This is a genomic window from Comamonas sp. 26 (assembly GCF_002754475.1).
GTDB lineage: Bacteria > Pseudomonadota > Gammaproteobacteria > Burkholderiales > Burkholderiaceae_C > Comamonas.
In genome coordinates, this window is record NZ_PEFL01000003.1 from 458,937 (window position 1) to 516,059 (window position 57,123).

General features: G+C 60.9%; 48 protein-coding genes and 1 pseudogene (2 of these 49 running past the window's edge). 26 read left to right on the forward strand and 23 right to left on the reverse strand.

What is annotated here, in order from left to right:
* Positions 1–153, forward strand: partial view of a multidrug efflux SMR transporter gene (locus tag CLU84_RS20240; protein WP_099739778.1) — the 3' portion only. It extends 237 nt beyond the left edge of the window; 153 of the gene's 390 nt are visible here — the last part of the coding sequence; its start codon lies beyond the left edge, outside the window; it ends in the stop codon at positions 151–153.
* A gap of 1 nt (position 154) precedes the next feature.
* Complete coding sequence (locus tag CLU84_RS20245) at positions 155–1,369, forward strand: DegT/DnrJ/EryC1/StrS family aminotransferase (RefSeq protein ID WP_099739780.1); 1,215 nt, start codon at positions 155–157, stop codon at positions 1,367–1,369.
* A gap of 77 nt (positions 1,370–1,446) precedes the next feature.
* Here CLU84_RS20245 and CLU84_RS20250 read toward each other — a convergent pair whose 3' ends face one another.
* The 6 genes and pseudogenes from CLU84_RS20250 to hutC all read right to left on the reverse strand — a co-directional run bounded on the left by CLU84_RS20250 (position 1,447) and on the right by hutC (position 9,241).
* Positions 1,447–2,760 carry a cyclopropane-fatty-acyl-phospholipid synthase family protein gene (locus CLU84_RS20250; protein ID WP_099739782.1) on the reverse strand — a complete coding sequence of 438 codons (1,314 nt, stop codon included), beginning with the start codon at positions 2,758–2,760 and terminating at the stop codon, positions 1,447–1,449.
* Between the two features lie 45 nt (positions 2,761–2,805).
* Positions 2,806–3,738: a hypothetical protein gene (locus tag CLU84_RS20255; RefSeq protein WP_233210320.1), complete on the reverse strand. Its 933-nt coding sequence runs from the start codon at positions 3,736–3,738 to the stop codon at positions 2,806–2,808.
* Positions 3,704–4,764 (reverse strand): annotated as a pseudogene (locus CLU84_RS20260) (peptidogalycan biosysnthesis protein). The gene CLU84_RS20255 and the pseudogene CLU84_RS20260 overlap by 35 nt, the downstream one beginning before the upstream one ends.
* 160 nt (positions 4,765–4,924) lie before the next feature.
* On the reverse strand, positions 4,925–6,298 hold the full coding sequence (locus CLU84_RS20265; protein ID WP_099739784.1) for an aspartate aminotransferase family protein: 1,374 nt from the start codon (positions 6,296–6,298) through the stop codon (positions 4,925–4,927).
* Between the two features lie 158 nt (positions 6,299–6,456).
* The gene (gene recQ / locus CLU84_RS20270; RefSeq protein WP_099739786.1) at positions 6,457–8,367 is read right to left on the reverse strand and encodes a DNA helicase RecQ; all 1,911 of its coding nucleotides are present in this window, start codon (positions 8,365–8,367) and stop codon (positions 6,457–6,459) included.
* A 139-nt stretch (positions 8,368–8,506) separates the two neighbouring features.
* Positions 8,507–9,241 carry a histidine utilization repressor gene (gene hutC, locus CLU84_RS20275; RefSeq protein ID WP_233210321.1) on the reverse strand — a complete coding sequence of 245 codons (735 nt, stop codon included), beginning with the start codon at positions 9,239–9,241 and terminating at the stop codon, positions 8,507–8,509.
* A gap of 204 nt (positions 9,242–9,445) precedes the next feature.
* Here hutC and CLU84_RS20280 point away from each other — a divergent pair, with 204 nt between their 5' ends.
* From CLU84_RS20280 to CLU84_RS20315, 8 genes are all read left to right on the forward strand, one after another.
* A complete protein-coding gene (locus CLU84_RS20280; protein ID WP_099739789.1) occupies positions 9,446–10,834 on the forward strand; it encodes an FAD-binding oxidoreductase in 1,389 nt (462 codons plus the stop codon).
* A gap of 11 nt (positions 10,835–10,845) precedes the next feature.
* Positions 10,846–11,655, forward strand: coding sequence for an N-formylglutamate deformylase (gene hutG / locus CLU84_RS20285; protein ID WP_233210322.1), 810 nt, complete (start codon positions 10,846–10,848; stop codon positions 11,653–11,655).
* A gap of 47 nt (positions 11,656–11,702) precedes the next feature.
* Positions 11,703–12,356 carry a DNA oxidative demethylase AlkB gene (gene alkB, locus CLU84_RS20290; RefSeq protein WP_099739793.1) on the forward strand — a complete coding sequence of 218 codons (654 nt, stop codon included), beginning with the start codon at positions 11,703–11,705 and terminating at the stop codon, positions 12,354–12,356.
* 100 nt (positions 12,357–12,456) lie between these two features.
* Positions 12,457–13,533, forward strand: coding sequence for a homocysteine S-methyltransferase family protein (locus CLU84_RS20295; RefSeq protein ID WP_099739795.1), 1,077 nt, complete (start codon positions 12,457–12,459; stop codon positions 13,531–13,533).
* Between the two features lie 130 nt (positions 13,534–13,663).
* Positions 13,664–14,845, forward strand: a complete 1,182-nt coding sequence (locus CLU84_RS20300; RefSeq protein WP_099739797.1) for a Fe-S oxidoreductase — start codon at positions 13,664–13,666, stop codon at positions 14,843–14,845.
* Between the two features lie 214 nt (positions 14,846–15,059).
* Complete coding sequence (locus CLU84_RS20305) at positions 15,060–16,052, forward strand: porin (protein WP_099740080.1); 993 nt, start codon at positions 15,060–15,062, stop codon at positions 16,050–16,052.
* Between the two features lie 458 nt (positions 16,053–16,510).
* Positions 16,511–17,578, forward strand: a complete 1,068-nt coding sequence (bioB, locus tag CLU84_RS20310; protein ID WP_099739798.1) for a biotin synthase BioB — start codon at positions 16,511–16,513, stop codon at positions 17,576–17,578.
* A 180-nt stretch (positions 17,579–17,758) separates the two neighbouring features.
* Positions 17,759–18,736: a porin gene (locus CLU84_RS20315; protein ID WP_099739800.1), complete on the forward strand. Its 978-nt coding sequence runs from the start codon at positions 17,759–17,761 to the stop codon at positions 18,734–18,736.
* 50 nt (positions 18,737–18,786) lie between these two features.
* Here the strand turns inward: CLU84_RS20315 and alr are convergent, their stop codons facing one another.
* Positions 18,787–19,893, reverse strand: a complete 1,107-nt coding sequence (gene alr, locus CLU84_RS20320) for an alanine racemase (protein WP_099739801.1) — start codon at positions 19,891–19,893, stop codon at positions 18,787–18,789.
* 133 nt (positions 19,894–20,026) lie between these two features.
* On the opposite strand from alr, the gene lplT reads away from it, so the two are divergent.
* Together lplT and CLU84_RS20330 are read left to right on the forward strand one after the other, a co-directional pair.
* Positions 20,027–21,328: a lysophospholipid transporter LplT gene (gene lplT, locus CLU84_RS20325; RefSeq protein ID WP_099739803.1), complete on the forward strand. Its 1,302-nt coding sequence runs from the start codon at positions 20,027–20,029 to the stop codon at positions 21,326–21,328.
* 79 nt (positions 21,329–21,407) lie between these two features.
* Positions 21,408–22,295, forward strand: a complete 888-nt coding sequence (locus tag CLU84_RS20330; RefSeq protein ID WP_099739805.1) for a DMT family transporter — start codon at positions 21,408–21,410, stop codon at positions 22,293–22,295.
* A gap of 50 nt (positions 22,296–22,345) precedes the next feature.
* On the opposite strand, the gene CLU84_RS20335 is transcribed toward CLU84_RS20330, so the two are convergent.
* The 8 genes from CLU84_RS20335 to CLU84_RS20370 form a co-directional block, all read right to left on the reverse strand.
* A complete protein-coding gene (locus CLU84_RS20335; RefSeq protein WP_099739806.1) occupies positions 22,346–22,861 on the reverse strand; it encodes an AmiS/UreI family transporter in 516 nt (171 codons plus the stop codon).
* A gap of 133 nt (positions 22,862–22,994) precedes the next feature.
* The gene (locus tag CLU84_RS20340; RefSeq protein WP_099739808.1) at positions 22,995–23,570 is read right to left on the reverse strand and encodes a hypothetical protein; all 576 of its coding nucleotides are present in this window, start codon (positions 23,568–23,570) and stop codon (positions 22,995–22,997) included.
* A gap of 132 nt (positions 23,571–23,702) precedes the next feature.
* Entirely contained in the window at positions 23,703–24,434 is a 732-nt protein-coding gene (locus CLU84_RS20345) for a ProQ/FinO family protein (protein WP_099739810.1), read from the reverse strand.
* Positions 24,435–24,521: 87 nt separating this feature from the next.
* Positions 24,522–25,775, reverse strand: a complete 1,254-nt coding sequence (glcF, locus tag CLU84_RS20350) for a glycolate oxidase subunit GlcF (protein WP_099739812.1) — start codon at positions 25,773–25,775, stop codon at positions 24,522–24,524.
* A gap of 18 nt (positions 25,776–25,793) precedes the next feature.
* The gene (gene glcE / locus CLU84_RS20355) at positions 25,794–26,954 is read right to left on the reverse strand and encodes a glycolate oxidase subunit GlcE (protein WP_099739813.1); all 1,161 of its coding nucleotides are present in this window, start codon (positions 26,952–26,954) and stop codon (positions 25,794–25,796) included.
* Between the two features lie 146 nt (positions 26,955–27,100).
* Positions 27,101–28,453 carry an ammonium transporter gene (amt, locus tag CLU84_RS20360; protein ID WP_099739815.1) on the reverse strand — a complete coding sequence of 451 codons (1,353 nt, stop codon included), beginning with the start codon at positions 28,451–28,453 and terminating at the stop codon, positions 27,101–27,103.
* Positions 28,454–28,493: 40 nt separating this feature from the next.
* Complete coding sequence (glnK, locus tag CLU84_RS20365) at positions 28,494–28,832, reverse strand: P-II family nitrogen regulator (protein WP_099739816.1); 339 nt, start codon at positions 28,830–28,832, stop codon at positions 28,494–28,496.
* Between the two features lie 18 nt (positions 28,833–28,850).
* Complete coding sequence (locus tag CLU84_RS20370) at positions 28,851–29,603, reverse strand: TorF family putative porin (RefSeq protein WP_099739817.1); 753 nt, start codon at positions 29,601–29,603, stop codon at positions 28,851–28,853.
* A 355-nt stretch (positions 29,604–29,958) separates the two neighbouring features.
* Between CLU84_RS20370 and CLU84_RS20375 the strand changes: the two genes are divergently transcribed.
* The 4 genes from CLU84_RS20375 to CLU84_RS20390 all read left to right on the forward strand — a co-directional run bounded on the left by CLU84_RS20375 (position 29,959) and on the right by CLU84_RS20390 (position 34,861).
* Positions 29,959–31,500: a YifB family Mg chelatase-like AAA ATPase gene (locus CLU84_RS20375; RefSeq protein WP_099739818.1), complete on the forward strand. Its 1,542-nt coding sequence runs from the start codon at positions 29,959–29,961 to the stop codon at positions 31,498–31,500.
* Positions 31,501–31,600: 100 nt separating this feature from the next.
* Positions 31,601–32,785: a YbfB/YjiJ family MFS transporter gene (locus CLU84_RS20380; protein WP_099740081.1), complete on the forward strand. Its 1,185-nt coding sequence runs from the start codon at positions 31,601–31,603 to the stop codon at positions 32,783–32,785.
* A gap of 18 nt (positions 32,786–32,803) precedes the next feature.
* Complete coding sequence (locus CLU84_RS20385; RefSeq protein WP_099739819.1) at positions 32,804–33,874, forward strand: nitronate monooxygenase family protein; 1,071 nt, start codon at positions 32,804–32,806, stop codon at positions 33,872–33,874.
* A 129-nt stretch (positions 33,875–34,003) separates the two neighbouring features.
* Entirely contained in the window at positions 34,004–34,861 is an 858-nt protein-coding gene (locus CLU84_RS20390) for an SDR family NAD(P)-dependent oxidoreductase (RefSeq protein WP_099739820.1), read from the forward strand.
* Between the two features lie 103 nt (positions 34,862–34,964).
* Here CLU84_RS20390 and CLU84_RS20395 read toward each other — a convergent pair whose 3' ends face one another.
* The 4 genes from CLU84_RS20395 to CLU84_RS20410 all read right to left on the reverse strand — a co-directional run bounded on the left by CLU84_RS20395 (position 34,965) and on the right by CLU84_RS20410 (position 39,701).
* Complete coding sequence (locus CLU84_RS20395; RefSeq protein ID WP_099739821.1) at positions 34,965–35,735, reverse strand: ABC transporter ATP-binding protein; 771 nt, start codon at positions 35,733–35,735, stop codon at positions 34,965–34,967.
* Positions 35,732–36,493 carry an ABC transporter ATP-binding protein gene (locus CLU84_RS20400; protein ID WP_099739822.1) on the reverse strand — a complete coding sequence of 254 codons (762 nt, stop codon included), beginning with the start codon at positions 36,491–36,493 and terminating at the stop codon, positions 35,732–35,734. Before CLU84_RS20400 ends, CLU84_RS20395 begins: the two co-directional genes overlap by 4 nt.
* On the reverse strand, positions 36,490–38,397 hold the full coding sequence (locus tag CLU84_RS20405; RefSeq protein WP_099739823.1) for an ABC transporter permease: 1,908 nt from the start codon (positions 38,395–38,397) through the stop codon (positions 36,490–36,492). Before CLU84_RS20405 ends, CLU84_RS20400 begins: the two co-directional genes overlap by 4 nt.
* Positions 38,398–38,492: 95 nt before the next feature.
* Positions 38,493–39,701, reverse strand: a complete 1,209-nt coding sequence (locus tag CLU84_RS20410) for an ABC transporter substrate-binding protein (RefSeq protein WP_099739824.1) — start codon at positions 39,699–39,701, stop codon at positions 38,493–38,495.
* Between the two features lie 247 nt (positions 39,702–39,948).
* Between CLU84_RS20410 and CLU84_RS20415 the strand changes: the two genes are divergently transcribed.
* Positions 39,949–40,722, forward strand: a complete 774-nt coding sequence (locus CLU84_RS20415) for a ferredoxin--NADP reductase (RefSeq protein ID WP_099739825.1) — start codon at positions 39,949–39,951, stop codon at positions 40,720–40,722.
* Between the two features lie 111 nt (positions 40,723–40,833).
* Here CLU84_RS20415 and CLU84_RS20420 read toward each other — a convergent pair whose 3' ends face one another.
* Positions 40,834–41,817 (reverse strand): YihY/virulence factor BrkB family protein, encoded by a 984-nt coding sequence (locus tag CLU84_RS20420; protein ID WP_099739826.1) that lies wholly within the window; start codon positions 41,815–41,817, stop codon positions 40,834–40,836.
* A gap of 355 nt (positions 41,818–42,172) precedes the next feature.
* Here CLU84_RS20420 and CLU84_RS20425 point away from each other — a divergent pair, with 355 nt between their 5' ends.
* Complete coding sequence (locus CLU84_RS20425) at positions 42,173–43,711, forward strand: acetyl-CoA hydrolase/transferase family protein (protein WP_099739827.1); 1,539 nt, start codon at positions 42,173–42,175, stop codon at positions 43,709–43,711.
* A 124-nt stretch (positions 43,712–43,835) separates the two neighbouring features.
* On the opposite strand, the gene garD is transcribed toward CLU84_RS20425, so the two are convergent.
* The 3 genes from garD to CLU84_RS20440 all read right to left on the reverse strand — a co-directional run bounded on the left by garD (position 43,836) and on the right by CLU84_RS20440 (position 47,914).
* Positions 43,836–45,401, reverse strand: a complete 1,566-nt coding sequence (gene garD / locus CLU84_RS20430) for a galactarate dehydratase (RefSeq protein WP_099739828.1) — start codon at positions 45,399–45,401, stop codon at positions 43,836–43,838.
* Positions 45,402–45,563: 162 nt separating this feature from the next.
* Complete coding sequence (locus CLU84_RS20435) at positions 45,564–46,565, reverse strand: tripartite tricarboxylate transporter substrate binding protein (RefSeq protein WP_099739829.1); 1,002 nt, start codon at positions 46,563–46,565, stop codon at positions 45,564–45,566.
* Positions 46,566–46,618: 53 nt separating this feature from the next.
* Positions 46,619–47,914: a glucarate dehydratase family protein gene (locus CLU84_RS20440; protein WP_099739830.1), complete on the reverse strand. Its 1,296-nt coding sequence runs from the start codon at positions 47,912–47,914 to the stop codon at positions 46,619–46,621.
* Positions 47,915–48,032: 118 nt separating this feature from the next.
* On the opposite strand from CLU84_RS20440, the gene CLU84_RS20445 reads away from it, so the two are divergent.
* The 8 genes from CLU84_RS20445 to CLU84_RS20480 form a co-directional block, all read left to right on the forward strand.
* The gene (locus tag CLU84_RS20445) at positions 48,033–48,827 is read left to right on the forward strand and encodes a FadR/GntR family transcriptional regulator (protein WP_369826891.1); all 795 of its coding nucleotides are present in this window, start codon (positions 48,033–48,035) and stop codon (positions 48,825–48,827) included.
* Between the two features lie 325 nt (positions 48,828–49,152).
* Entirely contained in the window at positions 49,153–50,130 is a 978-nt protein-coding gene (locus CLU84_RS20450) for a tripartite tricarboxylate transporter substrate binding protein (protein ID WP_099739831.1), read from the forward strand.
* Positions 50,131–50,171: 41 nt separating this feature from the next.
* A complete protein-coding gene (gene kdgD, locus CLU84_RS20455; protein WP_099740083.1) occupies positions 50,172–51,083 on the forward strand; it encodes a 5-dehydro-4-deoxyglucarate dehydratase in 912 nt (303 codons plus the stop codon).
* Positions 51,084–51,144: 61 nt separating this feature from the next.
* Positions 51,145–52,104 (forward strand): tripartite tricarboxylate transporter substrate binding protein, encoded by a 960-nt coding sequence (locus tag CLU84_RS20460; RefSeq protein WP_099739832.1) that lies wholly within the window; start codon positions 51,145–51,147, stop codon positions 52,102–52,104.
* Positions 52,105–52,195: 91 nt separating this feature from the next.
* The gene (locus tag CLU84_RS20465; protein WP_099739833.1) at positions 52,196–53,182 is read left to right on the forward strand and encodes a 2-hydroxyacid dehydrogenase; all 987 of its coding nucleotides are present in this window, start codon (positions 52,196–52,198) and stop codon (positions 53,180–53,182) included.
* Between the two features lie 32 nt (positions 53,183–53,214).
* Complete coding sequence (locus tag CLU84_RS20470) at positions 53,215–54,552, forward strand: enolase C-terminal domain-like protein (RefSeq protein ID WP_099739834.1); 1,338 nt, start codon at positions 53,215–53,217, stop codon at positions 54,550–54,552.
* Between the two features lie 38 nt (positions 54,553–54,590).
* Positions 54,591–55,691, forward strand: a complete 1,101-nt coding sequence (locus CLU84_RS20475; protein ID WP_199173812.1) for an SMP-30/gluconolactonase/LRE family protein — start codon at positions 54,591–54,593, stop codon at positions 55,689–55,691.
* A 32-nt stretch (positions 55,692–55,723) separates the two neighbouring features.
* Positions 55,724–57,123: the 5' portion of an aldehyde dehydrogenase family protein gene (locus CLU84_RS20480; protein ID WP_099739835.1), read on the forward strand. It continues 49 nt past the right edge of the window; 1,400 of the gene's 1,449 nt are visible here — the first part of the coding sequence; the start codon lies at positions 55,724–55,726; its stop codon lies off the right edge, out of view.

The window sequence follows — 57,123 nt, forward strand, 5'->3', positions numbered from 1 at the left end:
CATCTTGAGATTATTTCGGTGCTGGCACTCTCGTACTGGCTATTCAACGAGCCCATTGGCTGGCCGCAAATCATCGGCTGTCTGTTCATCGTGGCGGGCATCATGTGCCTTGCCGTGAGCGAGACCCCTGAGACGGCAGAACAGACGCGCTGAGATGCGTGAAATCACGATTCCCCCTACGGCAGGCTTGCCGTTGCAATGGGCAGATCTTCCGCCCTGGGGCGCAGATGATTTTGCCGTGCAAATGGCCGCCTGGCTGGGCGTGCAAAGCGTGCAGCTTGAGTGCTCTGGCACTTCGGCACTGATGGTGGCTTTGCGTAGCCTCAAGCGGCTCAGGCCCGAGCGCAGCGAAGTCATTGCCCCCGCCTATACCTGCCCGCTGGTGGCGCTGGCCATTGCGCAATGCGGGTTGCAACTGCGTCTGTGCGATCTGGGGGTGAATGCGCTGGATATGGATGCAGATTGCCTTCGCCTGCTGTGCAGCAACAAGACGCTGGCTGTGCTGCCCACTCATCTTTGTGGCCGTGTGGCCGATGTGGATGCCGCGTTGCAATGCGCGCGCGCTGTGGGTGCCTACGTGATTGAAGATGCTGCGCAAGCGCTGGGTGCACGCAGCAACGGGAAGTCTGTTGGACTCAAGGGCGATGTGGGATTTTTCAGTCTGGCCGTGGGCAAGGGATTGAGTACCTTTGAAGGCGGTGTACTCATCACGCGTGATGCAGTGTTGCGCGATGTGCTGAGTGCCGCGGGTGCAGAGACCCCATTCAATCTCTGGTGGGAGCTGCGCCGCAGCGTTGAGCTGCTGGGCTATGCCGCGCTCTATCGCCCGGCAGGTCTGCGCATGGCTTATGGCAAGCCACTGGAGCAAGCCTTGTCGCGCGGCAACTGGGTTGAGGCGGCGGGGGATGATTTTGATGACTTCATTCCGCAGCACCGCCTGGGGGCTTGGCGTCAGGCCGTCGGCTCAAAAGCTTTGCGGCGTCTGAGCGCTTTTCAGCAGCAGACCACTGCGCAGGCCAAAGCACGCGTGGCCCAGCTACGCGCTTGCGGGCTGGAGGTGCTGGACGATATCACTGTAGATTCGCAAGGCGTGTGGCCAGTGATCTTGCTGCGCCTGCCCAGTCAGAAAGCCAGAGATGCCGTGCTGCAAGCCCATTGGGGTGATGGCAGCGGGCTGTCTTTGCCCTTTGTCCACGTGCTGCCCGACTATGGGTGCTACGACCATGTACTGGGTGCAGCGCGCCATGATGATGTGAGCCGGGCGAGAGACTGGGCGCAACGCCTGCTGGCCATCAGCAATAGCCCGTGGCTGGATGATGCGCAGTTTGCGCGTGTACTGGTGAATATTCAGGCTGCCACGCAGGGCTGAGGTTCATCAAAAACAGTAGCTGCTTGCGCTTGATAGGCTTTAAATACAGCTAGAAAATGCATTGAAATCGATCTATTTCAAGCGGTATTAGCTTTGATTTTTGCAGCGCCTGCCATTTGTGGAACCACCATGTTCTGCGCTGCTTCCAGATTCCTGAGGGCGTCTTCACGCTTGTGCATGTAATCGCGCGTCAGTGGTACAGCATCTTGTCTGCGGCTCAGCTGGATCTGAAAAATGGCAATGTCCTGATAGCGGAATGCCGACTCTGACATGGACAGATAGAACTCCCACATGCGGCAAAAACGCTCGTCATAAAGCGCTGCAGCTTGTGCCCGGTGCGCCATGAAACGCTCGCGCCACAAGCGCAGCGTCTGGGCATAGTGCAGGCGCAGAACCTCTATGTCGCAGATCACCAGACCCGAGCGCTCAATGGCTGGCGTGAACTCCGACATGGACGGAATATGGCCGCCCGGAAAGATGTAGCGCTCAATCCACGGATTATTGAAATCCGGCACATCGCTATTGCCGATGAAATGCAGCAGCATGACGCCGTCGTCACGGAGAAGTTCGTGGCATTTGCGGAAAAAGGCATCGTGAAATCCGGTACCTACATGCTCGAACATGCCTACCGAAACAATGCGGTCGAACGCGCCATGCTCTTCGCGATTCATGTCGCGGTAATCCTCCAGCCGGTACTCCAAATTCTCGGCGTGAGTGGATTGAGATGCCTTGTGCTTGGCACCCGCAAGCTGCTCGGTGGACAGCGTGATGCCGGTGACATGCGCCGCCCCGGCGACCTCGGCCAGATAGCGAGAGAGGCCGCCCCAGCCGCAGCCTATGTCCAGCACGCGCTGGCCTGGTTCAATCAGCAGCTTGGCGGCGATATGCCGTTTTTTGGCGAGCTGGGCCGCTTCAAGATCCTCTGTACCCTGCTCAAAATAGGCACACGAATACTGACGCTCGCTGTCGAGAAACAGCTGGTACAGGCGGTCGTCCAGATCGTAGTGATGAGCCACATTGGTGCGAGACTTGCTGCGCAGATTGTTCTGCAGCAGGGGGCGCAGCTTCATGCGCCAGGCATCCAGCATGCGCACGGTGGCGCTGACCGGGACAGACCTTGCATGGCGCAGAACCAGCTCCAGCACGTCATATACGCTTCCCTTTTCGATCAGCAGGCGCTCCTGCATGAACATCTCGCCAAAGTTCAGATCGGGGTCGCGCAGCAGTGCAAAGATGGCGCGTTTGTCGGTAAAGCGTATGCCTGCCTGAGGCTGGCCATCGTCGCCAAAGAGCAGTGTCTTTCCGGATGGAAGGGTGACCTCAAGCCGTCCCGTTTTGACCAAGGGTTCAAATGCATGTCGCAGCAATTTTTCGGTCAACCGGTCCAGCATGTCAGCTCCCTGAAGCGAGGTGTTGAAAGGTATTAGTGAAGCGCTCTAACTCGTGCTGCTGGCCGCTATCCGCTGCACCAACCGTTGGTTCAAGCCATGCTGCCCAGCCTGCCAGGCAGCCAGCGTCTCGGCATCAATTTGCGTATCCTGACCGTCGCCTGCACTCATCAGGCGCTTCCACCACGTGGAATAGTGCCATGACGACACATCGCCGGTAATGTCACTTCCGATGATCTGCCCGCGCAGTGCATCGATCAGGCCCATGGCCTGTTTTTCAAGCATCTGGCCCTGATCCCAGTTGGTGCGTACGACCTCGGGTGCGAAGACGTCTTTGTCAATGCTCAGATAGGTGTCCTGCGGCCATTCGCTCATTTGAAGTGACAGCGCCTGCACCAGCTCGGCGATGCTTGAAAAACTGCGAAATGCCTTGCTGGCACCGATTTTTTTGGCCCAGCTGGTGTTAACGCCACAGCTCCAGTAAGTGAGCTTGCCAGCACGTAGTGGACGCAGATAGTTTTCCCAGGCGTGACCTGAACCAATGTCCTGCGAGGTGATGCCCGCCACATGCACTTGCGATACCGCTGGGTGCATGGCCACACGCCGCACCCATGAGCCGCAATGCACGCCCCAGGGGAAGCGCATATTGTCTGGATGGTTGTCCAGCACCAGCACGCGTAAAGGGTTCTTGGGCGTAAAGCCGTTCTGGGCAATGCAGCGCTCAATCAGCGGCCAGCTCAGGTGGTGAAAGTCACCGCTGCCCATGAGCACGGTGCCATGCAAGGGCGGGAGGTTGTCGTGCATGGCGGCGGTGAAGCGTTTGAAGCTGCGCAGGCTGCAGCCAAAGCGCACCTGCTCTTGCCAGTCGGACAGCGGCAGGCGCAGCTCATGGCTGAGTGGGCCGACCGATCCATCGACGTCCAGAACAACAGGGGGGGTAGTCGCATCATGCTTTTTGGCCCCACTGGCTATCGTTTTCAAACAGTCTGGAAAAACGTCTTCCCAAGGCTCGCAGCACAGGGTTGCGGATAAAGACCAGGTGCTGCGTCATGGTGAAACTGGCGCCCAGCTGTGCTTTGACTTCGGGGTCGGTCCAGCCCGCCACATAGTGGCTGAGGCCGCGTTCCAGAGCGTATTCGAGATTGACCATCCAGCTTACAAAATAGAGGTTGGCTGCGCGGGCTGCCGGGTAGGACAGGCCTATGTATTTGTCGATCAGTTTGCCGCCATGCTCAAAGCATAGGTTCCAGCCCAGCAAGGCACGGCTTTCCAGATCGCGGTATTCAAAAACGACGCCGCCGTTGCCCCCATCACGCAGCAGGTCGGCAAAGAAAGCACGCGTGAGCTTGTCGAAGTGAATTTCGCTTTGCGCATACACGGCATCAAACAGCGTGTAGTAGGCATCTACACGTGCTTCATCAGCAAATGCTGGGCCGGTGGGAATGCGCTCTATGCTCAGCTGATCGCGGCTTTTGAGTTTGCGTTTGAGGCTGCTTCTGCGGTTTTTTGAAAGGCCGGCCAGATACGTATCAAGGCTGGCAAAAGTGATGGGCACATAAGCCAGTGCCTGGCCTTCCAGTGCAATAAAACCTTGTTCTGAAAGCGCTAGAGCAACTTCTCTGGAGAAGCGGTTTTCATCTTCAGAAAGCAGCGGCGATGTCTGCGGCAAATCCTTGACGATGGTCAGCAAGGTGCGACCGGCCATGGCGCGCAATTGCTGCGCCAGAGTGCTTGCAGTAATGCCTTGAGGCAGCAGCGCATATTCGCTGACGGTGGTGCCGATAAAGTTGGTTTGCAGCGTGAGCTTTGAACGCAGCCATGGGCCGCCCGGTAACGACAAAAAACGCGCCTTGAGCGCGTCATCTGCAGTTGTCAGCAAGTCAAATGGCGCGGTGAATGCGAGTGCCGGACCGTGGCTCAGCAGCGTGAATCCTTCGGGGGGTGCTGGGTGAATTGCTGCAGCAGTCCGTCAGGCTCCAGCTGGTTGCGCAAACTTTGCGATGCCATCGCGCTCATTATTGTTTTGAAAATTCCATCATGCCAGCGCAGCCGGCGTGACCCGTGGCAGAGACGCCAGGCAAGAGCCACCTGGCAGCGAAAGCGTTGCCCCTCTCCCGCATGGCGAATGCAACACGAGAGGGAGGGAGCGGCAAAGCCGCTCAGGGGATTAGCCCTTTTTAGCTTTGGTCAGCAGCTGATCCAGCAGTGCCATGGCTTCATCGATTTCGGGGCGCGAAATCATCAGCGAAGGCGCGAAGGTGATCACGTTTTTGTAGTAGCCGCCCACGTCCAGCACCAGGCCGCGCTTCTGGCCCTGGTATTCCAGACCGCCTTCAAGGCCGATGTCCACCATCTTGTCCAGCAGTGCCTTGTTGGGTGTAAAGCCGTCTTCGGTGCAGATTTCGGCGCGCAGTGCCAGACCCATGCCATCCACATCGCCGATTTCCTTGTGGCGCTTTTGCAGCTCCTTCAGGCCTTCTAGGAAGTAGGCACCTGATTCGCACACCTGGCGACCGAAGTCCATTTCGTGCGTCATGCGCATCACTTCCAGACCCAGAGCCGTTCCCAGCGGGTTGGAGGCAAAAGTGGAGTGCGTGGATCCCGGTGGGAACACGGTGGGGTTGATCAACTCTTCACGGGCCCACAGGCCGGACAGTGCGTTCAGGCCGTTGGTCAGTGCCTTGGCGAACACCAGCACATCGGGCTTGATGCCGAAGTTTTCCACAGACCACAGCTTGCCCGTGCGCCAGAAGCCCATCTGGATTTCATCGACCACCAGCAACACGCCGTGGTCGTCCAGTACCTTCTTCAGACCGGTGAAGAAATTGGCAGGAGGAATGACGTAGCCACCGGTGCCCTGAATGGGCTCGATGTAGAAGGCTGCGTATTCGCACTGGTTGGTCTTGGGGTCCCAGACCGCGTGATATTCGTTCTCGAACTTACGGGCAAACTCGCGCACTATCGAATCTGCATACTCTTCAGCGGTCATGCCCTTGGGGCGACGGAAGGGGTATGGGAAGGGAATGAATTGAGCGCGGTCGCTGAAGTGACCGAAGCGGCGGCGATAGCGGTAGCTGGAGGTGATGGAAGAAGCACCCAGCGTACGGCCGTGGTAGCCACCTTCAAAGGCAAACATCAGGCTCTTGCCGCCGGTGGCATTGCGCACCACTTTCAACGAGTCTTCAATGGCTTGTGCGCCGCCCACGTTGAAGTGCACGCGGCCGTCATTGCCCCATTTGCTCTTGGCGTCTTCGGCGATGAACTTGGCCAGTTCAATCTTGGTCGGGTGCAGGTACTGACTTGCCACCTGGGGCAGCTCTTGCAGCTGCTCGATCATCTTTTGCTCAAGACGCTTGTTCTTGTAGCCGAAGTTGACGGCTGAATACCACATCTGCAGATCGAGGTAGGCGGTGCCTGAGTCGTCGTACATATAGCTGCCATCGCAGCCTGTGAAAATCTTCGGGGGATTGACGTAGTGGACGGTGTCGCCAAACGAGCAGTATTTGGCTTCGTCAGCCAGCAATTGGGCAGTATTGATCACAGCAGAAAATGCTCCGCAAAAAGGAATCCGGTAAACGGTATGCGGCTGCAGTGTGAGGCTGCAATATTTCCGGGCTGTCGAGCATTTGTGTGGGAATTGTGGAGATGTCCAAGTCGGCACAACTTGGATAGCGCTGGCGCTGATACCAGTGCCGTAGCTTAGCCCAGAGCCACCACGCGCAGCACCTCGGCTCCATACGCATCCAGCTTTTTGGCACCCATGCCGCTCACCCCTTGCAGCTCCTGCAGCGACTGGGGGTTGAGTTCGGCAATCGATGCCAGCGTGGCATCGTGGAAGATCACATAGGCCGGCAGATTGTGCGACTTGGCCACCTCGGCGCGCCAGGCCTTGAGGTTGATGAAGCGCACTTGCGCATCTGGCCCCAGGTTGATGGCGGCTGCATTGGCAGCAGACTTCTTGCTTGGTTTTTTGCTGCGTGATGCGGCAACGGCTTCGCGCAACTGCACCTGCACCTCGCCCTTGAGCACAGCGCGGGAGCCTGCGGCCAGGCACAGGGTGTCAAACACATGGCCGCTGTTTTCGCTCACCACCTTGTGCAGGCCCAGTGCGCCTGTCGCCAGCAACTGGCGCATCACGGCTCGCAGCTGTGGCTCCGAGTAATCCTTGCCAATACCGAAGGTGGAGACTTTCTCGTGGCTGAACTGGGCCACCTTGTCGGTTTCTTTACCGCGCAGCACATCCATGATGTGGCCAGCGCCATAAGTCAGGCCGCTGGCTTCATGCACGCGGAAAATGGTGGACAGCAGCTTGCGCGCAGCGTCCGTACCATCCCAGAGCGCAGGCGGCTCCAGACAGTTGTCGCAGTTGCCGCAATGGGTGCGGCCCACGGCCTGCAGCGGCTTGCCGTCCAGACTGGGTTCTTGCCCATATTGCTCGCCAAAATAGGCCAGAAGGCGTATGCGGCGGCAGTCTGTGGCCTCGGCCAAGCCCAGCAGCGCATCGAGCTTGCCGCGCATGACTTGCTTGAATTGCTCTTCTGCAGGGCTCTCGTCAATCATGCGGCGCTGGTTGACCACATCGGAGAGGCCATAGGCCATCCACGCATCGGCAGGCAGACCATCGCGGCCCGCGCGGCCAGTTTCCTGGTAGTAGCCTTCGATGTTCTTGGGCATGTCCACATGGGCGACAAAGCGCACATCGGGCTTGTTGATGCCCATGCCAAACGCAATAGTGGCGCACATCACCACGCCTTCTTCGCGCAGAAAGCGGTCTTGATGGTTCTGGCGCACTTCCTGGGGCAGACCAGCGTGGTAGGGTAGGGCGTTGATGCCGCTTTGCGCCAACGTCTGGGCCAGCTCTTCTACGCGCTTGCGTGACTGGCAGTAGACCACGCCTGCTTCGCCCTCATGCTCGCGTTCAATGAAGCGCAGCAATTGGTTGCTGACGTCTTTTTTCTCGGCAATCTTGTAGCGGATATTGGGCCGGTCAAAGCTGCTGACGAAATGCTGTGCGGCCTCAAGCTGCAGGCGCTCGATGATGTCGGCGCGCGTCAGCGCATCAGCTGTTGCCGTCAATGCAATACGTGGCACGCTTGCAAAGCGCTGGTGCAGCACCGTAAGGGCGCGGTATTCGGGGCGGAAGTCGTGGCCCCACTGGCTTACGCAGTGCGCCTCATCGATAGCGAACAGTGACAGTTTGCCTTGCGCCAGCAGATCATCCAGCAGGCCCAGAAAGCGCGGCGTGTTCAACCGCTCAGGCGCGACGTAAAGCAGGGTGATGTCGCCGCTTTGCAGGCGCAGCTCTACCTCCTGCGTTTCGTCGTAGCTGAGGGTGGAGTTCAGAAAGGCGGCGCTGATGCCTGCCTCGTGTAGCGCACCGACCTGATCGTGCATCAGCGCAATCAGCGGCGACACCACAATCGTTACCCCATGGCCGAGCTGCTGGCGCGCAATGGCCGGCACCTGATAGCACAGCGACTTGCCGCCGCCCGTGGGCATGAGTACCAGTGCATCGCCGCCGTTGATGACATGCGAGACGATGGCCTGCTGGGGGCCACGGAATTGCTCGTAGCCAAAAACGGCTTGCAGAATGGATTGCGCGGAAGACACCGGGTACTCTTGAATTGATAGCTGTTAACGCTTGTTGAATAAGGGTTGGAAGCCAGTTTATTCAATAAAAACAAGCATCAAAAATGTGCCCTATTGTGCGCCGCACTCTGGCGTGGTGCACAAGCCGGGTTATGCGCAATCAGGTTGCCGGAGCGATGGTGGAGGGCGAGAAGTGCGCATCCAGTTCGTACAGGTCGGCCGGGTAGGTCAGGCGCACAAAGGTGATGGGCAACTGGCCCGTCCAAGTGCGGCGGTCAATCACCAGGCAGGGGAAGCCGGGGGGAATCTCCAGCCGGGTTGCGTTTTCCTCGCTCGCCGCTTCGGCGCGGATGCGGTGCTCGGCCGAGCTCCACGGCACATGATTCACCATCCATGAGCTGGGGCTGTGCTCGGTAAACGACTCGTGCTCTGCATCGGGAACGGATTCGAGGTTGATCAGGCGGTCTTCTATGCAAAAGCGCCGTTGCCCCGCCATGTGCAGGCACAGCACATGGACGATAGGGCCGGGCTTGGCCATGCGCATGGCCTCCATGTCATCACGCGTGCTGCGCCGCTGTTTGCGGCTGAGTAGCTGGCTGGAGTACTCAAGCCCCATGCCCAGCACCACCTGGCGCAGATCCGGAATTTCCAGTACGGCCGAGCTGGTGTGCGGGCGGGTGACAAAGCTGCCCGCTTTGCGCTTGCGCTCCAGCAGGCCGGACTGAACCAGCTTGTTCAGCGCCTTGCTCACCGTCATGCGTGAGCATTCGTAGTGGACTGTCAGCTCCATCTCAGAGGGGATACGGTAGCCGGGCGGCCAGCGGCCACTGAGAATGTTTTGCTCAATCTCGGTGAGAATTTTCCCGTGCAGCGACATGGAAGAGTGTGTGACCATGGGTTGAATTACACCAGCAAATGCGGGTCTGCCGCTATAGGGGTGCAAAGTTGCAGCAGATAAGGGATTAAGTATTTCCCAGTGCGTGAGACCTGTGTCTACCCCGCACAATCAAGACATCTCCCCGTGTCAACACGCTCCCCGCGAATATTCAGGCCATGGCCTGCTGATCAAGGCTCAGTGCGGTGGCGTGAAAGGTTGCTGATGTCCCAAGAACAATTGATTCAAGAACTGATTTCCACCCTCGGTGCCGACGTGGTGCTGAGCGGTGCCGATGTGCCAAGGCGCTACCACACGGACTGGAGCGGCACGCCGCCCCAACAGCCGCTGGCGCTGGTGCGCCCGCGCACCACTGAGGAAGTCAGCACGGCGCTACGTGTGTGTTCGGCGCACAAGGTGGCTGTGGTGCCGCAAGGCGGCATGACCGGGCTGGCTGGCGCTGCCACGCCCACACAGGAGGCGGTGGCCCTGTCGCTGGACCGCATGAACCGCATTGAAGACATCAACCCCCAGATGGGGTTGATGCAGGTGCAGGCCGGGGTGACGCTGCAGGCCGTGCAAGAGGCTGCTGTGGCCGCAGGCATGGTGTTTGGCGTGGACTTGGGTGCGCGCGGCAGCTGCCAGATTGGCGGCAATGTCTCGACCAATGCCGGTGGCAACGGCGTGCTGCAGCACGGCATGATGCGCGAGCAGGTGCTGGGGCTGGAGGTTGTGCTGGCCGATGGCTCGGTGCTGCCCATGCTGCGCCCCATGATCAAAAACAACACGGGCTACGACCTGAAGCAGTTTTTTATCGGCGCTGAAGGCACGCTGGGCGTCATCACCCGCGTGCTGCTGCGCCTGCGCCCCGCGCCCAAGGCCACGGCTACCACGCTGGTCGCCATGCCTGACTTTGACACGGCCCTGGCTGTGCTGGGGCGCATGCAATCGCACTTTGGCAACGGCGTGGCAGCTTATGAGCTGATGTGGGACAGCTTTGTGCAGGCATCGCTTTCCTGGCTCAAACTCTCGGCTCCGTTTGCCGAGCGCCACCCCATGCTGGCGCTGATCAATGTGGATGGCAAGAACGAGGCACAACTGCAGGACGATATCCAGCAAGTGCTGGAGGAAGCCATGGAGGCAGGCGAGGTGCTTGATGCCATCGTCGCCCAGTCTGTGGCGCAGGCCCAGCAGCTGTGGAAGCTGCGCGAAGCCCCGGCCGAGCTCAACAACAATATGCACCCGGCCATCAATTTCGACGTGAGCCTGCCGCAGGCCGATATTGGCCGTTTTGCCAATGCCTGCGAAGCCGCCTTTACTGCGCGTTGGCCGCAAAAGCATTCGCTGTACTTCGGCCATGTGGGCGACGGCAATCTGCATGTGTCTGTGGATGGGGCCACCGTGAACGGCGAATGCGATGCCGTAGAAGCCGAGCTGTACCGGTTGGTGGGCGAGTTCAAGGGCAGTGTCTCGGCCGAGCATGGCATTGGTCTGCACAAAAAACCGTATCTGAACAATAGCCGCACGCCCGCTGAAATGGCTGCCATGCGTGCCATCAAGCTGGCGCTGGACCCACTTGGGCTGATGAACCCTGGCAAGGTGTTCGAGCTGTGATGAGTGCACCTATGCCTTCTTTCATCTTTCACCAGGGCCATGCGCCGCTGCTGATCTCGATGCCGCATACCGGCACCCATGTGCCGGGCGACATCGCCGCCAAGCTCACGCCGGAGGGGCGTGAAGTGCATGACACCGACTGGCATATGCCAGCGCTCTACGACTTTGCCAAGGCGCTGGGCGCTTCCATACTCGTGGCCACGCATTCGCGCTATGTGATTGACCTGAATCGCTCGCCAGATGGGGCCAGTCTCTATCCGGGCCAGAGCGTGACGGGGCTGTGTCCTGTTGATGGTTTTGATAGCAAGCCCCTTTATGCCAGCAAGGCGGATGAGCCTGATGATGCCGAGATCGCGCGCCGCCGCGAGCTGTACTGGCACCCATACCATGCGCAGCTGCGCGCCGAGCTGGATCGCATCAAGCGCCTGCATGGCGTGGCCATGCTGTGGGATGCGCACAGCATTCGCTCGGTACTGCCGCGCTTTTTTGAAGGCAAGCTGCCGGATATGAATTTGGGTACGGCTGACGGCAAGAGTTGCGATGCGGCACTGGCCCGGCAACTGCTGGACATTGCGCAGCAATCACCCGGCCACACCAGCGTGCTCAACGGCCGCTTCAAGGGTGGCTACATCACGCGCAACTACGGCCAGCCTGAGCAGGGCTTTCACGCCGTGCAGCTGGAGATGACGCAGTCCAGCTACATGCAGGAGCAGATGCCTTTCGACTACCTGCCTGCAACAGCCGCGCGCATTCAGCCCACCATGCAGCGCCTGCTGCAGGCCGTGCTGGCGTTTGCGCAGCGCCAGGGGAGCGCAGCCTGAACCATCAGGCCCATTGTTGCTACTAGGCAATCGGCGATGATGACGCCATGAGCCTGCCGCTGTTCGAGACCGAAGCCCAGCCGCCCGAAATCATCGATAAGGGCGCTGTGCTGCTGCGCGGCTTTGCAGCGACTTCAGAGCTGCGCTGGATGGAGGCCGTTCAAGCCTTGCAGGCGCATGCCGCATTGAGGGTCATGCAGGTTCCCGGCGGTAAATCCATGTCGGTGGCGATTACCAATGCTGGTGACTGGGGTTGGGTATCGGATGCCAACGGCTACCGCTACAGCGCCGTCGATCCTCTGACGGGCAAGGCCTGGCCAGCCATCCCCGCCTTTTTGTATGAACAGGCCGTGGCCGCGGCGGCGGCTGCTGCTTATCCGGGCTTTGCGCCGGATGCCTGCCTGATCAACCGCTACCAGCCCGGTGCCCGCATGGGTTTGCACCGCGATCAGGATGAGACGGACTTTGCTGCGCCCATCGTCTCCGTGTCGCTGGGCCTGCCCTGCACCTTTCTCTGGGGTGGTTTGGCGCGTCAGAACTCGGTCAAGAGGTTGGTGCTGACCCATGGCGATGTACTGGTCTGGGGCGGGCCTTCGCGGCTGGTGTTTCATGGCGTCAGCCCGCTCAAAGATGGTTTGCATCACCTGCTGGGCGCAGAGCGCTGGAACCTGACCTTTCGCATGGCCAAGCGTGCGTTCTGAGTCTCGCTGGTCGGCAGGGCATCCATCTGCATAGGCGATGCCGCTCAGGCAATGCCCGGCTGGCCTGCAGACCCCGCCAGCTTTCCTACAATGGCGGTCTATGAGCCAGCTGCACACCACCCCCGCCTACACCCGAGCCCAGGAACTGCCTGCCACGCTTGCCAAGCGACTTGTCATTCTGGACGGTGCCATGGGCACCATGATTCAGCGTTTCAAGCTGGGCGAGGCCCAGTACCGTGGCCAAGGCTATGCCGGTGCCGATGGTGCGGGCGACCGCTTCACGGACTTTGCCTACGACGTCAAAGGCAACAACGAGCTGCTGTCGATCACGCGTCCCGATGTGATTAGCGACATCCATGAAAAATATCTGGCAGCTGGTGCCGATCTGATCGAGACCAACACCTTTGGTGCGACCACGATTGCGCAGGATGACTATCACATGGCCGATCTGGCCTATGAGATGAACCTGAAAAGCGCCCAGCTGGCCCGTGCAGCTTGCGACAAGTACAGCACGCCGGATCACAAGCGCTATGTGGCGGGTGCTCTGGGCCCCACGCCCAAGACCGCATCCATCAGCCCCGATGTGAACGACCCTGCGGCGCGCAACGTCACGTTTGAATCGCTGCGCAAAGCCTATCTGGAGCAGACGCTGGCGCTGATCGAAGGTGGCGCTGACGTGATTCTGGTCGAGACGATTTTCGATACCCTGAACGCCAAGGCCGCGCTGTTTGCGGTGGATGAAGCGTTTGAGCAAACCGGCCAGCGGTTGCCCATCATGATCAGCGGCACGGTGACTGATGCCTCGGGCCGTATTTTGAGCGGCCAGACTGTGACGGCCTTCTGGCACAGCGTGCGCCATGCCAATCCGCTGTCGATTGGCCTTAACTGCGCTTTGGGTGCCACGCTGATGCGCCCCTATGTGCAAGAGCTGGCCAAGGCCGCGCCTGATACCTTCATCAGCTGCTACCCCAATGCCGGCCTGCCCAACCCCATGAGCGACACCGGCTTTGACGAGACGCCCGAGATCACCAGCCGCCTGGTGCACGAGTTCGCGGCCGAAGGTCTGGTCAACATCGTGGGTGGCTGCTGCGGCACTACGCCTGACCACATTGGTGCCATCGCCCAGGCGGTGCAGAGCACCACCACGCGCAAGCTCTTCTATCCGGCGGAAGCCTGATTTCAAGCCAAACAAGGCTCAAACGCTTATGTATCAAGCGTTTGAAGCTCTGTTTTTGATAGTCTCTTTCGCAGACTGGCAGGGCTGCACAATGACGCAATCCCTGTTTTGCGATTGACTCTGGACTGCCATGACTGAGCCCCTGCGCCCCATCACTCCCGTATTGCCGGTTTCTGTCCCCACGGGGCAGACTCAGGTGGCTGCGGGCGCGCTGGCGGCGGTTCCTGCAGCCGCTTTGCCCGCTACGGAGCAGGTGCAGCCCACACAGCCCGCAGCACCTGTGACGAGCAGCGTGCAATGGTCAGCGCAGACCTTGCAAAACCTCAAGTTGCAAGCCTTTGAGCATTTGATTGCCCAGCTGGCCCTGCAAATTCAAGGCAGCCCCGGCGCACCCGCGGCCACATGGCCCACGCAAGGTCTGCCTGCGGCCACGCAACAGTTTTTACAAAACCTGCTGGCGCAGATTCAGGTCACGGTTCAAGGCCAGACTCAGCCTTTGCAATTGCTGGCCGGGCAGCAGGGCTCGGTGGCGTTGATGCAGGCTCTGGTTCAGGCGGCTTCAGCGCAATCAGGTTCGACCTCGCCCAGCGTCATCCCACCCAGCTCGGCCTTGCAAACGGCGGCGGCACTGTCGCCCACGGCGGCCGCCGCACTGGAGCAAGCGGGCCACAGCCCTGCAGCCGCCGCAACTGCCCCGCGCCTGCCACTGCTGCAAAACTGGCTGGTGCAGCAAGGCACGCTGGTCACCCCGCAAGGCGAGCGCGGCTTTTCGCTGACGCTGCAAGTGCCTGCTGCATGGGCCCAGGCGGTGGGGGCTGCTTTGCCTTCTCCCTCTCTTTCACCTTCTGCCAGCCCTGCGCAAGGAATGGCTCCCATGCGCTTGCCGGTGGCTGAGCTGTCTGCACTCTCCAGCGGCCCGCTGGCGCTGGTCTTGCAGCCGCAAGGGGCTGTTGCAGGCGCGGCCTCAGGGCTTGCTACCAGCGCTTTGCTCTGGTTGGAGCTGCAACCTGTCAGCGCCGCAGCAGCTCAATCGACTCCGGCTCAGCTTGCTGGTCTGCCGCTGGCCATGCCTGCGCCCGCGCTGGCGCAAGAGGTGCAGCAACTGCTGCAAAACAAGTCAGATCCCTGGCTGATGATGGCGGCCGCGCAGGCTGCCAATGCCCTGCCCATACCGCGCCGCAATAGTGAGCACCGCTCGCATTTGTGCATGACGGAAGGTTGCCAGTATCAAGGGCAGGCCCCCTGTGCCCAGCCTTTTTGCAGTGAGATGAATCGCATCTGGGCCAGCGCGCGTATTGCTCCTGGTCGCTGAACCAAGCTGACGCAGGGCTGGACCTGGTACTGCCTAGGCTTTGATAATGCATCGGTTGCCTGCTTTTTACGCAGGCAATTTTTTGGCCGGAATGGGCAGCTGCGCTGCCATCTCACAGTCCGGCTGTCCTCTGGCACAGGGTGCACCCTGTCCATCCCAAGCTCCCGGCCTTGCCTGGCGAGCACATATTGCACAATTCAAGGAGACCCCCGGCATGCGCTTGCGTATTGGCATTGCTTGTTCCACATGTTTCACTCTTTTGTCGCTGACCTTGCCTGCGGCGGCGCAGTCCAGCGTTAGCATCGGCGGCCTGATCGACGGTGGCCTCTATCGCGGCTTTGACGGTACGGCTCAGGCTGGCACGATTCAGCGCAGCAATCTGGCCATTGCCGGCTGGGAAGATCTGGGCGGCGGCCTCAAGGCCACGTTCCGCCTGAGCGCGCGCTTTGATATCGACACTGGGCGCATGGAAGACCAAGGCAGCAAGCCGTTCTGGCATGACGAATCCACGGTAGGGCTGCAAGGCGGCTTTGGTCATCTGCGCATGGGGCGCGCGCTGTCGGCCATGTGGTCGCAGGACTGGAAGTTTGACCCCTGGGCCAACTTCAACCGCATCTCCTCTCCTGCCTGGTACCAGTGGCATTACCTCACGCCTACCGACCGTTACAGCAACAACGGCGCGGCCGAATACGGGCGCATGGCCAATGGCCTCTTTTACGACTCGCCGACCTTCGGCGGCTTCACTATGCACCTGAGTGCCTCGCCAGAGCGCACCGAGACCCCGCTGACCTTGCGTCGCGAAGGCCGTGGCTACTCGGCATCGCTCAACTACGACTCGGACAGCCTGAGCGGCATGCTGGCCTTCGAGCGCAATGGCAGCGGCGACAAGGACACATTTGCGGCAGCCAAGTACCGCTTTGGTGCGGCCGCTGTCATGGCTGCCTGGGACTATTCGCGCGTGGCTCAGACTTCGCTGTCTGCCAAGGCGGTGACGCTGGGGGCCACTTACCAGATGGGTGCGACCACGCTGAAGGCGGGCTATGGCCGCCAGACCATGCAGGAGCAGACCAATCACTTTTATTCGCTGGGGGCGGACTACGCACTGTCCAAGCGCAGCACGCTGTACGCCAGCATTGGCCGCAAGAGCTATGAGTACGGAGCTGACTCGGGGACTTCGTTTGGCGTGGGCATGGCGCACGCTTTCTGAGTTTGTTCAGCGTCCCCAAGGCAGCTGCCTGCTGCGGCTTGGGGCTCCCATGAATGGCCCGCAGCTTTTGTAGGAATTAAATCGGCCAGTTTCTGGGCTGGAGCTGCCTATTTTGAAAGGGCGCGCAATGATTTGCGCGCCCTTTATTGCCTTCTGGAGACAAAAAATCGTTAAAACCGCGATTTTTTGTCGCCATCGTCGCTCTTTGTCGGTGATTTTTGAGCGGGGCCGAGCTTTGAATGCCGAGAGTTGGCGGCACAAGCACTGCAATTGCTGCAAGTTATCGGTGGCTGCTTTGAAAAAGGTCTGATTGGCGTCTAAGTTCGCGCAAATTGCGCACAAAGATGATGCATATTTTTGCAACGTCAGGTGCTGCGACTATTTGCATGTGGCCTCTGTAAGGCATTGATTTTTTTGACCAAAATGCGCTGTATTCCCCCGATTGAGGAGAGACAGCCATGTCCTATAACGAGTCCGAGACCCTTGTGCATGTCGGCGAGGCGCAAGCCGCAGCAGCCTCCACCCAGACCATGCACTGGCATGCACCCGCCAAGGGCAGTGCCGTGCCCGAGCAGCAGCGCTGGCCTGTGGAGGCGGTGCAGCAACTGCTGGACATGCCCTTTATGGACCTGATGCACCAGGCTCAGAGCGTGCACCGCGAAAACTGGCCTGCAGGCGAGATCGAGCTGGCGACGCTGCTGTCGGTCAAGACCGGTGGCTGTCCCGAGAACTGTGGCTACTGCCCTCAGTCTGCGGAGTTTGATACGGGCGTGAAGGCCGAAAAGCTGATGAGCGTGGAGGAAGTCACCCGCGCCGCCAAGGCCGCGCAGGATGCGGGAGCCACGCGTTTTTGCATGGGGGCCGCCTGGCGTGCGCCCAAGGACCGTGACATCGAAAAGATGAACGAGCTGATTGGCGCCGTAAAGGGGCTGGGCATGCAGACCTGCGCCACGCTGGGCATGTTGCAGCCGCATCAGGCGGAGTCCTTGCGTGATGCGGGGCTGGATTACTACAACCACAACCTCGACACCGCGCCTGAGTACTACAAGGACGTTGTCAGCACCCGCCAGTACCAGGACCGGCTGGATACGCTGGCAGCGGTACGGGGCGCAGGCATCAGCGTGTGCTGCGGCGGCATCATCGGCATGGGCGAGACAGAAGTGCACCGCGCAGGCTTGATCGCCCAGCTGGCAAATATGGAGCCTTACCCCGAGTCCGTGCCCATCAACAGCCTGGTGCCCGTGCCCGGCACGCCGCTGGCGGACAGTGACCCGGTGGACCCCCTCGACTTTGTGCGCGTGATTGCTGTGGCCCGCATCACCATGCCCAAGGCGCGCGTGCGCCTGTCTGCAGGCCGCCAGCAGCTGGGCGAAGCCGTGCAGACCCTGTGCTTTATGGCGGGTGCCAATTCCATCTTCTATGGCGACAAGTTGCTCGTCACTGGCAACCCTGATGTGGAAGCCGACACCTCGCTGATGCGCAAGCTGGGCCTCAAAGGCCTCAAGACTGCGCAGGCACAGGCCTGACTTATCGATTTGATAGCTGCTAGCGCTTGATGAATAAGCGCTAGAGGCCTTTTCTATTCAAAAAACCGCTCGCTGGCGCTGGATGGCGCCAGCGGCGTTGCGGCGTGCCTTGATGCAGATGAGAGGTCTGCAGGGCGCAGCCTTGCCTGAAAAACAAGCAATCTCCCGAAGGAATTTCTCATGAACATGTCTACCCGTCTGGCCGCCCTGTGCCTGCTGGCTGCGCCGCTGGGCAGTGCGCTGGCGCAGGACTCCAAAGTGCAGATCAGCGGCTTTCTGGACCTTGGCATGTACCGCGACTTTAGCGGCACGGCTCAGCTGGGCACGATTCAGCGCAGTCACGTTACGTTTTCGGGCGAAGAAGACCTGGGCGGTGGACTCAAGACCACGTTTCGCCTCAGCCACCGGCTGGAGCTGGATTCGGGCCAGAGCGAAGGCAGTGGGCAAAAACCGTTCTGGCATGGCGAATCGACGGTGGGCCTCAAGGGTGGCTGGGGTCATGTGCGCATGGGCCGCGCTCTGTCTGCCCTGTGGGCGCATGACTGGAAGTTTGACCCCTGGGGTCATATGAACCGCGTGGCTTCATCGGCCTGGTATCAGTGGTTTTATTACGTGCCTACCGATCGCGTCAGCAACAACGGCGCGCCGGAGTTTGGCCGTACCAGCAACGGCATCTTCTACGACTCGCCAACCCTTGGCGGCTTTACCCTGCACCTGAGTGGCTCGCCAGAGCGCACGCAAGGCCCGGGCGGCGGCAAGCCTTATGCCGCATCGCTGGAGTATGCGCAGGGCCCGCTGGCTGGAATGCTGGCGTTTGATCGCAATGGCAGCGGCGATCATGCTTCGTTTGTTGCCGCTAAATATCGCTGGGGTGATACGACCTTGATGACTTCTTATGACGACAGCCGCAGGGCACAGAATCAGGGGCGATCACGCGTGATGTCTGTTGGTGCCACGCACAAGCTGGATGCGCAGACCACGCTCAAGACCGGAGTGGGCCGCCAGAAGCTCAATGACGACACCAATCTGTTTTATTCGCTGGGGGCGGACTATGCCTTGTCCAAACGCACCATCTTGTATGCAAACCTCGGGCATCAGCGGCCTGAGCAAAAGGGTTCTAAAACGTCCTTTGGCGTAGGTATGTCGCACGCCTTCTAAATAAAAAGCCGCTGTGATTGCAGCGGCTTTTTGCGGGGGATAGAGGTGGCTTATTTGCCCGCGCCTTCTACGACCTTAGGCACACGCGGGGCAACGGCGCACATCAGCTCATATGCGAGCGTGCCAGCGGCAGCGGCCACTTCGTCGATGGGCAGCACGGTGCCATTGCTGGCCCGGCCCCACAGCGTGACTTCGCTGCCTATCCTGGCTTTGGGCACGGGGGTCAGGTCCACGGCCAGCATGTCCATGCTGACGCGGCCCAGTGTGCGGGTACGCACGCCGTCCACCAGCACCGGCGTGCCTGTGGGGCAGACGCGGGGGTAGCCGTCCGCATAGCCGCAGGCCACCACGCCAAGGCGCAGGGGCTCTGTGCATTCAAAGCGCGAGCCGTAGCCCACGGTATCGCCCGCGTGCAGCTCTTGTGTGGCGATGATTTTGGATGACAGCGTCATGGCCGGCTCAAGCCCCCAGTGCGCAGCATCATGGTTGGGGAAGTCGGGCGAGCTGCCGTAGAGCACGATGCCGGGGCGCACCCAGTCGCAGCGCACATCGCCTTCATCGCCGTGCAGCAAGGTGGCAGCGCTGTTGCTGATGCTGCGCTCGCCGGGCAGGTCAAGGGTGGTGGAGTGAAAGACCTGCAGCTGATGGTCCACGCCATGCTCCGCATCGGCGTCGCTGAAGTGGGTCATGAAGGAGATTTCATCGACCTGAGTCAGCGCGTTCAAGCGGGCATATGCCGCACGAAAACGCTCGGGTGTAAAGCCCAGCCGGTTCATGCCGCTGTTCATCTTGAGGAACACGCGGTGGCCGATCTGGGTTTTGTGTGCGGCCAGCCAGTCAATCTGCTCGTCGCAGTGCACGGTATGCCACAGACCTAGTCGTGAGCAGATTTCCAGATCACGCGGCTCGAACACGCCTTCGAGCAGCAGAATGGGGCCGCGCCAGCCCAGATTGCGCACGCGCTGAGCCTCGTCAAGGTCCAGCATGGCGAAGCCGTCCGTCGCTCGCAGGCCCTCGAATACGTTCTCGATACCGTGGCCATAAGCGTTGGCTTTGATCACAGACCACAATTTGGCATCGGGTACAGCTTGCTGAACCCGCTCCAGATTGTGGCGAACGGCTTCAGGATGGATGGTGGCAATAATGGGACGGGGCATGGTTTTTCTCAATCAGACCTGTGGGATTCTGGCACTGTCAGCCCAAGCCTGCGTGATATAACCGCCAGTCACTTGCCACAGGGTCTCTTATTTACTCGGCATCGGTACAGCCGGTGCCAGTTACAGCTAATTCATGAAGCGCGGTTTCTACACCATCATGTCGGCGCAGTTTTTCAGCTCGCTGGCAGACAACGCCTTGTTTGTGACCGCTGTTGAGCTGTTGCGTGCCAATGGTGCTCCTGAATGGCAGCGTGCTGCCCTGGTGCCCATGTTCGCCCTGTTCTATGTGGTTCTGGCACCTTTCGTCGGCGCATTTGCCGACGCATTGCCCAAGGGCAGAGTCATGCTCATCAGCAACGCCATCAAGGTGGTCGGCTGTCTGATGATGCTCTTTGGTCATCACCCCCTGATTGCCTATGCAGTCATCGGGCTGGGTGCGGCGGCGTATTCGCCGGCCAAATACGGCATTTTGACGGAGCTGCTGCCGGCCTCCCAGCTGGTCAAGGCCAATGGCTGGATTGAGGGGCTGACCATCACCTCCATCATTCTGGGCGTGCTGGTGGGCGGGCAACTGGTGGGGCCGACCATCTCGCACCACCTGCTGAGCTTTGACTTTCCGTATTTAGACACCGGCGTGGATACGCCCGCCGAAGCCGCAATTGCCGTGCTGATCCTGATCTATGCGGTGGCGGCTTGGTTCAACCTGCATATCCCGCTGACCGGCGTGAAAATGCGCCCGCTGCGCGAAGACCCGAGCAAGAGCCTGTTTGGCAATCTGCTGGGCCTGCTGCCTGACTTCTGGGTCTGCAGCAAGCGCCTGTGGTCAGACAAGCTGGGTCAGATCTCGCTGTCCACCACCACGCTGTTCTGGGGCGCTTCGGGCAATCTGCGCTACATCGTGCTGGCCTGGGGCGCAGCGGCACTGGGTTACAGCACCACGCAGGCATCGGCGTTGGTAGGTGTGGTCGCCATTGGTACGGCTGTTGGTGCGGTACTGGCGTCCATGCGCATGCGACTGGATAACGCCACGCGAGTCATCCCCATGGGCGTGCTCATGGGCGTGCTCGTGGTCAGCATGATTTACATCGACAACCTCTGGGTGGCCGTGCCTTTCCTCATCCTGCTTGGTGGGCTGGGCGGCTTTCTGGTGGTGCCCATGAACGCGCTGCTGCAGCACCGCGGCCACAACCTCATGGGCGCGGGCCGCTCGATTGCGGTGCAGAACTTCAACGAGCAACTGGCCATTCTCGCCATGGGCGGCTTCTACAGCCTGTCTACCAAGATGGGGTTGTCGGCATTTGGTGCCATTACTGTGTTCGGCCTTTTGGTGGCGGGCACCATGGTGCTGATTGGTCTATGGCACTTGAATAATCGTAAAAAGCACCCGGCCGAGCTGGAAAAATTGCTGGAAGTCGCCCGCCGAGACTGCCACTAAAATCCGCAGCCATGCGGCTGCATTTAGTCAAAATTGATAGCTTCTAGCGCTTTATATATAAGCGTTAGAAGCATTTTTTATGCATAGTCCACTACCTATCGTCGCCTTGCTGCTCAATGCCTTCATTTGGGGGCTGTCATGGTGGCCGTTTCGCCTCATGCACGATGCGGGCCTGCACCCGCTGTGGGCCACGGCATTCATGTATGCGCTGGTGCTGCTTGGCCTGATCACGCTGCGCCCCGGCGCGCTCAAGCTGGCCTGGCAGTACCCGGTGTTGCTGCTTTTGGCCGCTAGTTCTGGTCTGAACAACGTGGCCTTCAACTGGGCCGTGACCGTGGGTGACGTGGTGCGCGTCATCCTGCTGTTCTATCTCATGCCCGCCTGGGCGGTGTTGCTGGCCTGGAAGCTGCTGGGCGAGCGCCCGACGCCTATGGCCTTGCTGCGCCTGCTGCTGGCCTTTGGCGGCGTGGTGCTGGTGCTCTTGCCTGCAGATGCGTCATTGAGCGGCTTGTTTGCTGGTCTGTCGCTGGCCGATGCCTTAGCCGTGTTTGGCGGCTTCATGTTTGCGCTGACCAATGTGCTGCTGCGCCGTTTTCAGAGCATTCCGGCGCAGGCCCGCATGCTGGCCATGTTTGCGGGTTGCATGAGCATGGGGCTGGTCACGGCGCTGGCTGCCAGCAGCGCGGGCATGGTACCCGGTTTCCCTGCCTTTGATGTCAGCTGGTTAGCGGTGGCGCTGGGCTTGGCCGTCTTGCTGGTGCTGGGCAACTGGGCGCTGCAGTTTGGTGCGGCACATCTGCCGTCTGGCGTGACTTCTGTGGTCATGCTGAGCGAGGTGGTTTTTGCCAGCGTCTCATCGGTGCTGATTGCGCATGAAACGCTGTCCGGGCGCACCCTGGCCGGTGGCGCACTCATCATGGGCGCGGCGCTGCTGGCGTCGCTGGGCAATCTTAGAAAACAGCGATAAACAGGCAGCAGCGCTTACGTATCAAACGCTGACAGCTCTGCTTTTGATAGTCAGACTAGCTTTCCTGCGAGGATCAGGTAGCCGGGCACCCACCCCGTCAGCACGCCCTGCACAATGCACAGCCAGCCGGTGGGGCGGTCAATGTTCTTTTTCAGGCCCAGCAGCACAAAGAACAAGCCCCAGAGCACGGCCCAGGCGGCCCAGTTGATACCCATCCACCAGTCCAGCGTGGATTGCGCGCCTGACAGCGTTTCCAGGGCCACGGGCACGGCGGTGATGGCGATGAACAGACTGAACCAACCCAGGCCCCGGCCGTCAGCGCCGCTGAAGCGGTTGAAGGCGACCCAGAGATAGGTGAATGCGAACAACAGGGTCAGCGCGCCATTCTTGACCGATGCGGCATCGGCGGTCGGCCCAAAAATGCTGGCCAGCCCTATGCATAGCGACACCACGCCCGTGAAGATGTTGATGACCCAGATTTCTTTGTCGGCAATCTTGCCCAGCATCCACAGGCCGTTGAGAAACAGCACCGCACCCACGTAAAACAGCGATAAACCCAGCCACATCTTTTTTCTCCTATTGGGCGAGGCAACTCGCGCAAAGTCAGCAAAAAAAGCAGGAGGGCGGTGCGCTTCCTGATGAGGGCCGGAGATCTGCTGGCCACAGATAGATCGTGGCCCAAGGGATTCTGGTGTGTTGCTATGGAGCTGACTGCGAGTTGCCCGCTAAAGGCGGGAATTGTGCAGAGGAAATCGAGGCAGAAAAAGCATGTTTGAATTCATACTGCCCAACGTAGGCTGCAGCAATCGAGCCGGTCCAGACAATCTTGAATTGCTGGCTGCCTTGAATGCGTTCAAAGCGAATCCTGTGCTTGGCCGCAGCATCGTGGCCCAGCAGGTAGATGTGAAAAGCGAGCTTATCCCAGTCCTCAACGGCTTCTGGGTGGGTATCCACTAGGACTTCCAGCCCATCGAGAAACTCTGGCTTGTACTGCTCTATGCGGCAGATGCGAAAGCCCTTGTTGCCCCAGAAGGTCGATGACAGGGTGCAAGCGTGATAGTTGTTCCAGACGGCGGGACTTTCCCAGTCGCTCAGCTGCTGGGTCTCGTCATCTTCGTCGTCGATGTCTCGTTCTGCGTAATAGTCGGCAGATTTCAGGTGCAGATCGAACCAGACATCGCCTTCCATGGCCTTGGCCGTCCATGAGAACTCAGCGATGGGGTGACCTTCAGGCCATGGGTTGGCCTGGAAATAAATGCGATCTTTTTGCATCATGAAGAGCTGTGAAATCACGGATCAAGGCACCCGTGATTCGACGCCAACTCGCAGAGTCTATGACACGGTCATATCGATGGCCTGCGTCGAGATCGCTCAACAACGCAGGCTATTCATTTGCTCAGGCTTGTATCAAGCCTGGCTGGCGTTGCGGCGGCGAGCGCGCTCCAGCTGTTGGGCCACCTGGCGCGGGTTCATGCCGTACATCTCGGCAAATTCCTGCTCCGAGGTCTGGCCGCTGAGCTGGAAAGAGCGCAGTAGCGCCTCATCCTTGGCGGCGCGGGCATCGGCTTCGGCCAGTGCGTCGGCAACCAGTGCATTGGTCTTCTCGTCACGGCCTTGCACGCGCTCGGCATATTCTTCGCGAGTGAGGCCAGAGGCTTCATAAGCGATGACGATGCGGTTGCGCAGCTTTGGCATCAGGTCTTCGGGCGTACGTTGCTGGCGGCGACGGAAGACTTCAATCAGCGCGTGGTGCACATGCTCGGGCAAAGTGGCTTCTACAGGCTGACCGTTCAGGTCATGGCGCTGCTGGCCGCTGGCCATGGCTGCCAGATAGCGGCCGGAGCGTGTGTGCTGCTGCAGTGCGGTCTTGAGCGCCTCTTTTTCCAGCTCGGGGTGAGCGGCAAGCAGGTCTTCAAAAATGCCGCGCTTGAAGGGCACGAGTTGCTCGCCAAACAGGGCAGGGTGCCACTGGGCCAGTTGCTCCAGCAAAGGGTTTTGCGGGCGGGCAGCTTGCTGGCCAGCCTGATTGGGCTGGCGGCCCTGGCCGCCACGGCGCGAGCGCGAACCAGCTTGCTGGTCCTGCTGGTTATTCTGCGGTGTTGCCTGTGGGGCTTGTGGTTCAGACACGATTTCAGTCATGGCAAAGCCCGTGGGCTTGAGGGAGAAAAACCCCTAATCATGCCAGCATTGCAAACTGCAGTGGCAAGCGGGGGTGTCGGGCTGTTCTCAGCGACTCGTCAGAGACTGGTCGAGCAGCTCGACCCAGTGCATCACAGGCACCTCGGTGCCATTTTGCAGGTGGACGATGCAGCCCATATTGGCAGACAGGATGGCGGCGGGTTTGGTGGGCGCAAAAGGCTCGTCCAGCGCAGCAATCTTGCGGTCGCGCAGCTGGTGCGAGATTTCGGGTTGCAGCACCGAATAAGTCCCTGCCGATCCGCAGCAAAGATGCGATTCGGTGCGCGCCACGCGCACGTCAAAGCCTAACTCACGCAAAGCACCTTCTACGCCGCCGCGCAGCTTCTGGCCGTGTTGCAGTGTGCAGGGAGGGTGATAGGCCACAGGAGCGCTGGGTGTGCTGATCTGGCCCTTGAGCTGACTGACCAGCTCGGGCAGCATTTGCGGCAGTAGCTCGCTCAGGTCGCGGGTCAGCTCGCTGATGCGTACTGCCTTGTCTGCGTACTGGGCATCGTGCCTGAGCAGGTGGCCGTATTCCTTGACGGTGGCACCACAGCCCGAGGCATTCATCACAATGGCCTCGACAGTGCCGCTTTCCACCAGCGGCCACCAGGCATCGATATTGGCGCGCATCTGCGCCTTGCCGCCTTCCTGGTCGTTGAGGTGAAATTTCACCGCGCCGCAGCAACCGGCGTTGCCTGCAATTACGGTCTGTACGCCCGCCGCATCCAGCACGCGGGCCGTGGCGTAGTTGATGCGCGGCATCATCGCCGGCTGCACGCAGCCAGCCAGCAGCAATACCTTGCGAGCATGCTCACGGATGGGCCAGACACCGGCATCCTGCGCTGCGGGGATTTTCTCGGCCAGTGATGCAGGTAGCAGGCTCTTTACCGCCCGGCCTGCTTTCAAAGCGGGGGCGAATAGCGGCGAGCTCATACCTACTTTGAGCAGCCAGCGTTGCAGTTTTTCACCTGTGGGGCGCGGCACCTGCTCATCCACAATCTTGCGGCCAATATCGACCAGATGGCCGTATTGCACGCCGCTGGGGCAGGTGGATTCGCAGTTGCGGCAGGTCAGGCAGCGGTCCAGATGGTGCTGTGTGGAACGCGTGGGGGTCTGACCTTCCAGCACCTGCTTGATGAGGTAGATGCGGCCGCGCGGGCCATCCAGTTCATCACCCAGCGTTTGATAGGTGGGACAGGTGGCGGTGCAAAAGCCGCAGTGCACGCATTTGCGCAAAATGGCTTCGGCTTCCAGACCTTCGGGCGTGGCGCGGTACTCGGGGGCGAGATTGGTTTGCATGGGGCTTGTCTCCTGTTCTTACCAGTTCGCCGACAGTCGGCCCACATTGAGAATGCCCTCCGGGTCAAACGCCTGCTTGAGCCGGGCATGCAGCAGGGCCGATGTGCGGCCTGCCGCACTGCTTTGTGAATAAGTATCAAAATCGCTTGTAGCGCTTATCTGACTTGTGCTTTCAGCTCTCAAAAGCGAAGCGGAACCGCCTGCTGCATGGGCCAGTTGCTGCAACGCCCCCGCTGACGAGCGCGGCGCCTGTACCCAGCGCTGTGCGCCATGCCAGTCGATGAACGGGCCTTTGGCTTCTGCTGGCAGTTGCAGCGGCGCAGTGGCGGCGGGCACGGACAAACGCCACAGGCAATGGTCGGCAGCGCGCTGCTGAAACCACGGCAGGCTCAGGTCGCGGCTGGCGTTCCAGTCTGCGGCCAGAACTTCACGGTTTGCATCGCTATCGAGCCGCTCGCCTCCCAGTCGCAAAGTGGCGGCCTGCACGGCAGCACGCGCACCGCGCAGGCGCAGGTACAGCGTGCCTTTGCCATCTTCCTCCAGCCAGTTGCTGGCGTTCAGCGGCAGTGGCTGGCCGCCCCAGTGGTTGAGCCAGTCCAGCGCCTGCTTCTGGCTACAGCTATCAAAACGCAGTGTGGCCTCGGCCGGTGCCACGGGCAGCACTTTGAGGCTGACTTCGGTAATCACCCCCAGCGTGCCCCAGCTGCCTGCCATGAGGCGGGATACGTCGTAACCTGCGACGTTCTTCATGACCTGGCCGCCGTAGCGAAGTACTTCGCCCTGGCCGTTAATCATCTCCAGCCCCAGCACAAAGTCTCGCACCGCTCCCACGTTGGCACGCGCGGGGCCGGACAGGCCTGCGGCCACCATGCCGCCCACGGTGCTGGCTGCGCCAAAGTGCGGTGGCTCAAAGGCCAGACACTGGCCCTGGCTGGCCAGCAGGGCTTCCAGCTCGGCCAGCGGCGTGCCGGCCAGAGCGGTGACGACCAGCTCGCTGGGCTCGTAGCTGACGATGCCGCTGAGGGCGCGTGTAGAAAGCGGCTCGCCCTGCAGGCGCAGGCCATAGAAGTCTTTGCTGCCGCCACCGCAGATGCGAAGGGGGGTCTTGTCACTGGCAGCGGCGCGTATGCGGTCGCTGATGTCTTTGATGGGGCGGGTGGCTGAGTCCATGGCTTGCATGGTAGCTGGGGTACCAGCCTGTCAGCCATGCATCGCTTTTGATTTTTTTGAAAAGCAGGTGTGAATAAAAAAGCCCCGCAGCTTGCACTGCGGGGCAACGTAATGAAACTGAACCAGTGGAAAGAGGCGGCTAGCGCCTCTTGGTTTTAACGTGTATAGGCGACTTCTCCATGCGAGGTGATGTCCAGACCTTGGCGTTCCGACTCTTCCGAGACACGCAGGCCGACTGTCAGATCTGCAATCTTGTAGGCGACAAAGGAGACCACGCCGGACCAGACGATGGTCACCAGCACGCTCTCGACTTGCACCCACACTTGGTGAGCCATGTTGTAGCCATCGGGCTCGATACCGCCCAGACCCTTGGCGCAGAACACGCCGGTCAGGATGGCACCCAGAATACCGCCCACACCGTGCACGCCGAAGACGTCGCAGACATCGTCCACCTTCAGTAGGCGCTTCAGACCCGAAACACCCCACAGGCACAGAGGGCCGGCGATGATGCCCATGACGATGGAGCCCATGGGGCCGACAAAGCCAGCGGCAGGCGTGATGGTCACCAGACCAGCCACCGCACCCGAGGCAGCTCCCAGCATGGAAGCCTTGCCGCGGTGCAGCGCTTCAGCAGTAATCCAGGCAATGGCGGCTGCGCCAGTGGCCAGAATGGTGTTGATGAAGGCCAGGCCCGCAATGCCGTTGGCGGCACCGGCAGAGCCGGCGTTGAAGCCGAACCAGCCCACCCACAGCAGGGATGCACCCACCATGGTCAGCGTCAGGCTGTGAGGTGGCAGGGCTTCTTTGCCAAAGCCAATGCGCTTGCCCAGCATGTAGGCGCCAACCAGACCGGCAACAGCGGCGTTGATGTGCACCACGGTGCCACCGGCAAAGTCCAGCGCGCCATCGGCACCCAGCAGACCACCGCCCCACACCATGTGTGCCATGGGGATGTAGCTGAAGGTGAACCACAGCACGGAGAAGATGATCACGGCTGCGAACTTGATGCGCTCGGCAAATGCTCCCACGATCAGCGCCACGGTGATGGCGGCGAAGGTGGACTGGAAGGCCACGAACACATACTCAGGAATGGTCTTGAGCATGGACGACAGCGTGTCAGGCGTGATGCCCATGAGGAACAGCTTGTCGAAGTTGGCGAAGAACTTGCCTTCACCGCCAAAGGCCAGTGAGTAGCCGTAGATGGCCCACAGCACGGTGATCAGCGAGAAGATCACAAACACCTGTGCCAGCACAGACAGCATGTTCTTGCTGCGCACCAGACCGCCGTAGAACAGCGCCAGACCGGGGATGACCATCAAGATCACCAGCATGGTGGAGGTCAGCATCCAGGCGGTATCGCCTGCGCTCAGGGTGGGCACGGCTTCAACGGCAGCTGCAACCACGGGGGCAGCAGCGGTGGCCGCGGCAGCACCTTCCTGTGCAAAACCAGTCGCGCTGGCAGCCAGCAGACCTAATCCAAGGCCTGCACTTAAAAGTTTCTTGGTCATGGCAATCTTTCTAAAACGGGTTCCAGAGCGGCGGCGACCTTTACAGGGCCGAGTCGCCGGTTTCTCCTGTGCGGATGCGGATTGATTGCTCCAGCGCCTGAACAAAAATCTTGCCGTCACCGATCTTGCCGGTGCGTGCTGCGCCTTCGATGGCCTCGATGGCGGCGTCCACCATGTCGTCGGCAATCGCGGCTTCAATCTTCAGCTTGGGCAGAAAGTCCACGACATATTCCGCGCCGCGGTACAGCTCGGTGTGACCCTTCTGACGACCAAAGCCTTTGACTTCGGTCACGGTGATGCCTTGCACACCGATTTGGGAAAGAGCTTCACGCACTTCGTCGAGCTTGAAGGGCTTGATGATGGCAGTCACCATTTTCATGACGGACTCCTGAAAAAATTAAAAAGTTTTGGAGAGCGTCAAAATCAGACGCGCCTTGTTTACATCGCCAAAATAGGCTTTCTTGTTGGCACCGGCCACTGCGGCTGCGGCAGTGAAGCCGTCGCCCAGGTCATAGGCACCGCCGACGCTGTAATCCACATAGTTGGGGACACCCAGGTCTTTGATATCGCTGGAGAAATGCGTGTAACCAACTGCAGCTTTCAGTGTTACCTTGGGCATGACTTCCTGGCTGTAGGAGAACTGCAAATAACCGCTGTTGCGGCCCTTCAGGCCCGAGCCAGCCTTGGCGCCCGCCCAGCCGAAATAGTCTTTGGACACGGTGTGCGAGTACTTGGCCGTGAACGGACCGTAGGTGCCGGAGCCGTAGAGTTCCGTGGTGTTGCCGTTAGCGTTGCCCGAGTACACATAGGTCAGCGCGCCCACGTCCCAGTCCACCTCTGCAGCCTTGAACTTGTAGCCGCCGTAGAAATCGGTTTCCAGCGAGTTGCCGGGCAGCCAGTCCACGGAGGAGTTCCAGTTGCCGACATAGAAGCCGCTGTCGCCAAACGCGTAGTCAAAACCACCTTGCAGCGCGGGCTTGACGGCCTTGTTGCGGCTGGAGTCCTGATCCTGGCCACGGAACTTGTAGTTGGTTGTCAGTGCCACGTTGGCGGTGAGTTGCGCATGGGCCCACAGGGGGGAGATCACGGCACAGGCCAGGGCGGCAGTCTTGGCGAAAGTCTTGAAACGGCGAGCAGCGGGACTAGGCATTCAGGGTTCCTCCGGTTTGAAAATTCTTTTGGACAATTTTTCAAAGCATGGACCGTGCCAAGTCTTGGATTACTGCTGAAAATTCAGATGATTTACGCTGCTTTCGCAATACCGACAGGCGATTGAAGCTATCAATTTAAGATGAGCATGGCGGTTGATGCCTATGCAGATGCCATGCACCAAATTGGAGTTGCCTAAATTTTTAGCACCAATGTTTCTTAACGTAAGCCTCTGTGATTGCACTGTTTTGGTGCAATCCGGGTGAGAAGTGTCCTGCAGGCCATGGCCACAATCTCTGGCGCGCTTGCCACGGCTTGGCGATACTGGTGCATCGCGCTCCATCAACGAGGTGCCTATGGGTCTGGCTCTGGTTCAAAGTCGTGCCTTGCTGGGTTTGCAGGCACCGAGTGTTACGGTTGAAGTCCATCTGGCCAACGGTTTGCCGTCGTTCACGCTGGTGGGCTTGGCGGATATTGAAGTCAAAGAAGCCCGGGAACGCGTGCGCGCTGCCATCGTGAATGCGGGGCTGGAATTTCCCAACAACAAAAGAATCACCGTCAACCTTGCGCCGGCGGATTTGCCCAAGGACTCCGGCCGATTTGACTTGCCGATTGCGCTGGGCATTCTGGCCGCCAGCGGGCAGATTGAAGCGACCCAACTGGCCGACTATGAGTTCGCTGGCGAGCTGTCTTTGACCGGTGCCCTGCGCCCGGTACGCGGCGCGCTGGCGACAGCGCTGGCTCTGCAACGACAGCAGCAAAACGTGCGGCTGGTGCTGCCGCCCGAAAGTGCGCAAGAAGCGGCGTTTGTTCCTGCTATCGAAGTCTTCAGCGCCCGGCATTTGCTGGATGTGGTCAAGCAGTTCATGGCCCACGATGCGCCGCCACCCGAGGCCGACGAAGAGGCATCGAGTGGCTGGCAACAGGAGCAATCCAGACCTGCGGTGGCTGCTCCGTCAGCACTGGACCTGCGCGAAGTGCGCGGCCAGATGCAGGCCAAGCGTGCTCTTGAAATTGCAGCAGCTGGCGCTCATGGGGTGTTGATGATTGGCCCGCCGGGCTCCGGAAAATCCATGCTGGCTCAGCGCTTTGCCGCCTTGCTGCCCGCCATGACCGACGAAGAAGCGCTGGAAGCCGCCGCCATTGCCAGCCTCAGCGGCCGCTTTACGCCAGAGCGATGGCGGCAGCGACCCTTTGCCTCACCCCATCACACAGCCAGCGCTGTGGCGCTGGTCGGCGGTGGCTCCCCGCCCAGGCCGGGTGAAATTTCTTATGCCCATTGCGGGGCGCTGTTTCTGGATGAGCTGCCTGAATTCGCCAGAAGCGCTTTGGAGGCCTTGAGAGAGCCGCTGGAGACCGGGCACATCACCGTGGTACGAGCGGCGCAGCGGGCGGAGTTCCCCGCGCGCTTTCAGCTAATTGCCGCCATGAACCCTTGCCCCTGCGGTTATTGGGGCTCACGTGTGCGTGCCTGCCGCTGCACGCCCGATCAGGTCTCGCGCTACCAGGCGCGCATCAGCGGTCCTTTGCTCGATCGCATTGATCTGCATGTAGAAGTCGCGGCTCTGCCGCCCCAAGAGCTGCTGGCTGCGCCTGAGGGAGAGAGCAGCACGGAGGTACAGCAACGCGTCAGCGCGGCGCGGTACAAGGCGTTGCAGCGCCAGGGCTCGCCCAACCACCAGTTGCATGGCACGCAGCTGGATGCGCATTTGCAGCTGGAGCCGCAAGCGCTGGCGTTCGCCCACAAAGCTGCCGAGAAGCTGGGCTGGTCGGCACGCGGCACGCACCGGGCCTTGAAAGTAGCGCGAACCATTGCGGATCTGGCGGGGTCAGACGCGATCACGCAGGCGCATGTGGCCGAGGCCTTGCAATACCGCCGAGCCTTGATGCAGAACTAGGCTCTGAGAACATCCACCGAATCATTGGGCATGATGATGCGGCTGCGGCGTTAACGTTTGGCATTTGACGCTTGTCATCCATTTCTACAGGATTGAGTTTGTGATTCAGCGCCAAGAAATTCCTCTTTTACTCACCGGCTTCATGGCCACGCTCAGCGGCGTGGGGCTGGCACGCTTTGCCTATACGGCGTTGATGCCGCAAATGGTGCATGCCGGCTGGTTCAGCGGCGAGCAGGTGGCTTATCTGGGTGCAGCCAATCTGTTGGGCTACTTGATAGGCGCATTGGCTGCCGCGCCACTGGCAGAGCGCATGGGCGCGCTACGCGTGCTGGTGGTTTGCTGGGTTGCCGTGATGCTGAGCTTTGCCGCGTGTAGCGTTCCCCAGCCCATGGCGCTGTTCTTTGTCTGGCGTTTGATCTCCGGCATTGCAGGCGCAGCGCTCATGGTGCTGGGCCCGTCGGTTGCCATGTCAGCCGCAGCACCGCAGCGCCGCGCCACGCTGGGGCCGCTGATGTTTTGCGGCATTGGCGCGGGTGCTTTGCTGGCCGCCACGCTGGTGCCCATGTTCGCGCGCAGCAGCCTGAGCGCCGTTTGGTGGGCGCTGACCGCGCTGTGCGCCGTGGCTCTTTGGTCTGGCTGGCGCGCGGCGAGCCAGATTCATCCCCATGCACCCGTTGCCATTACGCCCACTGCTGCGGCGGCTGTGCCCGCTCGGTCGCTATGGAGTGCAGCGGTCATTCTGGTCTTCCTCGCCTATACCTGCGATGCCTTTGGCTTTGTGCCGCACACCGTGTTCTGGGTGGACTATCTGGACCGCGAGCTGAATCTGGGCGCGGGCTATGCATCCACGCAGTGGGCATTTTTCGGGCTGGGTGCCACGGCAGGGCCGCTGTGCGCGGCCTACTGCGCCACGCGCTGGGGCTGGTGGGGAACGACCACCGGCGCTTACGTCATCAAGGCCGTGGCCATTGGCCTGCCGCTGGTCTGGGCGGGGTTTGCGGGACATGCCGTTTCGGGCTTTCTGGTGGGGGCGCTGTCGCCGGGCATGGCGGCCATCACCTCGGGCTATCTCATGCAATTGATAGGTCCTGCGCAGCACAAGAAAATGTGGGGCTACGCCACGGCAGCCTTTGCGTTGCTGCAGGCCACGGCGGGTTATCTGATGGCTTTTATCTACGCGCAGACCGGCAGTTACCGCAGCCTGTTTGTGCTGGGCTGTACTGCCTTGGCGCTGGGCGCACTGCTGGTGGCTTGCAGCCGTCTTGCGCGCAGCGAAACAGTTTGATTTTTGATGAGCAATGCAATGAAAAACACCGCAGCATGGATGACCCGTCTGGGTCTGCAACACCCCATTATTCAGGCCCCCATGGCGGGAACTTCCACACCGCAACTGGCCGCTGCTGTCAGCAATGCTGGCGCACTGGGCTCGGTCGGCATTGGTGCTTATGGCGTTGAGCAGGCGCAGCAGCATATTGCGCAGACGCAGGCCCTGACCAGCGGCCCCTTCAACGTCAATCTGTTCTGCCATCAGACCGCCGCTGCAGATGCGCAGCGCGAAGCCGCATGGCTTGACTATCTGGCACCAGAGTTTGCGCGTCTGGGTGCGCCCCAGCCTGCGGGCCTGCGCCGCATCTACGACTCTGCCGTGGGCAATGCACCGCTGCAAGCCATGTTGCTGGCCCAGAAGCCTGCGGTGGTCAGCTTTCACTTTGGCCTGCCTGAGCAGCACTTTATCGACGCGCTGCGCGCTGCAGGCATCGTCACGCTGGCCTGCGCTACCAGTCTGGATGAAGCGCGCCAGATCGAGCAGGCGGGCGTGGATGTCATCGTGGCGCAGGGTATGGAGGCGGGCGGTCATCGCGGCAGCTTTGTGCCTGAAGAAGACCGGCTGATGGGTACTTTTGCGCTGGTGCAGATTCTGGCGCGCGAATGCCGTCTGCCCGTGGTGGCTGCGGGCGGCATCATGAATGGCGCAGGCATTGCGGCAGCGCTGGAGCTGGGTGCTTGCGCCGTGCAAATGGGCACAGCCTTTATTTTGTGTACTGAGTCCGCCGCCAGCCCCGCTTATCGCTCGCAGTTGCAGGGGCCGGATGCACATCACACCGCCATCACCGCCGCAATTTCGGGGCGCCCAGCACGCGGCATGTTCAACCGCCTGCACCAGCTGGGTCGCGAGTATGGCCAGCCTTTGCCGGCCTACCCCATGGTTTATGACGCGGGTAAGGCGCTGCATCAGGCTGCCAGCGGGCAAAACCTCAGCGATTACGCCGCGCACTGGGCGGGTCAGGGTGCTCCGCTGGTGCGAGCCATGCCTGCTGCAGAACTGGTGCAGACGCTGGCTCAGGAATTGCATCAAACACTTCAAAAAGTGTAGCTGCCTGCGCTTGATTAAATTGCGCTAAACCGTGTTTTGACTATGAGTTACCTCTAGTCTGTACAGACGTAGCCAGCAGCCATGACTTGACCCAAATTCATCCTATCCATAACAAGACGGAGACATGGGATGAGCAAGGCATTGATCTGCGTGGTGACGGGTGCCAGCCGTGGCGTAGGCCGCGGTGTGGCGCTGGCGCTGGGCGCAGCGGGTGGGGTGGTGTATGTGACGGGGCGCAGCGTGAAAGAGGGCGACTCACCCCTGCCTGGCACCGTGGGCCAGACGGCGGCTGATGTGACGGCCGCTGGCGGCACAGGCATTGCCGTGGCCTGTGACCATGGCGACGATGCGCAGGTTGCCGCCCTGTTCGAGCGCGTGCGCCGCGAGCATGGACGGCTGGACATTCTGGTCAACAGTGCCATTGCCATTCCAGATCAGCTGACCGAAGTCGGCCCGTTCTGGAAAAAGCCACTGGCCATGACATCTCTGCTCGACGTTGGCCTGCGCTCCAGCTATGTGGCCTGCCATTACGCCGCAGACTTGCTGATTGCGGCGCGGGGGCTGGTGATCAATATCTCTTCCGCAGGCAGTCGCTGCTATATGCACGGCCCGGCTTATGGCGCAGGCAAGGCCGGTGCGGACAAGATGACTTTTGACATGGCCTATGACTTCAAGCCCGAGGGCGTCAGCGTGGTGGCGTTGTGGCCCGGCCTCGTCAAAACCGAGCGCTCAGAGCGTGTATGCGCGGCAGAGCCCGATAAATACGGCGACAGCTTTGACTCTGCCGAAACCCCGCAATTCATTGGCCGCGTGGTACTGGCACTGCATGGCGATGCAGACTGCTTGAGCAAGCGCTCTGGCGGCGTGTTCTATACCTCAGAGCTGGCCAGTCAGTACGGCGTTCAGGATGTGGATGGTGCCCAGCACCCGTCACCACGCGCCTACTTTGGCGCGCCACCGGAATTCAGTCCGGTGGTGGTTGAGTAAGTCCTAATCATCAGCAATGAAGTGACTTCATGGTGTTTGACCATTAAGAAAAGGGGCACTTTTTGCGAATTTTGAGAAGCTCGAACCTGTCTGACAGCAGCGCTTACACGCCCAGATATAGCTTGCGCACTGCGGCATCGGCAGACAGCTCGGCCATGCTGGCCTGGTGCACGATCTGCCCCTTCTCCAGTACATAGGCGCGGTCGGCCACGACTTCGGCGAACGGCAGGTTTTGCTCGCTGAGCAAGATGCCAATGCCCTGCGCTTTCAGCTCCAGAATGGTGCGGGCCATCTGCTCGACGATCAGTGGGGCCACGCCTTCAGAGGGTTCATCGAGCAGCACCAGATAAGGCTGGCCCATTAGCGTGCGGGCCACGCTCAGCATCTGCTGCTCGCCACCGCTCATGCGCCCGCCAAGGCGATCCGGCATTTCGCCCAGATTGGGGAAAAGCGTGAACAGCTTCTCGGGCGTCCAGTGCGGCACGGCAGTGCCATCAGGCCACTGGCGCTGCTTCTGGCGGCCGACTTCGAGGTTCTCCAGCACCGTCAGTTCGGTAAAAATGCGGCGGTCTTCGGGGACATAGCCCAAGCCGCGCTGGGCGATCTGATGCGAGGCTTTTTTCGCAATCGATTCGCCCATGAAGTCCATCTGCCCCTCGCGGCGCGGAACCAGTGCGGCAATGCTTTTGAGTGTGGTGGATTTGCCCGCGCCGTTGCGGCCCATCAGGGCCACGACTTCGCCTCGGCCCACATTCAGGCTCACGCCGTGCAGGATATGGGCGGCACCATACCAGGCGTTGAGGTGCTGAACTTCAAGCAATTTCTGTCTCTGCCCCTTTCCTGTCAAGCGCTGGCTGCTATGTATTTGATTCATTTTTGCTTTTCCAGTACGAGGCCTGTACCCAGATAAGCCTGTTGCACACGCTCGTCAGCGCGAATAGCTTGGGGCGTGCCTTCCGCCAGTAACTGGCCACGTACCAGCACGGCCACGCGGTCGGCCTGGCCGAACACTACGTCCATGCTGTGCTCGGTAAACAGCACACCCATCTGCCGCTCTTGTGCAATGTGGCGGGCCAGCTGCATCAGGGCAACGCGCTCGCCGGGGGCCATGCCGGCGGTGGGTTCATCCATCAGCAGCAACTGGGGCGCATGGGCCAGCGCCATGGCCAGCTCCACCCGCTTTACATCGCCGTATGCAAGCGCGCTGCAAGGGCGGTCGGCCTGTGCCGTCATACCCACTTGCTCTAGCAGGGCCAGCGCCTCAGCGCGGCGGTGGCTGGCGGCGCGGGGCCACCAGCTGAAGATTTTTCGGTCTGCTGACAGCAGTGCCATCTGCACGTTTTCTGCGACAGTGAGCGAGGTAAACGTCTGCGCAATCTGGAACGTACGGCCCACCCCTCGACGCCAGATGGTGCGTGGTGGCAGGCCGGTGATGGGCTGGCCGTTCAGCAGTGCCGCGCCGCTGTCAGGCGCAAGTTGCCCGCCCACCATGTTGAACGTGGTGCTCTTGCCCGCGCCGTTGGGGCCGATCAGTGCCAGCAACTCACCGGCTTGCAGGCTGAACGAGACGTTTTGCACGGCTTTCACGCCGCCAAAGGATTTGCTGATGTTATGGATTTGCAGCAGGCTCATGGTGCGATCTCTGCTTTGTTTTTAGGCGCTATTCGCGCCCACAGAGCCTGCGCATAACCCGCAATCCCCTGTGGTGCCAGCAGCACCAGCACCAGCATGGTCGCGCCCATCAGCGCGCGCCAGTATTCGGTGTTGCGGGCCACGGTGTCTTGCAGCCAGGTGAAGGCCGCTGCGCCCACCACGGGGCCAGCCAGAGTCTGCACGCCGCCCAGCAGCACCATGACCAGACCATCGACCGACTTGGTGACGGACATGGAGTCAGGCGCCACGCCGCCCTTGTTGAAGGCGAACAGCGCGCCCGCAAGGCCTGCAAACAGGCCGGAGATGACAAACGCTGTCCACTGTACGCGGCGCACGTCGATACCAATGGCGTCTGCGCGCAGGGCTGAATCTCGCGTGGCGCGCAGTGCGTAACCCAGTGGTGAGAACAGGATGCGGCGCAGCAGGTACAGACCGATTGCGCACACGCCCAAAGCCAGCCAGTAAAACGCTGCGCCTTGCGATGCCCATTCAGGGGGCCAGATGCCCGTCACGCCATTGCTGCCGCCCGTGAAGTCATCCCACTGAAAGACGATGGCCCAGCTGATCTGGGCAAAGGCCAGTGTCAGCATGGTCAGGTACACGCCCGACAGGCGCACGCAGAACCAGCCATAGAGCAGGGCACCGGCAGCGGCCACCAGCGGGCCCAGCAGCAGCGCGGCTTCCATGGGCAGGTTGAGCTGGCGCACCAGCAGTGCCGCGCCATAGGCCCCCAGCCCGAAGTAGGCCGCATGGCCAAACGAGTGCATGCCGCCGGGGCCGAGTATGAAGTGCAAGCTGGCCGCAAACAGTGCGGCGATAAAGATGTCTGTCAGCAGTACGGTGGTGTAGCTGGCTTCGCTGCCAAAGGCCAGCGGCAGCAGCACCAGTGCCGCCAGTAGGGCCAGCCATGCGGCAGATGCGCCACGGCCTGCGTAGCGCAGCGGTTGCTCGGGCTGGCCGCCGCTGCGGGCAAGGGCTTGTGGCTTGCCCAGCAGACCCCAGGGCCGCCAGATCAGCACCACGGCCATGGCGAGAAATTCCACCACCAGCGTGAGCTTGGAGAATGAAATCTCCACCCCCGCAATCTCCTGCACTCCCAGCCAGATGCACACCGCTTTGAGTTCAGCCACCAGCAGCGCGGCGATGAAGGCGCCGGGAATGCTGCCCATGCCGCCTACCACCACGATCACAAAGGCCGCGCCAATCGTGGTCATGTCCATCTCAAGACTGGCGGGCTCGCGCGGAAGTTGCAGCGCGCCAGCAAGGCCTGCCAGCAGCGTGCCCAGCGCAAAAACGGCGGTAAACAACCACGCCTGATTGACACCTAAAGCGCCCACCATTTCTCGGTCTTGCGTGGCGGCGCGCACCAGCGTGCCAAAGCGGGTTTTAGTGAGTAAAAGCGTCAGGCCTACCAATACGCAAGGGCCAACAGCTATCAAAAATAGATCGTAGGTAGGGAACTGGCGGCTCAGAATTTCAACGGAGCTTTCCATGCCCTGCGCACGCGGGCCGAACAGCTCTTCAGGCCCCCACAGCCACAGCGATGCATCTTTGATGACCAGCACCAGCGCAAACGTGGCCAGCAGCTGGAACAGCTCGGGCGCTTGATAGATGCGACGCAGCAACAGCATTTCGGTGAGCGCACCCAGCAGGGCGCAGGCCAGCGGAGCCAGCAGCAGCGCGGGCCAGAAGCCGATATGGGGCGAGAGTACATCCACGCTGCTGTACGCGATGAAGGCGCCCAGCATGTAGAACGAGCCGTGGGCAAAGTTGATGGTGCGGGTGACGCCAAAAATCAGCGACAAACCCACAGACACCAAAAACAGCGACGATGCGCTGGCCAGACCGTTCAACAACTGGGCCAACAGGCCGGATGCACTCATGCTGCGTAGCTCCTGAAGCTCGACATCGTGATTTCAGAGATGAAAAAAGCCACCTGCGTGATTGCAGGTGGCCCGGTATTTTCGCCCAAGCGTAATCAGTTCGCCGTTGCGGGGCGCAGCTTCTTCACTTCTTCATCGCTGGGCTGGTAGTTTTTGCCGTCGGCATAGCGGTAGCTGACCAGCACACCGCGCTTGAGCTTTTCGTCATAGGCGGTCTTGCCGATGTAGGCACCCATGGTGGACTGGTTGTCTTGCGCACGATAGGTGATGGGGCCGAAGGGGGTGGAGACTTCCAGTCCCTTGAAGGCGGCAATCAGCTTTTCGGTATCGGCATCGCCGCCGGTCTTGCGCAGGCCTGCCGCAATCGACTGGATGGCGTTGTAGCCCACGATGGTGCCCAGACGCGGGTAGTCCTTGTACTTGGCCTGATAGGCTTTCAGAAACGCGGCGTGCTCGGGTGTCTTGATGGAGTACCAGGGGTAGCCAGTCACGGTCCAGCCTAGCGGTGCTTCTTTCTTGAGCGGGTCCAGATATTCGGGTTCAGCCGTCAGCAGACCCACCACCTCGCGGCCTTTGAACAGACCGCGGGTATTGCCTTCGCGTACAAACTTGCCCAGATCGGTGGCAAACAGTACGTTGAAGATGGCTTCTGGCTTGGAGTCGGCCAAGGCCTGTACGACGGAGCCGGCATCAATCTTGCCCAGCGCAGGGGCTTGCTCGGCCACAAACTCGATATCGGGCTGCTTGGCCTTCATCAGTGTCTTGAAGGTGGCGATGGCGGATTGGCCGTATTCGTAGTTGGGGTAGACGATGGCCCAGCGCTTTTTCTTGAGCTTGAGGGCTTCTTCCACCAGCATGGCGGTCTGCATATAGGTGGAGCCGCGCAGACGGTAGGTGTAGTGATTGCCGTCGGCCCAGACGATTTTGTCAGTCAGCGGCTCGGAGGCAAGGAAGAAGCGCTTTTTCTGCTTGGCGTAATCCGTCAGCGCCAGACCCACATGCGAGAGAAAGCTGCCGGTCAGCACGTCAATCTTCTCGCGGGTGTACAGCTCCTCGGCGGCCCTCACGGCATCACCGGGGGTGGCGTTGTCATCACGCACAATCAGCTGCAGCTTTTTGCCGCCCACACCGCCTGCGGCGTTGACCTGCTCCACGGCCAGCTCCATGCCTTTTTTGTAGGGTTCCAGAAACGCGGGCTGGGCCTTGTAGCTGTTGATTTCCCCGATCTTGATGACCCCCTGGGCCCACACGGGCGCGGCGGCCAATGCCATAGCGGGAGCCACTGCGCTAAAACGCAAAGTCATAAGAAACCGCATCGTCATTCTCCTTATCACTAATCAGTATCAAGACATTGAAGCGCAATGTACCTGTTTGCTGCCATTTATCCGACAATATAGGTCTTGTCCCGCTTGGCAATCGGCAGCCGCAGCTGTTAGGCAGTTCACTCTGCACGCAGCGTTCGCCACCGCATGTCTTCATGGCATACCTGCCGGGCATCCCAGCAACAGCGGGCATTGTTTGTCCCGAATTCATATTTTTGTGTAGACGACCATGAGTGCTTTTCTCGAAGAACGCGTGCTGTCGGTTCACCACTGGACCGACCGTCTTTTCTCCTTCACGACAACCCGCGACACATCGCTGCGCTTCTCCAACGGCCACTTCACCATGATTGGACTGAAGGTCGACGGCAAAAACCTGCTGCGCGCTTACTCCATTGCCAGCCCTAACTACGAAGAGCATCTGGAGTTTCTGTCGATCAAGGTGCCTGAAGGCCCCCTGACCTCCAAGCTGCAAAACATCCAGGTAGGCGACACCGTCATCGTGGGTAAAAAGCCCACAGGCACGCTGCTGATCGACTATCTGCTGCCCGGCAAGAACCTGTACCTGATCGGCACCGGAACCGGCCTGGCACCCTGGCTGGCCGTGGCCCGTGATCCCGAGACCTACGAGCGTTTTGACAACGTGGTCGTGGTGCACGGCGTGCGCCAGGTCGAAGAGCTGGCCTACCAGGAGCTGTTTGAGAAGGAACTGCCCGAGCACGAGTTCCTGGGCGAGATCGTCAAGGGCAAGCTGCACTACTACCCTACGGTGACGCGCGAGCCTTTCCGTAACCAGGGTCGTATCTCAACGCAGATCAACAACGGCACCTTCCCGCAAAACCTGGGCCTGCCTGATCTGAACCCCGAGACCGATCGCGTCATGCTGTGCGGCAGCCCCGCCATGTTGGCCGAACTCAAGGAGCTGCTGGAGCACCGCGGCTTCAAGGAAGGCAACACCACTACGCCCGGCGACTTCGTCGTTGAGCGTGCGTTTGTGGAAAAGTAAGTTCCGCTTTCCCCAAGCAAAAGGCCTGCATCTGCAGGCCTTTTTTGTTAGTGAGTCATTTATATAAATTGATAGCGCATGTCCCAATCTAGATAAGCGCTGGTAGCCAGTTTATATATTCTCCCCGGCGTTGTCAGGCAGATTGCTCACATCCATGAGCGGGGCCTGCCCTGACCTGCGACGTGGAGCGAACGGCATGCGGATCTTCACGCTGGCCTTGTTGCAGGCCTTGGCCGTGGCGGCTGAAAACAGCAGGATGGCCGAGGTGACATAAAACCACATCAGCACCACCACCAGAGAACCTGCCGCGCCATAGGCCGAGACCACGGCGGCGGTGGACAGGTACCAGGCCAGCGCCTGCTTGGTGATGGTGAACAGGGCTGCGCCCATCAGCGAGCCCAGCAGCAGGTACCGGGTGGCAGGCTTGATGCCCGTGCCCATGCGCATCAGCCCCCAGAACAGCAGCACGGCAATGCCAAACGAAAGGCTCTCATTGATGACGCCCATCAGCGGGCCCAGCGGAACCAGTTGCAGTGCATCGTTGGCCCAGGTGGTAATCATCTGAATGGCGGTGGACAGCACCATGGACACCAGCAGCAAAAAGCCCAGACCCACCACATAGCTGAGCCCCCACAGGCGCGAGATGGCCATGCCCCACCATGGCCTGTTATCTTGCGGGCGGGGTTCTTCGCCCATGGACCAGAGCTTGTCCAGCGATGCCTGCAGCTCCACAAATACGCCGGTGGCACCCGAGAGCATCATCACCAGTCCAAGAATGGATGCCAGCGAGCCTTGACTGGAGTTCTGGGCACTGGAGAGCGCGCCCTTGATAACCTGCGCCGCCCGCTCCCCGACCACGTTTTGCACCTGACTGATGAGTGTGCTTTCTACATAGCTGCGGTCCATCCACCAGCCCAGTAGACCGACCACGGCCAGTAGCAGAGGGGCCAGACTGAGCATGCCGTAGAACGACATGGCGGCGCTCATGCGCAGACCATCGGCCTGCAGCCAGAGCTGTACGGAATCGATCAGCGGCTGCAGCGCGCTGGTCAGGCGTTGCAGCCAGTGCTTTCTGCCGGAGGTTTCATAAGCCATGGGATGAATTCTGGGTGTCGAGAGTGGATACCTGTGTCAGCCTATGTCTGCTGGGGCGCATGGATGCAATTTTTTGCATTCAATACTTTCCATGCAATGTGATTGATGTGGCAAGTAGTTAATACTTTTCTCAGGTGTAGTTCTTTTTCTTATTGAGAAATGTGCTCACATTTTTGAATATCGAAAAATTTGCATTCGATTTTTTGCCGAAAACGCATCGGTGTTTACGCTAGTCGCCTACGCTGGCGCACGGCCGTCTGTTGTAGTTCAATCCGGGTCTGCATCAATCAAATTGCAACCTAGTAGAAACAAAAAACGCCAGCCAGCAATGGGCGAGGCGATGAGACACAACTCCATGCACACCACATTCACCCAAGCCTCCCCAGCTGATCGCGTGCTTTGCCCTGCGCTACGTGAACGTATCATGACCGCCGATGAAGCGGCCAGCCTGATCGAGTCTGGCATGACATTGGGCATGAGCGGCTTCACACCAGCGGGTGCCCCCAAGTCCGTGCCTCAGGCGCTGGCGCGCAGGATCGAAGCGCAGAATGCCAACGGCGGCAATTTCCGTATCAGCCTGTGGACGGGGGCATCCACCTCGGCTGAGCTCGATGGTGCGCTGGCCAAGGTGCACGGCATCGAGCGCCGCCTGCCTTACCAGTCCGACCCTACGGTGCGCAAAGAAATCAATGACGGGCGCATGCAGTACGTGGACATTCATCTGTCCCACGTGGCGCAGTACGTGTGGTTTGGCTTCCTCGGTCACCTCGATGTGGCAGTGATTGAGGTCGCTGGCATCTTGCCCGATGGCCGCCTGATTCCATCCACCTCGGTGGGCAATAACAAGACCTGGCTGGAGCAGGCCGACAAGATCATTCTGGAAGTCAACAGCGCCCAGCCCGCCGAGCTGGAAGGCATGCACGACATCTACTACGGCGCTGCCGTGCCGCCCAAGCGCAAGCCCATCCCTATGGAGCACCCGTTTGACCGCATTGGCGACCCGTATCTGCACTGCGATCTGAGCAAAGTGATTGCCGTGGTGCCCACGCAGCAGCGCGACAAGCTGGCGGCCTTTACGCCGCCCGATGTGGATTCGCAGCGCATTGCCGAAAACATCATCGATTTTCTGCAGAACGAGGTGAAGGTGGGCCGCTTGCCGCCTGAGTTGCTGCCGCTGCAGTCTGGCGTGGGCAATATTGCCAACGCCGTGCTGGCTGGCCTGAACAAGGGGCCATTCGACCACCTGAACGCCTACACCGAAGTGCTGCAAGACGGCATGCTGGACATGCTGGAGTCCGGCAAGCTGGCTACCGCATCCACCACCTCTCTGGCGCTCAGTCCCGAGGCCATGGAGCGTTTCCTGGCCAATATCGAGTTCTACCGTCAGCGCATCATGCTGCGCCCGCAGGAGATCTCGAACCACCCCGAGCTGATTCGCCGCATGGGTTTGATCTCCATGAACGCGCTGATCGAAGCCGATATGTATGGCAATGTGAACAGCACGCATGTCATGGGCTCGTCCATCATGAACGGCATTGGCGGCAGCGGCGACTTTGCGCGCAACGCCTATCTGTCCATTTTTATGACGCCATCGACGGCCAAGGGCGGCAAGATCAGCTGCATCGTGCCCATGGTGTCCCACGTCGATCACACCGAGCACGATGTGCAGATTGTGGTGACCGAGCAAGGCCTTGCTGACCTGCGCGGTCTGGCCCCTGTGCAGCGGGCGCGCCTCATCATCGAAAAATGCGTGCACCCCAGCTACAAGGAAGCTATGACGGACTACCTGGAGCGCGCTCTGCGCGATGCGCCAGGAAAGCACACGCCGCATCTGCTGGGCGAGGCCTATGCCTGGCATCAGCGCTACCTGCAGACGGGCTCCATGCAGGCCTGATCGTAGCTAGGCTGAAGCGCCCATTAAAAACGCTGCCAAGGCAGCGTTTTTAATGATTTTGGGCTGTAGCCAAGGAAGGAATTGCGTGAGGTGCTACAGATTCAGAAGCGTGATTTGTTTGACCTCAGGTCACCGGCGCGGGGTTGAACAGCACCAGGGCGTTGTGCAGCTTCCACTGCTCGGCCCAGGTTTTTTTTCTGCCGCTGGCCACATCCAGCATCAGTCTGAACATTTCCCAGCCTATCTCTTCGATGGTGGCTTGGCCGTCGGCGATGCGTCCGGCGTTCACATCCATCAGGTCATGCCAGCGCCGCGCCAGGTCACTGCGCGTGGCGACCTTGATCACCGGCACCTGAGCCAGACCGTAAGGCGTGCCCCGGCCCGTGGTGAAGACATGCAGATTCATGCCCGCCGCCAGTTGCAGGGTGCCGCAGATAAAGTCGCTGGCAGGTGTGGCTGCATAGACTAGGCCGCGCGCTATGCCACGATCTGCCAGACGCTGGCCCGGCGACAACACGCCCGTGATGGGGGCCGTGCCGCTCTTGATGATGGAGCCCATGGCTTTTTCGACAATGTTGGATAGGCCGCCTTTTTTGTTGCCCGGCGTGGTGTTGGCGCTGCGGTCCACCTTGCCCTTGTCGAGATAGGCGTCATACCAGGCCATCTCTTCGATCATGGCCTCTGCCACTTCGGAGGTGGATGCGCGCGAGGTCAGTTGGTCAATCCCATCGCGCACCTCGGTCACCTCGCTGAACATCACGGTGGCACCAGCGCGCACCAGCAAGTCGGTGCAAAAACCCACGGCCGGGTTGGCCGTGACGCCGCTGAAGGCATCGCTGCCGCCGCATTGCACACCCACGACCAGTGTGCTGGCAGGCACGGTCTCGCGCTGGCGCGCATTGAGGCGCTCCAGATGGGCCTTGGCACGTTCCATGATGGAGTCGATCATGGACATAAAGCCCACATAGGCCTCGTCCTGCAGGCAGACCACATCCAGCTCTGGTTCGCGTTTATCGACGATGGGAAAACTGCCCGGCGGCAGCAGGCGCTCTGGCTGCAGCTTCTCACAACCCAGGCTGACCACCATCACCTCGCCGCCAAAATTCGGGTTGTGGCTGATGTTGCGCAAGGTGCGCTGCGGTATCTCGGCGCCCACGGCATCGATGGCCACGCCGCAGCCGTAGCTGTGTTCCAGGCCGACTACGTCATCGACGTTCGGGTAGCGCGGCAGCAACTCGGCCTTGATGCGGCTCACAGCAAAGTCGAGCACACCTGCCACGCATTGCACCGTGGTGGTGATGGCCAAGATGTTGCGCGTCCCCACCGTGCCGTCGGCATTGCGGTAGCCCTCGAAGGTGTAACCCTCAAGCGGCAACAATTCGGGCGGCTTGACCGTGGCAATGGGCAGGCCCTCCAGCGAGCGCGCCTCAGGCATCTGCAGCAAGCGTTCGTGCACCCAACTGCCGGCCGGGATGGGCTTGAGCGCATAGCCTATGACCACGTTGTAGCGGCGTATTACACCGCCCTCGGGAATGTCCACCAGTGCCACCTTGTGGGCCTGCGGCACTTTGTCGACCAGCACCAGGCCGCTTGGCAGTACGGTGCCGGCAGGCAGGCCGCCGTCATTGGCGATGATGGCCACGTTGTCGGACGGGTGCATGCTGATGGAAAGTGGGGCAGGGGTACTCATGGCAATCTCGTCTCAATTTTCTATTTCATAGCCTTGGGCCGCATCCGCTAGGCAACTGGCGCAGCCCCAAACCAGAGACACCGAGGAAGGGCCGCCCCGTACCGAAGGTGTCGTCCCCCTCCGCGAAGCGAGAAGGGGGAAGGCGCAAAGCGCCTCAGGGGGTCATTCCGCTTTAATTCCCGCTGCCTTGATCACCTTGGCCCACTTGGCCACTTCGGCCTTCTGGTAGTCGGCCAGCTCGGCCGGCGTCATGCTGGAAGGCAGCATGCCGAAGTTCTTGAGACGGGCCTGGACTTCGGGGGTGGCGACGATCTTCATGATCTCGGCATGCAGGCGATCCACGACGGGCTTGGGCGTTCCTGCGGGTGCGAACACGGCCTGCCAGGAGCTCATGTCGAAACCTTTTTCACCAGCCTCGGCAATGGTGGGCACATCGGGCAATGATTCCAGGCGCTTGGAACTGCTCACGGCGATGGGGCGCAGCTTGCCGGACTGGATATGCGGACCGACGACCAGCGCGGTGTCGAACATCATGTCAACCTGTCCGCCGATTACGTCCTGCACGGCCGGGCCGCTGCCCTTGTAGGGCACATGCGTGAATTTCACACCGGTCTGGTAGGCCAGCAGCTCCAGTGCCATGTGGTTGGAGGTACCGCTGCCGGGCGAGGCCGAAGACAAACCGCCCGCGCCCGCCTTGGCCTTGCTGGCGGCCAGCACGTCGGCCAGTGTCTTGTAGGGGCTGGAAGCCGGCACCACGAGGACCAGGGGGCCCGAGCCCAGCATGGCCACGGGCGTGAAGGACTTGACGGGGTCGTAGTCCAGCTTGGAATAAAGGCTCACATTGATGGCATGCGAGCTGATGGTGCCGCCCAGGATGGTGTAGCCGTCGGCCGGTGCGCGCGCGGCCAGGGCCGAGCCCACGCTGCCACCAGCTCCGCCCTTGTTTTCTATGACCACCGAGGTGCCTAGCGCTTTGCCTAGAGACTGGGAAATCACGCGCGCCAGGGTGTCTGTATTGCCGCCGGGCGGAAAGGGCACCATGTAAATGATGGGCTTTCCCGAGGGCCAGTTGCCCTGTGCCATGGCGGGCGTGGCGACAAGTGGTGCGCCGAGCAGCAGGGTGCTGGCGGCGAGAGTGCGTTGGATCAGTGTGCGGCGTTGCATGGTGGTTGTCTCCGGTTGGTCGAAAGCGTCTTCTTGCGCTGTAGATGAGGGGTTTAGAAACGGGGCTGCTTGCCCGTGAAGGACGGGTCGTATTTGCGCATCTGCCCCAGGTCATCGCGGTTGCGGATGCCGCAGTGCAGATAGTTGTCGTGCAGGCGGGCTAGTGCTTCGCGGTCCAGCGTCACGCCCAGGCCCGGCGTGGTGGGCACGCGCAGGCTGCCTTGCTCGAACTGCAGGCGGCCGCCTTCGACCACCTCTTCGTCCTGCCAGGGGTAGTGGGTGTCGCAGGCATAGGTCAGCAGGGGCACGCTGGCGCACAAATGCGTCATGGCCACAAGGCTCACGCCCAGATGGGAGTTGCTGTGCATGGACAAGCCCAGATCGAAGGTGCGGCACAAGGTGGACAGGCGCTGCGTGGCGCGCAGCCCGCCCCAGTAATGGTGATCGCTGAGCACGATTTTCACGGGGCAGCCCATGTCTGCGTTGCGGCGGAATTCGGCAAAGTCCGTCACCACCATATTGGTGGCCAGCGGCACCTCGCACTCGCGAGCCACGGCGGCCATGCCATCCAGGCCGGGGGCCGGGTCTTCGTAATATTCGAGCACGCCGCGCAGCTGCTGCACGATCTTCAGGCTGGTCTCCACGGTCCAGTTACCGTTGGGGTCGATACGCAGCGGCAGGCCCGGGAAAGCCTCGGCCAGCGCCAGAATGCCTGCGGCTTCTTGCTCGGGCGGTAGCGTGCCGGCCTTGAGCTTGATGCTCTGAAAACCGTATTGGTCGATCATGCGCCGGGCCTGAGCCACCAGTTGCTGCGGCTGCAGCGCTTCGCCCCAGGGATCGGCGGCATACGGCTTGTCGATGTGCTCGGCGTACTTGTAGAACAGATAGGCCGAGAACGGCACGCGATCGCGCGCCGCGCCACCCAGCAGGTCCACGATGGGCGCCCCCGCCATCTGGCCCTGCAGGTCCAGCATGGCGACCTCAAAGGCGCTGACTACCTTGGCCACGGTCTTGGACACATGGGTGCCTGGTGCCAGCGACACTTGCTGGCCCAGGAATTCCGAGGCCGTCAGCCTGGGCGGCGTCACCAGAGCGGCAACGCGTACTTCCATTTCGGTGAGCGCCCAGGGTGACAGGCCGACCAGGGCTGGAGCCACCTTGGCCAGAGCCTCCAGCATGGGCAGATCGCCATAGCTTTCGTTGATGCCGACCAGGCCCGAGGCCGTCTCGATCTCGATGATGGAGCGCAGCGCCCAGGGCTCGTGGATGCCGGCCGCATTGAGCAGCGGCGGATCACGGAAGGCAATGGGCGTGATGCGGATATGGCGAATCTGGTGTGAAGTGCTCATCTTGAGATGGACTGAGGTGGTGGTCAGGTCAGTGGCGGACTGGGTGTTGCCGGGGAGCTGGAATAAGCGGTCTTTGTGGTATGTTGTCGTACAACTAAAAACTATTATCATCAGACCCATGAGCACCCAGACATCGGAATTACCCCAATCTGCCGCTTCCATACTGGTGACAGATGGGTATGCGTTGCGTAGCAAGACCAGTCGCGGCAGCCGCAGCCTGGCGAATCTGCTGGCTGAAGAGTTCGAGCACAAGATTCGGCAGGGCTTGCTCAATGAAGGCGAGAAGCTGCCCACCGAGTCCGAACTGGTGCGCAACTACGACGTCAGTCGCACCGTGGTGCGTGAGGCCTTGTCCAAACTGCAGGCCGGCGGCTTGGTCGAAACTCGCCATGGCATAGGTACTTTTGTGCTGCCGGCTCCGGCGCGCCAGAGCCCCATGCTGAGCGCCCATGAGCTGAGTGAATCTGTGGATGTGCTGGCCGTACTGGAGCTGCGCATCAGCCTGGAAACCGAGGCTGCAGGCCTGGCCGCCCAGCGGCGCAGCGAAGCCCATCTGCGGGTCATGAGCGAGGCCCTGCAAGCGTTTGAGCTGCATTTTGCGCAGGGCCATGACACCGTCAGCCATGATCTGGCTTTTCATCTCAGCATCGCGCAGGCCACGGGCAACCGGTATTTTCAGGACATCCTTCAGCACTTCGGCACGCTGTTGATTCCACGTAACCGCATTGCCTCCATGGACACACCGGCTCGCGATCCGGACTACCTGCTCCGGGTGAACCGCGAGCATGAAGAGATCTATGCGGCCATCGCCCGCCAGGATGCGGACTCGGCCCGCGCAGCAATGCGCATCCACCTGACCAATTCGCGCGAGCGCCTGCGTCTGGCCCAGCGCCTGAGCCAGTCCCGCGAATAGGGCCTGCATGGCCTGTGCTGAGTACAACGGGCGTTGAGGCAACGTCTGTGCTCAGCGCAACCATCCATGTGCAGGCCAACTGCCTTTTCCATGTGGTTGCAGGCTTGTGACCTGAGTTGCAGCGGCTGGATCAATCTGTCCATATCAATTTAGATAGCGCCAAGTGCTTTATTTATAAGCAGTTCATCTGCATTTGATGCGGTTTTGCATCGTGCTTCTTCACACTCGAAGCGCATGATCTCTCGTTTACCCCTAGTAAAAATGCCTTGAAAGTGGAAAAACTCAAGTTGTATGATGACTGATCACAACAAGGAGACATTTCACCATGGTCCGACGCTCGCACGTTCTGCGCTCCCTGCTGACCTTGGCGGTTGGCGGCATGCTGTCCTCCACATTGCTGGCTGCCGATGCCTGGCCCAGCAAGCCCATTCGCCTGGTCGTGCCCTATCCTCCAGGCGGCAGCTCGGACATCATTGCCCGCTCCATCGGGCAGTTGATTTCGCAGGAGCTCAAGCAGACCGTGGTGATCGACAACAAGCCCGGGGCCAACGGCAATCTGGGCGCTGAATTCGTCGCACGTGCGCCTGCCGACGGCTATACCTGGCTGCTGTGCGATCTGGGTGCGCTGGCCATCTCGCCCTCGATCTATACCAAGCTCAGCTTTGATCCCTCCAAAGCGCTGCGTGGCGCGGCCATGCTGGCCTACTCGCCTCATATGCTGGTGGTGCACCCATCGGTTCAGGCCAGCAATCTGAAGGAGCTGGTGGAGCTGTCCAAGAAGCAGGATCTGAACTTTGCCGTGACGGCTTCAGGCAGCGCGCCACATCTGGCCGGGGTGGAGCTGGCCCGCATGACCGGTGCCAAGTGGGTGTATGTGCCCTACAAGGGCGGTGTGCAGTCGGTGCAAGACACCGTGGCAGGCCAGACCCAGGTGCTGATGAACGGCATGCTGGCCACCTACCCGCATGTGCAAAGCGGCAAGCTCAAGCTGCTGGGTATTTCCAAGAACACACGCATGCCGCTGATTGCGGATGTGCCCACGCTGGCCGAGCAGGGCGCCCAGGGCTTTGCCTCTGGAACCTGGCAAGGCGTTGTGCTGCCCGCCCAGACGCCTGAAGCCGTGGTGCAGCGCGTGCATCAAGTGCTGCTCGGCGCCATCCGCTCGCCCGAAGTCCGAGCGCGCCTGATCGCTCAGGGGGCCGAGGTCATCACGATGACCCCCACCGAAACCGACAAGTTCTTCAACGCCGAGCGTGCTCGCTGGCGCACGGTGGTTCAAACCGCCAAGTTGCAGCTGGATTGAGCTGCGCCGATCTTCTTTTCTCCTCTTTTTAAGGAATGACCATGTCTCCCCAGTACCTCAAAGAAGTGATGAGCTCAGGCTTGCTGTCCTTTCCCGTGACGGACTTTGATGCCAATGGCAACTTCAATGCCAAGGGCTATGCGGCGCGCCTTGAATGGCTGGCCCCCTACGGCGCAACTGCATTGTTCGCGGCAGGCGGCACAGGCGAGTACTTTTCGCTTCACGGTGAGGAATACGGCCAGATCATCAAGACCGCCGTCGACACCTGCCGCGGCAAGGTTCCCATCATTGCCGGCGCAGGCGGCCCCACCCGCACGGCCATCGCACATGCCCAGGAAGCCGAACGACTGGGCGCCCATGGTGTGCTGCTTTTGCCGCATTACCTGACAGAAGCGGGCCAGGAAGGCTTGATCGCGCATGTGGAGCAAGTGTGCAAGAGCGTGGACTTCGGCGTCATTGTCTACAACCGCGACCGCTCCAAGTTCACACCGGAATCGCTGGCCATTCTGGCCGACCGTTGCCCCAACCTCGTGGGCTTCAAGGACGGTGTGGGCAACATCGAAACCATGTCCTCCATCTTCATGAAGATGGGTGATCGCTTCTCGTATCTGGGCGGCCTGCCCACGGCAGAAGTCTATGCCGCGGCCTACAAGGCGCTGGGAACGCCGGTGTACTCCTCCGCCGTCTTCAACTTCATTCCCAAGACGGCGATGCAGTTCTATGAAGCCGTGCGCAACGACGATCAGGCGACACAGCACAAGCTGCTCAAGGAATTCTTCATGCCTTACCTGAACATCCGCAATCGCACGGAAGGTTACGGCGTCAGCATCATCAAGGCCGGAGCCAAGCTCGTAGGCCATGATGCGGGCCCCGTGCGCGCCCCGCTCTCTGAGCTCAAGCCCCAGGAGATGGAAGAGCTCAAAGCTCTGATCGACAAACTGGGCCCGCAATAAAAAAATAAAAGCGGTTCGTGGCGGGGCCTGCAGGGCTTCGCCACCTCAAGGAGACAAGCACATGAAAAAAGTACTGATCGCATTGGGTGCCACGCTCGCGTTCGCGGCCCAGGCCGCCGGCAGCTTTCCCGACAAGCCCGTCAACATCATCGTTCCTTTCCCGGCCGGCGGCTCCACCGACACTGTGGCACGCGCCTTGGCCCTGAGCATGGGCGAGCAGCTGGGGAAGTCTTTCGTGGTGGAGAACCGCCCCGGTGCCACAGGCACCATCGGTGCCGGTGCCGTCAAGCGCGCCCCAGCCGATGGCTATACCTTGCTTGTCGCCTCGCTGGGGCCGTTCGTGGTCACGCCCCATCTGGTCAAAAGCATTCCGTATGACGCGACCAAGGACTTCGACTACATCACCATCCCTGTGCAGGCTCCCAATGTGCTTGTAGCCAGTGCGACGCAAAAGGCACGTACCGTTGCCGAGGTCGTTGCCGCGCTCAAGGCCAATCCTGGCAAAGTCAGCTTTGCCAGCTCGGGCAATGGCTCCTCTGACCATCTGTCGGCAGAGCTGTTCTGGCAGCAGACCGGCACCGAAGCCGTGCATGTTCCCTATAAGGGCGGAGCACCGGCCATCACCGACCTGCTTGGCGGTCAGGTGGATTTTTCCTTCCAGAATGTGAACGCCGTGCTGTCCCATCTGCGCAGCGGAAAGCTGCATGCCATCGCCGTGACTGGCACGCAGCGCTCACCCGTGCTGCCTGATGTGCCCACGTTGGCCGAGGCTGGCGTCAAGGGCGCCGAGGTCTACTCCTGGCAGGGCATGGCGGCTCCCAAAGGGCTGCCCGCCGACGTGAAGGCCAAGCTGGCCAAGGCGGCCATCGCAGCGGTGCAGCAGCCCGACATCCGCAAGCGCTTTCTGGACCAGGGACTGGAGATCGTCGGCAACACGCCAGAGGAATTCACCCGCTATCAGGTCAAGGAAAACGAGCGCTGGAAGCAGCTGATCCAGACCCGCAAGATTACTGCCGATTGAGATAAAACGGGCAGCGGCATTGCGCCGCTTCCCGAAGCTTTGCAGTACAGAGCTGCTCAAGTCGACACCCAAACAACAAGGATTTCCTAGCATGGCGACCTCCCGACCACGCGTACTCCAATACGGCAAGATGCCACTCCCCCAGCTTGATGCCGAACTGGCGCAGGCCTATGAAGTGAGCGTTCTTTCCGAGCAGCCCGACCCCGAGCGCTTTCTGGCCGAGCATGGCTCGCAATTCGAGTACCTGGTCACATCGGCAGGTATGGGCCTGGCGGCACATGTCGTAGAGGCTTTGCCCAAACTGCGTTTTGTGAGCAGCTTTGGCGTGGGCTTTGATTCTTTAGACCGAGAGTCTCTGTTGCGCCGGGGGGCTCGCGTGGGCTATACGCCCGGCGTGCTCGATGACTGTGTGGCTGATCTGGCCTTTGCGCTGCTGCTGGATGCGGCGCGTGGCCTCAGTGAAGCGGATCGCTTTGTGCGCCGTGGTGACTGGGCTCGCAGTCGCTTTGGTATCCGCACCCGGGCCAGCGGCAAACGCCTGGGCATCTTTGGCATGGGCCGTATCGGCTCCACCGTGGCGCGCCGCGCCTCGGGCTTTGATATGGAAGTGGCCTATTACAACCGCCGCCCTGTCGAAGGCTCTCCTCACCGCTATCTGTCCTCGTTGCTGGAGCTGGCGCGCTGGTCCGACTTTCTGGTCATCACTGCTGCTGGCGGCGCGGGCACACAGCACTTGGTAAGCACCGAAGTGCTGGATGCTCTGGGCCCGCAAGGCTTTCTGATCAATGTGGCGCGCGGCAGCGTGGTCGACGAAGCCGCTCTGGCTCAGGCCCTCAGGCAGCAGCGCATCGCCGGTGCCGGTCTGGATGTGTTCGAAGACGAGCCCCGCCCCAACCCCGACCTGCTGGCGCTGGACAACGTGGTGCTGGCCCCGCATATCGCCAGCGGCACGCATGAAACCCGCCGTGCCATGGCCGACCTCGTGCTGCGCAATCTGGCGCAGTTCATCGCAACGGGTGAGCCCGTGGCCGAGGTGCCGTGGTCAGCTGCGCAGCTGACCACGGCCAGCGTCGCATAGTCCTTTTCCCCAAGACCTCTCAAGAGACCTCCATGTCCTCCACCCCGACCATCACCGAGATCGAAGTCATCCCCGTCGCCGGCCGCGACGGCATGCTCATGAACCTCAGCGGCGCACATGCGCCTTACTTCACGCGCAACATCGTGCTGGTGCATGACAGTGCAGGTCGCACCGGGGTGGGCGAGGTTCCGGGTGGTGAAGGCATACGTCTGGCGCTGGAGGACAGCAAACAGGTGCTGATCGGCCGCTCCATCGGCCGGCACCTGCAGCTGTTGCAAGAAGTGCAAAAGTCGCTGGAAGGTCGCGACACCGGCGGTCGCGGCTTGCAGACTTTCGATCTGCGCATCGGCGTGCATGCGGTCACGGCCATTGAATCTGCGTTGCTGGACCTGCTGGGCCAGCACCTGGGCGTGCCCGTGGCGGCCTTGCTGGGCGAAGGCCAGCAGCGCGAGCGCGTGGAAATGCTGGGCTATCTGTTCTTCGTCGGCCCCAGCGACAAGACCGGCCTGGACTACGTCAAGCCCGGAGAAGATAAGCTGGGCCATGACGACTGGACCCAGGTGCGGCACATGACGGCCATGACGCCGGAGACCATCGTGCGCCAGGCCGAGGCTGCCTACGAACGCTACGGCTTTAACGACTTCAAGCTCAAGGGCGGCGTGCTGGCCGGCGAGCAGGAAGTCGAAGCCGTCACCGCGCTGGCCAAGCGCTTTCCCGAGGCCCGCGTCACGCTGGACCCCAACGGTGGCTGGCTGCTCAAAGACGCCATCCGTCTGATGCGCGACATGCACGACGTTCTGGCCTATGCCGAAGACCCCTGCGGTGCCGAAAATGGCTTCTCGGGCCGCGAAGTCATGGCCGAGTTCCGCCGCGCCACCGGCCTGCCCACAGCCACCAATATGGTTGCCACCGACTGGCGTCAGATGGTGCATGCGCTGTCGCTGCAGTCCGTGGACATTCCGCTGGCCGACCCGCACTTCTGGACCATGGCCGGCTCCGTGCGCGTGGGTCAGACCTGCCGCGACTGGGGTCTGACCTGGGGTTCGCACTCCAACAACCACTTCGACATCTCGCTGGCCATGTTCACCCATGTGGCGGCTGCCGTGCCCGGCAAGGTCACAGCCATCGATACCCACTGGATCTGGCAAGACGGCCAGTACCTGACCCAGAACCCGCTGCAGATCAAGGGCGGTTTTGTGGAAGTGCCCAAGACCCCCGGCCTGGGCGTGACCGTGGACCGCGCCGCGCTGCAGCGCGCCAACGCTCTGTATCTGGAACATGGACTGGGTGCACGCGACGACGCCATCGTCATGCAGCACTTGATTCCCGGCTGGAAGTTCGACAACAAACGCCCCTGCATGGTGCGCTGAACGATGCCTGCCCACCTGCACCCGTTCCGGAAAACACCATGAAAAACGCCATGAATCGCCGCAAGCTTCTGAGTGCTGCGGGTGCCTCCGTGCTGGGTACCTGGGGGGCAGCAGCAGGAGCACAGTCTTTCAGCTTTCTGCCGCATCAGCGCTACCCGGATCCGGCCGTCTTTCTGCTGGACCCCAGCTTTGCCAAATACCGCATCTACAGCAGTACCGTGGAGCAGCTGGGCACAGGCATGCGCTGGGCCGAAGGCCCGGCCTATTTCCCGGAGACCGGTACGCTGATCCTCAGCGACATTCCCAACAACCGGCTCATGAAATATGAGGAAGAAACCGGTACGTTTTCCGTGCACAAGGAAGGTGTGAACTACACCAACGGCAATACCCGGGATCGCCAGGGTCGCCTGATCAGCTGCGAGCACTCGGTGACGCGCCGCGTGGTGCGCACCGAGCGCGACGGCCGCATGACCGTGCTTGCCGACAGCTATCAGGGAAAGCGCCTGAATGCACCCAACGACGTGGTGGTGAAGTCTGACGACAGTATCTGGTTCAGCGACCCGCTGTTTGGCATCAACGGCGAATGGGAGGGCACGCGCGCCACGCCCGAGCAGGCCACCACCAATGTCTACCGCATTGGCAAAGACGGCCAGATCACCGCCGTGGTGACCGACATCGTCAACCCCAACGGATTGGCGTTTTCCCCCGACGAGAAGAAGCTCTATGTGATCGAGTGGAAGGGCACGCCCAACCGCAGTCTCTGGAGTTTCGATGTCTCGGCCGATGGCCGCAGCGTGTCGAACAAAACCAAACTCATCGATGCCGACGGCTCAGGTGCACTCGACGGCTTTCGCGTCGATCGCGACGGCAATCTCTGGTGTGGCTGGGGCTTTAGCGGCGCTTTCAGCCCCGAGACCACCGATATCGGCGGCGGCATGCGGGCCCATCTGCCACTGGGCAAATCCGTCGAGATGGACGGCGTCAAGGTCTTCAACGCCCAAGGCAAGCCGATCGGCTTTATCCGCCTGCCCGAACGCTGCGCCAACCTCACGTTTGGCGGCCCTAAAAACAACCGCCTCTACATGGCCAGCAGCCATTCGCTCTACGCGCTCTATGTCGAAGCACATGGCGCGGTGTAAGCGCTTTCCCATTTTTCTTCAGGACTCCAGACATGACGATGCACAACAACCTCATCAACGGCCAGTGGGTCGAAGGCAAAAGCTACGCCCCCAACACCAACCCCAGTGATCTGTCCGACGTGATCGGTGAATACGCCCAGGGCGATGCCAGTGATGTGGAGGCGGCCGTGGCCGCTGCCACGGCGGCTTTCCCGGCCTGGTCCACATCGGGCATCCAGTCCCGTTCTGATGCTTTGGACAAGATCGGCAGCGAGATCCTGGCCCGCAAGGAAGAGCTCGGCGATCTGCTGGCCCGCGAGGAAGGCAAGACCCGCGCCGAAGGCATTGGCGAAGTGGCCCGTGCCGGTCAGATCTTCAAGTTCTTTGCCGGCGAATGTCTGCGTTTGTCTGGCGAGACCCTGCCTTCGGTGCGCCCTGGCATCGGTGTGGAAATCACCCGCGAACCCATCGGCGTGGTCGGCCTGATCACACCCTGGAACTTCCCCATCGCCATTCCGGCCTGGAAGATTGCGCCGGCCCTGGCCTTCGGCAACTGCGTGGTCCTGAAGCCGGCCGATCTGGTCCCCGGTAGCGCTTGGGCCCTGGCCGACATCATTCACCGTAGCGGCATTCCCGCCGGTGTCTTCAACCTGGTCATGGGTCGTGGCCGCGTGATTGGCGAGGCGCTGGTGCAGCATCCGGGCATTGCAGCTATCAGCTTTACCGGCTCGGTGGGAGTGGGCCGTGGCATTGCGGCCGCCTGCGTGGCCTCGGGCAAAAAAGTGCAGCTGGAGATGGGCGGCAAGAACCCGCAAGTGGTGCTGGACGATGCCGATCTGGCACAGGCCGTGGAGCTGTCTGCACAAAGCTGCTTTTATTCCACCGGCCAGCGCTGCACGGCGTCCAGCCGTCTCATCGTCACCGACAAAATCTACCCGGCCTTTGTCGAAGCCCTGCAGGCCCGCATGGCAAAAATCAAGGTCGGCGATGCCCGTGCCGTCGGCACCGACATTGGCCCCGTGGTCAGCCAGGCCCAGCTGGAGCAAGACCTGAGCTATGTTGAAATTGCCAAGGCCGAAGGTGCCGTACTTGCTTCGGGCGGTGGCCGTGTGGCTTGTCATACCGGAAGCGGAAAGCAAGGCTTCTTCATGCAGCCAGCGTTGCTGGTGGATAGCACGCCCACCATGCGCATCAATCGCGAGGAAGTCTTCGGCCCCGTGGCCAGCGTGATCCGCGTGAGCGACTACGAAGAAGCGCTGGCCGTGGCCAACGACACCGAGTTCGGCCTGTCGGCCGGTATTGCCACCACCAGCCTCAAGTACGCCACGCACTTCAAGCGCCACAGCCAGGCCGGTATGGTGATGGTCAATCTGCCTACTGCAGGGGTCGATTACCACGTGCCGTTTGGCGGCCGCAAAGGCTCAAGCTACGGCCCGCGTGAGCAAGGCCGCTA

What these genes read in the sequence shown, in the direction of transcription:
- CLU84_RS20245 (WP_099739780.1), top strand. Translation starts at nt 155, where the DNA reads ATGCGTGAAATCACGATTCCCCCTACGGCAGGCTTGCCGTTGCAATGG.
- CLU84_RS20250 (WP_099739782.1), bottom strand. Translation starts at nt 2,760, where the DNA reads ATGCTGGACCGGTTGACCGAAAAATTGCTGCGACATGCATTTGAACCC.
- hutC (WP_233210321.1), bottom strand. Translation starts at nt 9,241, where the DNA reads ATGGTCACACACTCTTCCATGTCGCTGCACGGGAAAATTCTCACCGAG.
- CLU84_RS20280 (WP_099739789.1), top strand. Translation starts at nt 9,446, where the DNA reads ATGTCCCAAGAACAATTGATTCAAGAACTGATTTCCACCCTCGGTGCC.
- hutG (WP_233210322.1), top strand. Translation starts at nt 10,846, where the DNA reads ATGCCTTCTTTCATCTTTCACCAGGGCCATGCGCCGCTGCTGATCTCG.
- alkB (WP_099739793.1), top strand. Translation starts at nt 11,703, where the DNA reads ATGAGCCTGCCGCTGTTCGAGACCGAAGCCCAGCCGCCCGAAATCATC.
- CLU84_RS20295 (WP_099739795.1), top strand. Translation starts at nt 12,457, where the DNA reads ATGAGCCAGCTGCACACCACCCCCGCCTACACCCGAGCCCAGGAACTG.
- CLU84_RS20300 (WP_099739797.1), top strand. Translation starts at nt 13,664, where the DNA reads ATGACTGAGCCCCTGCGCCCCATCACTCCCGTATTGCCGGTTTCTGTC.
- CLU84_RS20305 (WP_099740080.1), top strand. Translation starts at nt 15,060, where the DNA reads ATGCGCTTGCGTATTGGCATTGCTTGTTCCACATGTTTCACTCTTTTG.
- bioB (WP_099739798.1), top strand. Translation starts at nt 16,511, where the DNA reads ATGTCCTATAACGAGTCCGAGACCCTTGTGCATGTCGGCGAGGCGCAA.
- CLU84_RS20315 (WP_099739800.1), top strand. Translation starts at nt 17,759, where the DNA reads ATGAACATGTCTACCCGTCTGGCCGCCCTGTGCCTGCTGGCTGCGCCG.
- alr (WP_099739801.1), bottom strand. Translation starts at nt 19,893, where the DNA reads ATGCCCCGTCCCATTATTGCCACCATCCATCCTGAAGCCGTTCGCCAC.
- lplT (WP_099739803.1), top strand. Translation starts at nt 20,027, where the DNA reads ATGAAGCGCGGTTTCTACACCATCATGTCGGCGCAGTTTTTCAGCTCG.
- CLU84_RS20330 (WP_099739805.1), top strand. Translation starts at nt 21,408, where the DNA reads ATGCATAGTCCACTACCTATCGTCGCCTTGCTGCTCAATGCCTTCATT.
- CLU84_RS20335 (WP_099739806.1), bottom strand. Translation starts at nt 22,861, where the DNA reads ATGTGGCTGGGTTTATCGCTGTTTTACGTGGGTGCGGTGCTGTTTCTC.
- CLU84_RS20340 (WP_099739808.1), bottom strand. Translation starts at nt 23,570, where the DNA reads ATGATGCAAAAAGATCGCATTTATTTCCAGGCCAACCCATGGCCTGAA.
- CLU84_RS20345 (WP_099739810.1), bottom strand. Translation starts at nt 24,434, where the DNA reads ATGACTGAAATCGTGTCTGAACCACAAGCCCCACAGGCAACACCGCAG.
- glcF (WP_099739812.1), bottom strand. Translation starts at nt 25,775, where the DNA reads ATGCAAACCAATCTCGCCCCCGAGTACCGCGCCACGCCCGAAGGTCTG.
- glcE (WP_099739813.1), bottom strand. Translation starts at nt 26,954, where the DNA reads ATGCAAGCCATGGACTCAGCCACCCGCCCCATCAAAGACATCAGCGAC.
- amt (WP_099739815.1), bottom strand. Translation starts at nt 28,453, where the DNA reads ATGACCAAGAAACTTTTAAGTGCAGGCCTTGGATTAGGTCTGCTGGCT.
- glnK (WP_099739816.1), bottom strand. Translation starts at nt 28,832, where the DNA reads ATGAAAATGGTGACTGCCATCATCAAGCCCTTCAAGCTCGACGAAGTG.
- CLU84_RS20370 (WP_099739817.1), bottom strand. Translation starts at nt 29,603, where the DNA reads ATGCCTAGTCCCGCTGCTCGCCGTTTCAAGACTTTCGCCAAGACTGCC.
- CLU84_RS20375 (WP_099739818.1), top strand. Translation starts at nt 29,959, where the DNA reads ATGGGTCTGGCTCTGGTTCAAAGTCGTGCCTTGCTGGGTTTGCAGGCA.
- CLU84_RS20385 (WP_099739819.1), top strand. Translation starts at nt 32,804, where the DNA reads ATGAAAAACACCGCAGCATGGATGACCCGTCTGGGTCTGCAACACCCC.
- CLU84_RS20390 (WP_099739820.1), top strand. Translation starts at nt 34,004, where the DNA reads ATGAGCAAGGCATTGATCTGCGTGGTGACGGGTGCCAGCCGTGGCGTA.
- CLU84_RS20395 (WP_099739821.1), bottom strand. Translation starts at nt 35,735, where the DNA reads ATGAATCAAATACATAGCAGCCAGCGCTTGACAGGAAAGGGGCAGAGA.
- CLU84_RS20400 (WP_099739822.1), bottom strand. Translation starts at nt 36,493, where the DNA reads ATGAGCCTGCTGCAAATCCATAACATCAGCAAATCCTTTGGCGGCGTG.
- CLU84_RS20405 (WP_099739823.1), bottom strand. Translation starts at nt 38,397, where the DNA reads ATGAGTGCATCCGGCCTGTTGGCCCAGTTGTTGAACGGTCTGGCCAGC.
- CLU84_RS20410 (WP_099739824.1), bottom strand. Translation starts at nt 39,701, where the DNA reads ATGACTTTGCGTTTTAGCGCAGTGGCTCCCGCTATGGCATTGGCCGCC.
- CLU84_RS20415 (WP_099739825.1), top strand. Translation starts at nt 39,949, where the DNA reads ATGAGTGCTTTTCTCGAAGAACGCGTGCTGTCGGTTCACCACTGGACC.
- CLU84_RS20420 (WP_099739826.1), bottom strand. Translation starts at nt 41,817, where the DNA reads ATGGCTTATGAAACCTCCGGCAGAAAGCACTGGCTGCAACGCCTGACC.
- CLU84_RS20425 (WP_099739827.1), top strand. Translation starts at nt 42,173, where the DNA reads ATGCACACCACATTCACCCAAGCCTCCCCAGCTGATCGCGTGCTTTGC.
- garD (WP_099739828.1), bottom strand. Translation starts at nt 45,401, where the DNA reads ATGAGTACCCCTGCCCCACTTTCCATCAGCATGCACCCGTCCGACAAC.
- CLU84_RS20435 (WP_099739829.1), bottom strand. Translation starts at nt 46,565, where the DNA reads ATGCAACGCCGCACACTGATCCAACGCACTCTCGCCGCCAGCACCCTG.
- CLU84_RS20440 (WP_099739830.1), bottom strand. Translation starts at nt 47,914, where the DNA reads ATGAGCACTTCACACCAGATTCGCCATATCCGCATCACGCCCATTGCC.
- CLU84_RS20445 (WP_369826891.1), top strand. Translation starts at nt 48,033, where the DNA reads ATGAGCACCCAGACATCGGAATTACCCCAATCTGCCGCTTCCATACTG.
- CLU84_RS20450 (WP_099739831.1), top strand. Translation starts at nt 49,153, where the DNA reads ATGGTCCGACGCTCGCACGTTCTGCGCTCCCTGCTGACCTTGGCGGTT.
- kdgD (WP_099740083.1), top strand. Translation starts at nt 50,172, where the DNA reads ATGTCTCCCCAGTACCTCAAAGAAGTGATGAGCTCAGGCTTGCTGTCC.
- CLU84_RS20460 (WP_099739832.1), top strand. Translation starts at nt 51,145, where the DNA reads ATGAAAAAAGTACTGATCGCATTGGGTGCCACGCTCGCGTTCGCGGCC.
- CLU84_RS20465 (WP_099739833.1), top strand. Translation starts at nt 52,196, where the DNA reads ATGGCGACCTCCCGACCACGCGTACTCCAATACGGCAAGATGCCACTC.
- CLU84_RS20470 (WP_099739834.1), top strand. Translation starts at nt 53,215, where the DNA reads ATGTCCTCCACCCCGACCATCACCGAGATCGAAGTCATCCCCGTCGCC.
- CLU84_RS20475 (WP_199173812.1), top strand. Translation starts at nt 54,591, where the DNA reads ATGAAAAACGCCATGAATCGCCGCAAGCTTCTGAGTGCTGCGGGTGCC.